The 45,905-nt window shown below is 60.7% G+C and carries 37 protein-coding genes and 1 tRNA gene; 10 read left to right on the top strand and 28 right to left on the bottom strand.

The features are described from left to right. Positions 1 to 356 precede the first annotated feature (356 nt). On the bottom strand, positions 357 to 2,558 hold the full coding sequence (gene katG, locus ACR0KX_RS20640) for a catalase/peroxidase HPI (RefSeq protein WP_170623607.1): 2,202 nt from the start codon (positions 2,556 to 2,558) through the stop codon (positions 357 to 359). 415 nt (positions 2,559 to 2,973) lie between these two features. On the opposite strand from katG, the gene ACR0KX_RS20635 reads away from it, so the two are divergent. After that, positions 2,974 to 4,590 (top strand): choline dehydrogenase, encoded by a 1,617-nt coding sequence (locus ACR0KX_RS20635; protein WP_170623605.1) that lies wholly within the window; start codon positions 2,974 to 2,976, stop codon positions 4,588 to 4,590. Here ACR0KX_RS20635 and ACR0KX_RS20630 read toward each other — a convergent pair. Further along, positions 4,584 to 5,429 (bottom strand): SDR family oxidoreductase, encoded by an 846-nt coding sequence (locus ACR0KX_RS20630; protein ID WP_170453269.1) that lies wholly within the window; start codon positions 5,427 to 5,429, stop codon positions 4,584 to 4,586. The two genes, ACR0KX_RS20635 and ACR0KX_RS20630, sit on opposite strands and share 7 nt — an antisense overlap. An 88-nt stretch (positions 5,430 to 5,517) precedes the next feature. On the opposite strand from ACR0KX_RS20630, the gene ACR0KX_RS20625 reads away from it, so the two are divergent. After that, complete coding sequence (locus ACR0KX_RS20625) at positions 5,518 to 6,150, top strand: class I SAM-dependent DNA methyltransferase (protein WP_480708747.1); 633 nt, start codon at positions 5,518 to 5,520, stop codon at positions 6,148 to 6,150. A gap of 67 nt (positions 6,151 to 6,217) precedes the next feature. Here the strand turns inward: ACR0KX_RS20625 and ACR0KX_RS20620 are convergent, their stop codons facing one another. Genes ACR0KX_RS20620 through ACR0KX_RS20610 form a run of 3 tightly spaced genes read right to left on the bottom strand, consistent with a single transcriptional unit; the run spans position 6,218 to position 10,166 of the window. Next, complete coding sequence (locus tag ACR0KX_RS20620; protein WP_170453271.1) at positions 6,218 to 6,997, bottom strand: carnitinyl-CoA dehydratase; 780 nt, start codon at positions 6,995 to 6,997, stop codon at positions 6,218 to 6,220. Next, on the bottom strand, positions 6,994 to 8,973 hold the full coding sequence (locus tag ACR0KX_RS20615; protein ID WP_480708746.1) for an acetate--CoA ligase family protein: 1,980 nt from the start codon (positions 8,971 to 8,973) through the stop codon (positions 6,994 to 6,996). Before ACR0KX_RS20615 ends, ACR0KX_RS20620 begins: the two co-directional genes overlap by 4 nt. A gap of 32 nt (positions 8,974 to 9,005) precedes the next feature. Then, the gene (locus ACR0KX_RS20610) at positions 9,006 to 10,166 is read right to left on the bottom strand and encodes an acyl-CoA dehydrogenase family protein (RefSeq protein WP_170453682.1); all 1,161 of its coding nucleotides are present in this window, start codon (positions 10,164 to 10,166) and stop codon (positions 9,006 to 9,008) included. Positions 10,167 to 10,243: 77 nt separating this feature from the next. On the opposite strand from ACR0KX_RS20610, the gene ACR0KX_RS20605 reads away from it, so the two are divergent. Further along, positions 10,244 to 11,197 carry a GlxA family transcriptional regulator gene (locus ACR0KX_RS20605; protein ID WP_480708745.1) on the top strand — a complete coding sequence of 318 codons (954 nt, stop codon included), beginning with the start codon at positions 10,244 to 10,246 and terminating at the stop codon, positions 11,195 to 11,197. Positions 11,198 to 11,203: 6 nt separating this feature from the next. Here ACR0KX_RS20605 and ACR0KX_RS20600 read toward each other — a convergent pair whose 3' ends face one another. Continuing rightward, on the bottom strand, positions 11,204 to 12,196 hold the full coding sequence (locus ACR0KX_RS20600; protein ID WP_480708744.1) for a sterol desaturase family protein: 993 nt from the start codon (positions 12,194 to 12,196) through the stop codon (positions 11,204 to 11,206). A gap of 81 nt (positions 12,197 to 12,277) precedes the next feature. Continuing rightward, on the bottom strand, positions 12,278 to 13,033 hold the full coding sequence (locus tag ACR0KX_RS20595; RefSeq protein ID WP_170453275.1) for a class II aldolase and adducin N-terminal domain-containing protein: 756 nt from the start codon (positions 13,031 to 13,033) through the stop codon (positions 12,278 to 12,280). 324 nt (positions 13,034 to 13,357) lie between these two features. Here ACR0KX_RS20595 and ade point away from each other — a divergent pair, with 324 nt between their 5' ends. The 3 genes from ade to ACR0KX_RS20580 all read left to right on the top strand — a co-directional run bounded on the left by ade (position 13,358) and on the right by ACR0KX_RS20580 (position 17,035). Next, on the top strand, positions 13,358 to 15,160 hold the full coding sequence (ade, locus tag ACR0KX_RS20590; RefSeq protein WP_170453276.1) for an adenine deaminase: 1,803 nt from the start codon (positions 13,358 to 13,360) through the stop codon (positions 15,158 to 15,160). Then, on the top strand, positions 15,157 to 16,617 hold the full coding sequence (locus ACR0KX_RS20585) for an AMP nucleosidase (RefSeq protein WP_170453277.1): 1,461 nt from the start codon (positions 15,157 to 15,159) through the stop codon (positions 16,615 to 16,617). The genes ade and ACR0KX_RS20585 overlap by 4 nt, the downstream gene beginning before the upstream one ends. 130 nt (positions 16,618 to 16,747) lie before the next feature. After that, positions 16,748 to 17,035 carry an HU family DNA-binding protein gene (locus ACR0KX_RS20580; protein WP_170453278.1) on the top strand — a complete coding sequence of 96 codons (288 nt, stop codon included), beginning with the start codon at positions 16,748 to 16,750 and terminating at the stop codon, positions 17,033 to 17,035. A 50-nt stretch (positions 17,036 to 17,085) separates the two neighbouring features. On the opposite strand, the gene ACR0KX_RS20575 is transcribed toward ACR0KX_RS20580, so the two are convergent. The 3 genes from ACR0KX_RS20575 to ACR0KX_RS20565 all read right to left on the bottom strand — a co-directional run bounded on the left by ACR0KX_RS20575 (position 17,086) and on the right by ACR0KX_RS20565 (position 19,329). Further along, positions 17,086 to 17,319: a hypothetical protein gene (locus ACR0KX_RS20575; protein WP_170623593.1), complete on the bottom strand. Its 234-nt coding sequence runs from the start codon at positions 17,317 to 17,319 to the stop codon at positions 17,086 to 17,088. 119 nt (positions 17,320 to 17,438) lie between these two features. Then, positions 17,439 to 18,635: a BCCT family transporter gene (locus tag ACR0KX_RS20570; protein ID WP_480708749.1), complete on the bottom strand. Its 1,197-nt coding sequence runs from the start codon at positions 18,633 to 18,635 to the stop codon at positions 17,439 to 17,441. A 172-nt stretch (positions 18,636 to 18,807) separates the two neighbouring features. Further along, positions 18,808 to 19,329: a glutathione peroxidase gene (locus ACR0KX_RS20565; RefSeq protein ID WP_480708743.1), complete on the bottom strand. Its 522-nt coding sequence runs from the start codon at positions 19,327 to 19,329 to the stop codon at positions 18,808 to 18,810. 144 nt (positions 19,330 to 19,473) lie between these two features. Between ACR0KX_RS20565 and msrB the strand changes: the two genes are divergently transcribed. Beyond that, entirely contained in the window at positions 19,474 to 19,920 is a 447-nt protein-coding gene (msrB, locus tag ACR0KX_RS20560; protein WP_170520784.1) for a peptide-methionine (R)-S-oxide reductase MsrB, read from the top strand. Beyond that, positions 19,920 to 20,429 carry a peptide-methionine (S)-S-oxide reductase MsrA gene (gene msrA / locus ACR0KX_RS20555; protein ID WP_480708742.1) on the top strand — a complete coding sequence of 170 codons (510 nt, stop codon included), beginning with the start codon at positions 19,920 to 19,922 and terminating at the stop codon, positions 20,427 to 20,429. Before msrB ends, msrA begins: the two co-directional genes overlap by 1 nt. Before the next feature lie 28 nt (positions 20,430 to 20,457). On the opposite strand, the gene ACR0KX_RS20550 is transcribed toward msrA, so the two are convergent. The 7 genes from ACR0KX_RS20550 to ACR0KX_RS20520 all read right to left on the bottom strand — a co-directional run bounded on the left by ACR0KX_RS20550 (position 20,458) and on the right by ACR0KX_RS20520 (position 32,260). Next, positions 20,458 to 22,461 carry a hydantoinase/oxoprolinase N-terminal domain-containing protein gene (locus ACR0KX_RS20550; protein ID WP_480708748.1) on the bottom strand — a complete coding sequence of 668 codons (2,004 nt, stop codon included), beginning with the start codon at positions 22,459 to 22,461 and terminating at the stop codon, positions 20,458 to 20,460. Positions 22,462 to 22,532: 71 nt separating this feature from the next. Beyond that, entirely contained in the window at positions 22,533 to 23,570 is a 1,038-nt protein-coding gene (gene queG / locus ACR0KX_RS20545) for a tRNA epoxyqueuosine(34) reductase QueG (protein WP_480708741.1), read from the bottom strand. A gap of 74 nt (positions 23,571 to 23,644) precedes the next feature. Further along, complete coding sequence (gene fzlA, locus ACR0KX_RS20540; RefSeq protein WP_170453282.1) at positions 23,645 to 24,310, bottom strand: FtsZ-binding protein FzlA; 666 nt, start codon at positions 24,308 to 24,310, stop codon at positions 23,645 to 23,647. Positions 24,311 to 24,368: 58 nt separating this feature from the next. Further along, positions 24,369 to 25,103 (bottom strand): monofunctional biosynthetic peptidoglycan transglycosylase, encoded by a 735-nt coding sequence (mtgA, locus tag ACR0KX_RS20535; protein ID WP_170623583.1) that lies wholly within the window; start codon positions 25,101 to 25,103, stop codon positions 24,369 to 24,371. 39 nt (positions 25,104 to 25,142) lie between these two features. Further along, positions 25,143 to 26,060 (bottom strand): Hint domain-containing protein, encoded by a 918-nt coding sequence (locus ACR0KX_RS20530; RefSeq protein ID WP_170623581.1) that lies wholly within the window; start codon positions 26,058 to 26,060, stop codon positions 25,143 to 25,145. A gap of 185 nt (positions 26,061 to 26,245) precedes the next feature. Then, positions 26,246 to 30,778 (bottom strand): glutamate synthase large subunit, encoded by a 4,533-nt coding sequence (gene gltB / locus ACR0KX_RS20525; protein ID WP_170623579.1) that lies wholly within the window; start codon positions 30,776 to 30,778, stop codon positions 26,246 to 26,248. 48 nt (positions 30,779 to 30,826) lie between these two features. Next, a complete protein-coding gene (locus ACR0KX_RS20520; RefSeq protein WP_170623577.1) occupies positions 30,827 to 32,260 on the bottom strand; it encodes an NAD(P)-dependent oxidoreductase in 1,434 nt (477 codons plus the stop codon). Positions 32,261 to 32,489: 229 nt separating this feature from the next. Between ACR0KX_RS20520 and ACR0KX_RS20515 the strand changes: the two genes are divergently transcribed. Beyond that, entirely contained in the window at positions 32,490 to 33,293 is an 804-nt protein-coding gene (locus tag ACR0KX_RS20515; protein ID WP_170623576.1) for an undecaprenyl-diphosphate phosphatase, read from the top strand. Here the strand turns inward: ACR0KX_RS20515 and ACR0KX_RS20510 are convergent, their stop codons facing one another. Further along, positions 33,294 to 34,277 (bottom strand): complex I NDUFA9 subunit family protein, encoded by a 984-nt coding sequence (locus tag ACR0KX_RS20510; protein ID WP_170453288.1) that lies wholly within the window; start codon positions 34,275 to 34,277, stop codon positions 33,294 to 33,296. It lies immediately after the preceding gene. Positions 34,278 to 34,478: 201 nt separating this feature from the next. Here ACR0KX_RS20510 and ACR0KX_RS20505 point away from each other — a divergent pair. Then, positions 34,479 to 34,565, top strand: a tRNA-Leu gene (locus ACR0KX_RS20505). Between the two features lie 64 nt (positions 34,566 to 34,629). Here ACR0KX_RS20505 and ACR0KX_RS20500 read toward each other — a convergent pair. The 10 genes from ACR0KX_RS20500 to ACR0KX_RS20455 all read right to left on the bottom strand — a co-directional run. After that, on the bottom strand, positions 34,630 to 35,082 hold the full coding sequence (locus tag ACR0KX_RS20500; protein WP_170453301.1) for an SRPBCC family protein: 453 nt from the start codon (positions 35,080 to 35,082) through the stop codon (positions 34,630 to 34,632). A gap of 108 nt (positions 35,083 to 35,190) precedes the next feature. Beyond that, on the bottom strand, positions 35,191 to 36,003 hold the full coding sequence (locus ACR0KX_RS20495) for an XdhC family protein (protein WP_170623574.1): 813 nt from the start codon (positions 36,001 to 36,003) through the stop codon (positions 35,191 to 35,193). 12 nt (positions 36,004 to 36,015) lie between these two features. Beyond that, entirely contained in the window at positions 36,016 to 37,200 is a 1,185-nt protein-coding gene (locus tag ACR0KX_RS20490) for a VWA domain-containing protein (protein ID WP_170623627.1), read from the bottom strand. Further along, complete coding sequence (locus tag ACR0KX_RS20485; protein WP_480627336.1) at positions 37,200 to 38,066, bottom strand: AAA family ATPase; 867 nt, start codon at positions 38,064 to 38,066, stop codon at positions 37,200 to 37,202. Before ACR0KX_RS20485 ends, ACR0KX_RS20490 begins: the two co-directional genes overlap by 1 nt. 100 nt (positions 38,067 to 38,166) lie before the next feature. Then, on the bottom strand, positions 38,167 to 40,584 hold the full coding sequence (locus ACR0KX_RS20480) for an aerobic carbon-monoxide dehydrogenase large subunit (RefSeq protein ID WP_170623572.1): 2,418 nt from the start codon (positions 40,582 to 40,584) through the stop codon (positions 38,167 to 38,169). Next, positions 40,581 to 41,111 (bottom strand): (2Fe-2S)-binding protein, encoded by a 531-nt coding sequence (locus ACR0KX_RS20475; protein WP_170520814.1) that lies wholly within the window; start codon positions 41,109 to 41,111, stop codon positions 40,581 to 40,583. Before ACR0KX_RS20475 ends, ACR0KX_RS20480 begins: the two co-directional genes overlap by 4 nt. A gap of 12 nt (positions 41,112 to 41,123) precedes the next feature. Further along, the gene (locus ACR0KX_RS20470; protein ID WP_170453307.1) at positions 41,124 to 41,957 is read right to left on the bottom strand and encodes an FAD binding domain-containing protein; all 834 of its coding nucleotides are present in this window, start codon (positions 41,955 to 41,957) and stop codon (positions 41,124 to 41,126) included. Positions 41,958 to 42,097: 140 nt separating this feature from the next. Beyond that, a complete protein-coding gene (locus ACR0KX_RS20465; RefSeq protein WP_170453308.1) occupies positions 42,098 to 43,195 on the bottom strand; it encodes an MHYT domain-containing protein in 1,098 nt (365 codons plus the stop codon). An 82-nt stretch (positions 43,196 to 43,277) separates the two neighbouring features. Beyond that, entirely contained in the window at positions 43,278 to 44,765 is a 1,488-nt protein-coding gene (locus ACR0KX_RS20460; protein WP_480708740.1) for a heme biosynthesis HemY N-terminal domain-containing protein, read from the bottom strand. Positions 44,766 to 44,775: 10 nt separating this feature from the next. Beyond that, positions 44,776 to 45,905: COG4223 family protein (locus ACR0KX_RS20455; protein ID WP_480708739.1), on the bottom strand; the 1,130-nt coding region annotated here is incomplete at its 5' end.

Raw genomic sequence — 45,905 nt, 5'->3', positions numbered from 1 at the left:
CAATCAAAAACCTCCGAATGCCCACCGTCTCTCCGATGCGTCTCCGCCGCTCCCGCCGCGTCCCGAGCGCCTCAGCAGCGCCGGTGAAGGGGTATTTACGGATTGGGCCCGGGACCTGCAACCCCCATTTTGAAAAAACTTCACATTTCTCGGCAGAAACTTACCAATCTTAATGAAAACAACATGTTAGCTTAAAAAATCCCGCCAACAACGGTCTTCTCCATTCCTGGAAACACGGCAGGGAATGGCCATTCAGCGGAATCGTACCCAATGCTTGGTATGCGCCCGAGAGTCGGGCCAACAAAAACGCCGCCCGAGTCTCCTCGGGCGGCGTAATTCCTGCGATGGGCGCGGAATTACTTCAGGTCGAAGCGGTCCGCATTCATCACCTTGTTCCAGGCCGAGACAAAGTCGCAGACGAATTTGCCCTCGGCACCGGCCTGACCATAGACCTCGGCCAGCGCCCGCAGTTGCGAGTTCGAGCCGAAGACCAGATCGACGCGGGTGCCGGTCCACTTGACCTCACCGCTGGCACGGTCGCGGCCTTCATAGACGCCCTTGCCCGACGGCTTCCATTCGGTGCCCATATCCAGAATGTTGGTGAAGAAGTCATTGCTGAGCGTTCCCACGCGATCCGTGAACACACCATGCTTGCTGTCGCCGAAATTGGCACCCAGCACACGCAGGCCACCGACAAGGGCTGTCATCTCGGGCGCGGACAGGTTCAGCAACTGCGCGCGGTCGACCAGCAGTTCCTCGGGCGAGACGGTGTAGTCGCCCCTCTGGTAGTTGCGGAACCCGTCTGCGATGGGCTCCATGACCGAGAAGCTGTCCACATCCGTCTGTTCCTGCGTTGCATCGGTGCGGCCCGGGGTGAACGGAACCTCGACATCCTGACCGCCAGCCTTGGCCGCCTGTTCGACACCAACAGCACCGGCCAGAACGATGATATCCGCCAGCGAGACTTTCTTGCCACCAGATTGCGCACCGTTGAACGCCGCCTGAACGCCTTCCAGCGCGCCCAGCGCCTTGGACAGTTTCATCGGCTCGTTGACGTCCCAGTCTTTCTGCGGCGCAAGGCGGATACGGGCCCCATTGGCACCGCCACGCTTGTCCGACCCACGGAAGGTCGACGCCGAAGCCCACGCGGTCGAAACCAGTTCGGACACCGACAGACCAGTTGCCGCGATCCTGGCTTTCAGGTCGGCCACATCCGCATCGTCAATCAGGTTGTGATCCACAGCGGGAACGTTGTCCTGCCACAGCAGCTCTTCGGTCGGGGCTTCCGGGCCGATATAGGCAGACCGCGGACCCATGTCGCGGTGGGTCAGCTTGAACCAAGCGCGGGCGAAGGCATCGGCGAACTGGTCGGGGTTTTCATGGAAGCGTTTCGAGATCGGACCATAGATCGGGTCCATGCGCATCGCCATGTCGGCGGTGGTCATCATGGTCTTGACCTTCTTCGACGGATCATGCGCCGCCGGGGCCATGTCTTCCTCTTTCACGCCAACCGGTTCCCAGATCCACGCGCCCGAGGGGCTTTTGGTCAGGTTCCAGTCATAGCCGAACAGCAGGTCGAAATAGCCATTGTCCCACTGGATCGGGTTCGCGGTCCATGCGCCTTCGATGCCCGACGTGGTCGTGTCGTCACCCTTGCCTGAACCGAACTTGTTGATCCAGCCAAAGCCCATGTCCTCGATCGGGGCGGCTTCGGGATCTGGGCCAACCAGATCGGGATCGCCTGCGCCATGCGCCTTGCCAAAGGTGTGACCACCCGCGACCAGAGCGACGGTTTCCTCGTCATTCATCGCCATCCGGCCAAAGGTGTCGCGGATATCGCGGCCCGAGGCCAGAATGTTCGGCTCGCCATCCGGGCCTTCGGGGTTCACATAGATCAGACCCATCTGCACTGCGGCCAGCGGGTTTTCCAGATCACGCTCGCCCGAATAACGGCTGTTGGGGTTGTCGGTCGGGGCGAGCCATTCGGTCTCGGCCCCCCAATAGATGTCTTCCTCGGGCGCCCAGATGTCTTCGCGGCCACCGGCGAAACCAAAAGTCTTGCCGCCCATCGACTCGATGGCGCAGTTGCCCGCCAGAATCATCAGGTCGGCCCAGGAGATCTGGTTGCCGTATTTCTGCTTGATCGGCCACAGCAGGCGGCGCGCCTTGTCCAGGTTGCCGTTATCCGGCCAGCTGTTGAGCGGCGCAAAACGCTGGTTGCCGGTCGAGGCCCCGCCACGGCCATCCGCCGTGCGGTACGTCCCGGCGCTGTGCCACGCCATACGGATGAACAGACCACCGTAATGGCCATAATCCGCAGGCCACCAATCCTGCGAATCTGTCATCAGCGCATAGAGGTCTTCCTTCAACGCCTTCATATCCAGCTTCTGGAACTCTTCGGCATAGTTGAAATCCGCACCCAGAGGATTCGACGCGGGCGCGTGCTGATGCAGGATCGACAGGTTCAACTGGTTTGGCCACCAGTCCCGGTTCGACCGGGTCCCCGCGCCATGCATCACAGGGCATCCACCTGTTTTGGGGTTATCACTTCCGTCCATATCGATCTCCAATCCTGGCTCAGGTCTTGCGGCTTAGCGCGGTCAAAATTTACGCGACAAGATCACAGTAAGATGTCGCCGATGTCGTTTTCAATTTCCTGTCTTGGAAAACAGAACCTTGCGACAGCGTGCACCTCAATCTCTGCCATCTCGCGTCGCGCCCGGTATAGCAAAACCGCGCCATGAGAATAAGTTTTGTTTTTGGATTGTTGTGATAGATTTTTCCTATGGTTAGCCGCAGCTCGCCAGGGTTCCAACTTGACCTGGTTGTGAGCCGGGCACAGTTACCTAGTGTCAACAGTTGAAATGCTGATTGAAATTTCCCGTAAGTCGGGCACAGTCGGACCCATTCCCTTGCGTCGTTTGCCCGGACCCTTTGGCCCAGTTGGCGCAATCAATTGATAAAGGCACATAAATGGAATTTGACTACGTCATTGTAGGCGGCGGATCCGCAGGCTCGGTCTTGGCCAATCGCCTCAGCGAGGATCCCGACATAACGGTCTGCCTGCTTGAGGCCGGGGGAAAAGGGGACCATATCGGCATCCGTATGCCCGCCGCAATTGTCGCGTCTTTGCCGGGGCGTCCGAAGATCAGCAACTGGGCGTTTGAAACAGTTCCGCAAAGCGGTCTGAATGGCCGCAAAGGGTACCAGCCACGCGGCAAGGCCCTGGGTGGATCCAGCGCAATTAACGCGATGCTTTATATCCGGGGCCAAAAGCAGGATTATGACGGCTGGGCCGCGCAAGGCTGCACCGGCTGGGATTGGGACAGCGTCCTGCCCTATTTCAAACGGGCCGAGAACAACGAACAGGGCGCGGATGAGATGCACGGGGACAGCGGCCCGCTGCAGGTATCACATCAGAAAGAGCCGCGCCCGGTCACACATGCCTTTTTGGAAGCCGCCGAACAACTGCAACATCGACGCATTCAGGACTTCAACCGCGGCGACAATGAAGGCGTCGGACTGTATCAGGTGACGCAGTTTCACGACCCCGCCAGGAATGGCGAGAGGTGTTCCGCTGCAGCCGCCTATGTCCATCCTGTCATGGACCGCGCGAATCTGACCGTGATCACCCACGCTCATGCCAAAGAACTGACCTTAAAGGACAAACGCGCAACCGGAGTGATCTACAAGAAGAAAGCCAAGGGCGCTGACCACTCGGTCTCGGCCAAACGCGAGGTCATTCTGTGCGCCGGTGCACTGCAGTCGCCACAGCTGTTGCAACTGTCCGGCATCGGTGCGGCGGACGAGCTGCGCCAGCACGGGATACCTGTCCGGCACGACCTGCCAGGTGTCGGCAAGAACCTGCAGGACCATCTGGATTTCATCCTGACCTATCGCAGCAAGGACACCGACAATTTCGGCATCGGCCTGATCGGCGCCGCCCGCCTTCTGGGCCACATATGGCGCTGGCGCAAAACCGGAGTGTCCATGGCTGCCACCCCCTTTGCCGAAGGCGCGGGTTTCCTGAAAACCTCAGCCGATCTGGACCGCCCCGATATCCAATTGCATTTCGCCATCGCCATGGTCGACGATCACGCCAGAAAGCTGCATTACGGCTATGGCTACAGCTGCCATGTCTGCAAACTGCGCCCCGAAAGCCGCGGCACTGTCGGCCTGCACAGCACCGACCCATTTGCCGCCCCTGCCATTGACCCGAACTTTCTGTCTGACGATCGCGATCTTGAGACGCTGATCAAGGGTGCTCGCATGATGCGCCAGATCATGGACGCCCCCGCGCTGGCCAAATTCCGGCACTCCGAGATGTTCGGGACCGAAACAGCCAAAACGGATGCGGATTGGGAACGCCATATTCGCGACCGCGCCGATACGATCTACCACCCGGTCGGCACATGCAAAATGGGCGTGGACGATATGGCCGTGGTCGACCCAGAATTGCGTGTGCGTGGGGTTCAAGGGCTGCGCGTTGTCGATGCTTCGATCATGCCGACGCTGGTATCCGGCAACACCAACGCGCCAACCATTATGATCGCCGAAAAAGCGGCCGACATGATCAAGGCCGCTCAGTAAGCGTTCATCAGCGCCTCTAGCCCGACCCGGTAATTGGGGTACAGCAACCGCACCCCAAGTTCATCCTTGATGCGGTTGTTCCGCACGCGCTTGTTTTCATTGTAAAAACTGCGCGCCATCGGGGTCAGGTCCGCCTCTTCGTACGGAACGGCAGGCGGCAGGGGCAGACCCTGAAGCTCGGCGGCGTAGCCGATCACGTCCTGAGGCGGCACCGGCTCGTCATCGCAGACATTGTAGACCGCGCCGGGATTGGGCGCGGCGATCGACGCCGCCAGAACCTGCGCGATGTCATCCACATGGATCCGCGAAAACACCTGCCCAGGTTTGATGATCCGCCGCAATCCGCCGCGTTTGAGTTTGGAAAACGGTCCGCGTCCGGGGCCGTAGATTCCGGCCAGGCGAAAGATGTGAACGGGCAGGCCGGGAATGGCCGACCATTGCTGCTCGGCCTGCAATCGCCACCGGCCCCGTTTTGCAGTTGGGGCAGGCGGCGTGGCTTCATCCACCCAATCGCCCTGATGATCCCCATAGATTGCAGTGGTCGACAGATAACCGACCCATTCGAACTGTCCGGCCCGCGCTGCGATCTCGTCGCCCAGCGCCTTCAGAACCGGATCGCCCTCCTCGCTTGGCGCGGTCGAGATCAACACATGCGTGACCCCATCCAGATCCGGCACTTCACCGGGCCAGACCATCGGTTCTGCGCCCGACGCCCGAATTGCATCGGCACCGGCCTCGTCCCGTGTCGTGCCGATCACGCGCCACCCGTCCGCCGCCAGCCTGCGCGACAGCGCCTGCGCCGAATACCCATGTCCAAAGGAAAAAAGCGTCTGTGTCATACCCCCTAGATGATCCGAGCCGGTCCGGGATGCAAGCGCCGCATAGACGCACTTGATTCGAATCCCCTCATGCGCCTTTCTTTTGGGTATGAGCCAGAAAACACCCGACCTGCACACCGCCTATTCGCTGACCTCGCCCGAGGACAACAGGCGCCTTTATGCCGAATGGGCGGGCGATTATGACGACAGCTTCGCCGCGCGTGAGGATTATCAGCTTCACATCCACACCGCCCGCGCCTTTGTCAGTGCCTTCGGACAAGGCCCGGTGCTGGATGTGGGCGCAGGAACAGGCCTCTGCGGTGCGATTCTGGCCGGGTTGGGCGTCGGCCCCATCGATGCCACGGATATCAGCGCCGAAATGCTGGACCAGGCCATGCGCAAGGACATTTATCGCGACGCCATCGAAGCCGACCTGAACCATGGTATCCCGGTGCCGCGCCACAGCTATTCCGGCATCGTATCCTCAGGCACCTTCACCCACGGCCACCTTGGGCCCGAGGTACTGCCCGCCCTATTGCGCGTCGCCCGCCCGGGCGCCCAGTTTGCGCTCTCGATCAATGCCAGACATTTCGAAAAACTGGGGTTCGCCGACGCGCTGCACCAGCTCGCACACGACCGCATCCGCAACCTGACCCTGCCCGAGGTCCGCATCTACGGCGACCTCGCCGCCGGCCCCAACAAAGACGACACCGCGTTCATCGCGTTGTTCGAGCGCAGCTGATCCGCCCTTCATCTGGCCAAAAATATCCCGGGGGAGTCGCGGCGTGCCGCGACGGGGGCAGAGCCCCCTATCGCCCTTTCCAAACCGGATCGCGCTTTTCGGCAAAGGCGCGCGCGCCTTCCAGATTGTCCTCGGATCCATACAGCACATCCACGCTGGCCAATTGCCGCCTGGTGATCCGATTCATCACGTCCTGAAACTTGGCATCCTCGGCTTCGCGCACAATCTCCTTGATCGCCGCATAAACAAGGGGTGGGCCGCTGGCCAGCAACCGGGCAAGTTCCCACGCGCGGTCCATCAACTGATCTGCGGGCACGACCTCATTGACCAGCCCCCAACGATGGGCCTCTTCCGGGTCGAACCAACGCCCTGTCAGAAGCAGTTCCATCGCGATGTGATAGGGAATGCGTTTGGGCAGCTTGACACTGGCCGCATCAGCCACCGTGCCCGAGCGGATCTCGGGCAAGGCAAAGCTGGCGTTTTCCGAGGCGATGATCATGTCGGCGCTCAGCGCCAGTTCCAGACCGCCGCCGCAGGCAATGCCATTGACTGCCGCAATCACCGGCTTGTTCATATCGCGCAGTTCCTGCAACCCGCCGAATCCGCCAACGCCGTAGTCGCCATCCACCGCATCACCGTCGGCTGCGGCCTTCAGATCCCAGCCGGGGCAAAAGAACTTCTCGCCGCCCCCGGTCAGGATCGCGACACGCAGTTCCGGATCGTCCCGAAAGTCGCGAAACACCTCGCCCATGATGCGGCTGGTGGCCAGATCGATCGCGTTGGCCTTGGGCCGGTCCAGAATGACTTCGAGAATGGCACCGTCGCGGCGGGTTTTGATCGGACTCATGAACTTGCCTTTCGGATCAGCGCATCGACTGCAACCGCGCCCTCGGCGGTGCAGATCAGCGGGTTAATCTCAACTTCTTCAACTGTCGCGGCATTGGCAATGACATAGTTCTGAACGGCCATGACCGCGTTCAGAATTGCGTCCATATTGGCAGGCGGTTTGCCCCGGTACCCGGCCAGCAGCGGCGCGCAGGCCAGTTTGCCCAGCGCCTGCTCAACCGTCGCGCGCGAGGACGGGACCAGAACCGAAACCGTATCGCGCAGAATCTCGGTCAGCACCCCTCCGGCCCCCATGGTCAGCACATAGCCATGCGCCGGGTCTCGTGTGACCCCGATCAATAGCTCGGCCACCCCGCCTGTCGCCATTTCCTCGATCAACACCGTCTGGGTGCCGATCGACTTCGCGGTCTTGGCCAAATCGCAAGGCGAAACCCCAAGACGCACCGCGTCATGTTCCGACTTATGCGCCAGCCCGACACCCTTCACTGCAAACGGGCCAACCAGTTCACCGGCCACGCACCCCGCGTCCTCAACCGCAACCACCCGGTTGCGCGGGATGGGCAAGCCAAACGCGGCCAAAGCCGACTTGGCCTCAGCCTCGGTCAGCACGTGATCAGCGGGCGCGTCCGACGGCAACAGCACCGGCTCTGACAGTTCCGGCAACGGTCGCGCCGCCGCTTCGACAGAGGACAGCGCCTCATGAAGGCCCGAGAACGGGACAACCCCACCTTCCAACAGACGTTGCGCAACATGTTCGGGCATCAACTCGGGCAGGGTCGCAGTCACTGCAAAAGGTCGCCCGGTCTGCGCCACACAGTTCAGCGCTGCCTGTGTCGCGCACGCCCAATCCGTCGGATCCGTATGCGGATAATCGACAATCGCCATGGTCAGCGCCTTATCCGGCCCGGTCATCCCGGACCACGCACGCGTCATCGCATCCGTGTCCCGCCAGATATAAGTGTGGTAATCCAACGGGTTGGCCAGCGCCACCATCGGGCCAAGTGCGGCGCGCAGATCCGTGCGCTGCTGGTCCGTCAACGGTGGGAAATGCAGGTCACGCCCTTCGGCCATATCTGCCGCCAAACTCGCCTCGCCGCCTGAACAACTGATCGAGGCCAGCCCGTTGCCGTCCAAACGCCCGGTAACATGCAGCAGTTTGAGGCATTCCAGAAAGCTCGGGATATCGTCCAGCCGGGCAATCCCCAGACGATCCAGGAAAGCCTGCGCCCCGGCATCCCCACCCGCCAGCGACGCCGTATGCGAAATCGTGGCCGCCTGCGCGTGGTCCGAGCGGCCCATTTTCAGCGCGACAACAGGAACATCCCGGTCGCGCGCTTTTCGCGCCAAGGCTTCCCATTTCCGCAAATCGCCGAAGCCCTCGATATGAACGCCAATCGCGGTGATCCGGTCATCGTCCAAAAGGGCCGAGGCCACATCCGCCTGATGCGTCTGCGCCTGATTCCCGCAGGTCAGCATGAACGCCAAAGGCAGGGCCCGGCGCTGCATCGTCATGTTGATCGAAATGTTCGAGCTTTGGGTCAGGATCGCCACCCCACGATCCACAGGGCGCATTCCGTGCTGATCCGGCCAGACTGCCGCGCGCTCCAACCCGTTGACGAACCCATAGCAGTTGGGTCCGAGGATCGGCATGTCCCCCGCTGCCGCAACCAGCTGCGCCTGCAAATCAGCGCCCTGATCATCCTCGGCCCGCGCCTCGGTAAAGCCGGACGCAAAGCACACAGCGCCACCTGCCCCCGCCGAGGACAAAGCCGCAACGGCCGAAATCGTCGCGTGCCGGTTGATACCGATAAAGGCCACATCCGGCGAGTTGGGCAGGTCTTCGATGGTGGCAAAGGCGGGCAAACCCGCCACTTGCTGCGCCTTGGGGTGAACCGGCCAGATATCCCCTGAGAACCCGAACTTTCGGGCCTGATTGATCACTTCCGCGCACCAGGCCCCGCCGCCGATCACGGCCATGGATGAGGGGTTTAAGACACGCCCGAGTGGCCTCATGCGCCCAGCGCCCTCAGCAGGTCCCGGCTGATGATATGGCGCTGGATCTCGCTGGTGCCGTCCCAGATGCGCTCGACCCGTGCATCGCGCCAGAACCGTTCCAGCGGATAGTCATCCATCAGACCCATACCGCCGTGTACCTGTATTGCGGCGTCCGTTACCCGCGCCAGCATCTCGGATGCGTAAAGCTTGGCCGACGCAATCTCGCGATTCGCGGGCAGCCCTTTATCCAGCCGATCCGCCGCCGCCAGCGTCAGCAGGTCCGCCGCATCGATTTCGGTGATCATGTCGGCGATCTGGAAGGACACGCCCTGAAACTTGCCGATCTTCTGGCCGAACTGTTCGCGCGTCGCCGCGTAATCCAGCGCATAGTCAAAGGCCCGGCGCGCGCGTCCAACGGACATGGCGGCCACGGTAATGCGCGTGGCGTAGAGCCAGGTGTTCATCACCTCGAACCCGCCATCGACCTCGCCCAGAACCTGTGCGTCGGGCAGACGGCAATCGTCGAAATCCAGAACCATGTTCTTGTAGCCGCGATGGCTGACCGACTTGTATCCATCCCTGATCGTGAACCCCGGCGTGCCGCGATCCACCAGAAACGCGGTGATCCGCTTTTTCGGCCCTTTGGGCGTCTGATCCTCACCCGTCGCGATGAAGACGATGATGAAATCCGCGTGTTCGGCCCCCGAGATGAAGTGTTTGGCGCCATTGACCACCCAGTCCCCGCCATCGCGCACGGCGGCGCATTTCATGCCCCGCACATCCGAGCCTGCACCGGGTTCGGTCATCGCCAGCGCATCCATCCGCTCACCGCGAACGGCGGGCATCAGGTAACGCTCGACCTGCTCGCCTTCGCAGGCCATCAGGATGTTCTGCGGACGTCCGAAGAAATGGTTCAACGCCATCGAACCGCGCCCAAGTTCACGTTCAACAAGCGCAAATTCCAGATGGTTCAGACCGGCGCATCCGACGCTTTCGGGAAAGTTGCAGGCGTAAAAGCCCAACTCGATGGTCTTGCGCTTGATTTCTTCTGCAATCTCATGCGGGACTTCGCCGGTGCGTTCGACCAGCTCTTCATGCGGGTAAATCTCGTTCTCGACAAAGCTGCGCACGGTCGAGGCGATCATCTCCTGTTCGTCGGACAGGCCATATTGCATCTGAATTCTCCACATCAGGTCGTGCGCGTATCGTGACCGGGGTTGAGAAACACCTCGTGCGGGAATAGACGTTTATCATGCAGAAATGGACTAAATCCCCCTCTGCACCGCAGCAAATCGGTGTGCTTCTGTTCGAGGGATTCTCGAACCATTGTCTGGCCAACACGGTCGAGCCGTTGCGGGCCGCCAATACGCTGTCGGGGCGCAATCTGTATCAGTGGCGGTTTCTGTCGCTGACCTCGGGGCCGGTAACCTCATCCTCGGGCCTGCAGGTGGCACCTCATGGCCCGTTGCAAACCGCCAACGGCGACACCCTGATGGTGATGCCATCTTATGGGTTTCGCACCCATGGCAACTGGCAGACGCAGGCTGGGCTGCGGTCTGCGGCCGAACGTTATGACACGCTGGCCGGGCTGGACACCGGAAGCTGGCTGTTGGCTTTGGCGGGGTTGTTGGACGGGCACCGCGCGACGATTCATTGGGAGGAGCTGACAGGCTTCACCGAACGGTTTCCCGACATCGACACCGTGCGCGAAAGATACGTGATCGACCGCAATCGCATCACCTGTTCCGGCGCGATGGCCGCCTTTGATCTGGTTCTGCACCTGATCGGCCGGGATCAGGGGCAGGCGCTGGCGCTTGAAGTGGCGCAATTGTTCATGACCCGCGATTCCGCCCGGTCGCACGAGGGCGGCGCGGGTGCAACCAGCGGCTATGTCAACAAGGCTTTGGCGCTGATGCAGGAACATCTGGAACGCCCGCTGCCGATCTCCGAAATTGCCAGCCGGGTGGGTCGGTCGCAAAAGGCGCTTTCGGTGCGGATGCAGGCCGAGTTGGGGACCGGGCCCGCGCAGGTCTATCGGCGTCTGCGGCTGAACCTTGCCCGCAAGCTGGTGGCCGAGACGGATTTGACCATAGGTGAGATCGCCCTGCGCGCCGGGTATGACGACCCCAGCGCGCTGACACGGGCATTCAAGGCCGAGTTCACCATCACCCCCCGCGCGCTGCGTCTGTCGCAGACACGGGGGTAAGTTCGGTCACCCAAACATCCGCTTTTTCCGGGCCCGCGTGTCGGCGGTTGCTTCGGGGGATCCGTCATGGAACGTCCCGAACCAACGGTCCCACGGCATTTCCTGATTGCCATAGTTACATTCGTAGTAGCGGTGGTGCAGCTGGTGATAAAACGTGCCCAGCGCCAGACGTTTTTTGTCTTTGATCAGAAGCTCTTCATAGCCTGTATGGCTCATCGCGGCTCCGGCGCCCTGAAACACGATGTGGAAATACAGATGAATGGGGTGCGAGGGCACGATCCAATGGATGCAGAGCGTTGTCAGGTAAAAGAAGTGCTCGACCGGGTGCATCGACAGGCCGGACCATGGGCCGATATTGACGTTCCGGTGGTGCAGGCTGTGGACCTTCTTATACAGAAACGGCTGATGCAGCAGCCGGTGCACCCAATAGAAATGAAAGGCCGACCACATGGGGATCAGGATCAGCCACAGCACAAACCAGGCCGGGTTTTCGGCGAAGGTGATGACCGGCACATATCCGTTGGCCATCAGCCACATCGTCACCACCTGAAACCCGGTCAATTGCAATACGCCTGACCCCAGAGACCAGAACATGTTGTCCTTGACCTGATCGCTGAAGCTCCACAGCGCGTTGTTTCTGCCCTGCTCTCGACGTTCAAACTTCAGCTTCTTGCCTTGCGACTTGCGGATATAGAAATACCAGTGCAGCCCGCCAGCCACCGCGAAGATCATTGCGAAGTTCACCAGCCAGATCTGAAATATCCAACCAAAGGCAAATGTTTGCGCGGTCTCAAGCGACGGATAAAAGAACGCCCACAGCGCGACCGCGAGGGCCAGCATCAATACCCGCTCGCTGAGCGTCAGCCAGTTTCTGGCCACCCAGCCCAGCAGGAAGGCCGGGCGCGGCGGCCACTGGAAAATGGATGGGTTCCGAAGCGGCAAATCCGGGTGATAGTTCCACTCTTTGCTCATGTCCTGCATCGGTGCGTTGTCCGACATGTCAGCTTTCCTTTGTCGCGCTGGTTTTCACACCCGGTCCTGCCGCCAGCGGGGATCGGGTTGGGCGGGCTGACGCCTTGATCAGGTTGCGTAGTCCGAGCCTTCGGCGTCCAGAACCGCTTTGATCTCGCGCAGATGCGCCTCGGCCTGACCGGGATAGTCATCCAGTTCCTGCGCGGTCTTTTCGGCGATCTCATCGGACAGTACGCGCAGGGGCTGGCCGGTTTGCAGCGCGCGAATATAGGTTTCGGCAGCGCGTTCGAAATAAAACAGCCGGTTGAACGTGTCCGCAGGGTCGCTGCCGATGATCAGAACACCGTGGTTGCCCATGATCATGACCTTTTTCTTCGGGTCCGACAGCATCGAGGCGCAGCGTTCCCCTTCGCTGTCAAACGCCAGCCCGCCGAATTCCTCGTCAATGACATAGCGGTTGTAGAACGTGGCGGTGTTCTGATCGATCGGCGGAAGATTGCTGTCGGCCAGCGAGGCCAGAACCGTGGCGAAGATCGAATGCACATGCATCACGCAGCGGGCATGGGCGCAATGGCGGTGGATCGAGCCGTGCAGGCCCCAGGCGGTCGGGTCCGGCGCGCCGGGCAGGCTCATCACCTTGGGGTCATTGGCATCCAGCAACAACAGGTCCGAGGCGCGGATTCGGCTGAAATGCATCTGATTGGGGTTCATCAGGAACTGCGTGCCGTCGTCATTCACCGCCAGGCTGAAATGGTTGGCCACGGCCTCGTGCATGTTCAGACGCTCGGTCCAGCGGAAAGTTGCGGCCATATCGACACGCTCGGACCAGTGGTCGATATTGGGGCGAAGATTGGCGACACTCATGGAAACGCTCCTTTGGCGGCTGATCTTGGCAAAGCCTGCCTTGCGCCGGGGTGTTTGACCAACAAATAATTTTCCCCCGTTCCATTAGTAGAACTTATGCCAGAGTTATGTTGGTTCGATTCGCACATCTATGGACGTTTGCGCCAATTGAGGTCGGCGCAAGATCGGGGCGGGGGACCTCCCGCCCATCGTCGCGGCCCCTTGCGGGGCAGCTTCTCTGGTTGGGCCGGGCAGCGCTGGCGCGCTGCGGCCGTGCCATATGATGATTTCATGATACGGGATTACCGGGGTTGCACCTGACCGCGCATTCGGGAAAGTTGAGCCATGGAATACTCACCTTTCCCAAGCTGGCCCGATGTCGCCCCTCGTTTGATTGCCGTAGCAGCCGGTCGCGAGGCGGCAGATACGGTCATTCGCGGTGGCATCTGGGTGAATGTGCACAGCCGCGAGCTGTTGCCGGAACATTCCGTCGCCATTGCCGAGGGGCGGATTGCCTTTGTCGGACCTGACGCCGGGCACTGCATTGGCCCCGACACCCAGATCATCGAGGCGCAGGGGCGCTATATCCTGCCCGGTCTGTGTGACGGTCATATGCATATCGAATCCGGCATGCTGACCCCGGCCGAATTTGCGCGGGCCGTGATCCCGCATGGCACCACCTCGATGTTCACTGATCCGCACGAGATTGCCAATGTGCTGGGTCTGGACGGTGTGCGCATGATGCATGACGAGGCGCTGCTGCAGCCGGTGAATATCTTCACCCAGATGCCCTCTTGCGCGCCCTCGGCCCCCGGATTGGAAACGACCGGCTATGAGATCACGCCCGAGGATGTGTCGGAAGCAATGAACTGGCCGGGGATCATCGGGCTGGGTGAGATGATGAATTTCCCCGGTGTCATCCACGGTGATCCAAAGATGCTGGCCGAAATAGCTGCCACCCAGCGCGCCGGGAAAACCGTGGGCGGGCATTATGCATCGCCTGATTTAGGGCCTGATTTTGCAGCTTACGTCGCGGGTGGGCCAGCGGATGACCACGAAGGCACCTGCGAGGCTGACGCGATTGCGCGCGTGCGACAGGGGATGCGGTCGATGATGCGCCTGGGCTCGGCCTGGTATGACGTGGAAAGCCAGATCACTGCCATCACTGAAAAGGGGCTGGACCCGCGCAATTTCATTCTGTGCACGGATGACTGCCACTCGGGCACGCTGGTCAATGAAGGCCACATGAACCGGGTTGTGCGCCACGCGATTGCCTGCGGCTGCGATCCGCTGGTGGCGCTGCAAATGGCCACGATCAACACCGCCAGCCATTTCGGGCTGGAGCGTGAGATCGGCTCGGCCACGCCCGGGCGGCGGGCCGACATTATCCTCAGTTCCGACCTTAGCACGCTGCCGATTGAGACGGTGATCGCCCGGGGGAACGTTGTGGCCGAGAACGGCGTCATCACCGTGGACTGCCCACATCTGAACTGGCCCGACAAGGCACGCAACACGGTGCATTTGGGGCATAACCTGACCTCAGGCGATTTCGAAATCAAACCGCCTGCGGGCGCGAACAGGGTTCAGGCCAACGTCATCGGCGTTGTCGAGAATCAGGCCCCGACCAAAGCGCTGAAGGCAGAGCTGCCGATCATCGGTGGGCTGGTCGAGGGTGAAGGCGATGTCTGCCAGATTGCATTGGTGGAACGGCACCGCGCCACGGGCGGCGTGACAAACGCCTTTGTCTCGGGCTTTGGCTATCAGGGGAAAATGGCCATGGCCTCGACCGTGGCGCATGACAGCCACCATATGATCGTCGTGGGCACCGACCGCGATCAGATGGCCCTTGCCGCAAACCGTCTGGCCGAAGTTGGCGGCGGGATCACCCTGTTCCGCGACGGGCAAGAGATTGCGCTGGTCGAACTGCCCATTGCCGGTTTGATGTCCGACAGCCCCGCCACGCAGGTCGCGGCGAAGGCGGAACAGATGGTCGAGGCGATGAAGGCCTGCGGATGCCAACTGAACAACGCGTATATGCAGCACTCGCTTCTGGCGCTGGTCGTGATCCCGGAACTCAGGATATCCGACCTGGGGCTGGTGGATGTGCGGACATTTGAAAAGATAGACCTTCTGGAACCACTGGCATGACAACAATAAAAACACCTGACGCACCAAAACCGGAACAATTCACCGACCCGGACGCCGCCGTCGCGCGGCTGGAGCTGCTGTATAAGCAAGCCACCGAGTTTCTGTGCGACAGCTTTGCCTCGGCCCTGCAAAGCGGCGCGCCGTCTGAACGATTCAGAGCATATTACCCGGAAATTCGTATCAAGACGTCCTCTTACGCACAGGTCGACAGCCGGCTGAGCTTTGGTCACGTGTCCGAGCCCGGCATCCACGCAACAACCGTGACGCGGCCTGATCTGTTCCGGTCCTACCTGACGCAACAGATCGCTTTGCTGATCAAGAACCACGACCAGCCGGTGACCATCGGCGCATCGGACACCCCGATCCCGGTGCATTTCGCAGTGGCCAACAACCCCGATCTGGTGGTTCCGCATCAGGGCGCGGCCGGGTTCACCCTGCGCGACGTGTTCGACGTGCCGGATCTTACCACCACCAATGACGACATCGTCAACGGCGTGCATGACCATGATGAGGTCGGCCCGCTGGCCCTGTTCACTGCGCAGCGCGTGGATTATTCGCTGGCGCGCCTGTCGCATTACACAGCCACCGACCCCAGCCATTTCCAGAACCACGTTCTGTTCACCAACTACCAGTTCTACGTTTCGGAGTTCGAGAATTACGCGCGCGAACAACTGGCTGATCCGAACAGCGGCTATACCAGCTTTGTCTCGACCGGGAATGTCGAGATCACGACCGCGGACGCGACGCTGGAGCAGCCTTTGAAACTGCCGCAGATGCCGACCTATCACCTGAAACGGGCTGATGGCTCGGGGATCACGTTGGTCAACATTGGGGTTGGCCCGTCGAATGCCAAAACCGCGACCGATCATATCGCTGTTCTGCGCCCCCATGCCTGGCTGATGGTCGGGCACTGCGCCGGTCTGCGTAACACGCAGGCGCTGGGGGATTTTGTTCTGGCCCATGCCTATCTGCGCGAAGACAAGGTGCTGGACGATGACCTGCCCGTCTGGGTTCCGATCCCGCCATTGGCCGAGATTCAGGTGGCGTTGGAACACGGCGTGGCCGAGGTTACCAAGCTTGAAGGGTATGAGCTGAAGCGGATCATGCGCACCGGTACGGTCGCCTCGGTCGACAACCGCAATTGGGAACTGCGCGATCAATCCGGTCCTGTGCAACGCCTAAGCCAATCGCGCGCGATTGCGTTGGATATGGAAAGCGCGACAATCGCCGCAAACGGCTATCGCTTCCGGGTGCCCTACGGCACTTTGCTATGTGTGTCGGATAAGCCGCTGCATGGGGAATTGAAGCTTCCCGGCATGGCCTCATCCTTCTATACAACGCAGGTCAGTCGCCATCTGGCGATCGGAATACGGGCGATGGAGCACCTGCGCGGTATGCCGCTAGAGCGTTTGCACAGCCGGAAATTGCGGTCTTTCGACGAAACAGCCTTCCTGTGACGCAAAAAAGCAACGAAATCCCCATATTTTTAGGGGTTTCGGCGCTACTATTCGTTGTGTTCGCCCACAATATCCCGTTACAGTTACGCGGTGAGGCCCTATTTATCGGGCACGTTAAGGAGACCAAGAAATGGCAAAGCCTATGACAAAGACTCAGCTGGTTGCTGCTCTCGCTGAGGAAATGGGAACCGACAAGAAATCCGCAAACTCCGCGCTTGAGGCCATCACCGGCCTGATCACCCGCGAAGTTTCGGCTGGCGGTGCCGTCACCCTGCCCGGCGTTGGCAAAATCTACTGCCGCGAACGCCCCGAGCGCATGGTGCGCAACCCCGCCACCGGCGAGCAGTTCAAGAAAGAAGCCGACAAGGTGGTCAAAATGACCATCGCGAAAGCACTGAAAGACAGCGTGAACGGCTGATTTCAGTCTTTACGGACAATGACGAAGGGCCGCCGGTTGGGGGCCCTTTTTCAATGGAGGCTCAGCAAAACCTCCAGGTCGCGACGGCTGAGACGTTCCATCAGGGCACGCTCTTCTGCTGTTAGTCGTGCGTTTTTGCGGATGTATTTCTCCAGATAGGCCGCAATGTCACTGGTGGGTCGGTAGTAGAGATCGGGATCAGATGCGCTGAGCGCCTCAATCAGACGCAACAGAGTTTTCTTCTGCTTCTCTGCATCCAGATCTTTTCTGTTTTCTTCCAACATTGCATAGCCTTCCCGATTTCCCGGAGATAAGGATAGCGCGCAACCACCCGCTTCCAAGCCCGGGGAAAAGAAAACGGGCGCCCTTCGAGGCGCCCGCTATTGGCTTCGTGTGGTTTGGATCAGTGAACCGTCTCGACCTTGTGGAAGTCCAGATCGCGGCCCTCGGGCATTGAGTCGATGCTCAGTACCTCTTTGCGCTTGGTGATCAGGATATAGACCACGCAGGCCAGATAGAGGCCGACCACAACCGCGCCGATCCACTGGATCTGCAGCCACTGGCTTTGGAACAGCAGGGTCAGGATGAACAGCATGGCAACGTTGCCGGCCACGTAAGGCAGCTTGCCGAACCGTTCGACCGTCATGTTCAGGTTGTCCGTGTACAGGCGGATCAGCGAGTCCAGCGAGTTGATCACGAAGGTCACGCCCACGATCACCATGGCGATATTGGTGATGCCCGCCGTGTCGATGCCGTTCAGGTGGTAGTAGTAGAGAACGGTGAACCAGATCCCCAGCGGGATCGACGGGAAGATCAGCAGCGCCGCCAGCAACTGCCATGTGGTCAGACCACCGACAAAGCGCGAGGTGAACTGGCCGATCATGATTGACCATGCAAACCACCAGAACAGGTAGAAGGCGTGATAGTCGGTCAGCGGCAGAACGAACTTGTGGATGTTGGCAAAATACGCGCCGATATTGCTGCCGGTTTCAAAGAACCCGGTCAGGCCCATGCCGCCTGCAATCCACATGCCGATGATCAGCGTCAGGAACAGGAAGGTCGAGCCCACCGACAGGATCCGCACGTATTTCAGGTCGGTCGACGAATAAGCCGCCGCCAGAATAACCACGAATACAATGACATAGAAGGTCGTCACGACGGATTGACCATCGCCGATTTCGGGGATGTAACCGGGCAGGTAGATCAGGAACAGGCTGGCGGTGAAGGCACAGGTGCCGATGATCACCACGTTGTTGATCAGTTTGACCAGCGGGATCTCGAAGAACTTCACACGCGGTTCGATCACGCAGAAATAGAAGGCCGTCAGGAAGTAGAACGCCCAGATCAGGAAGCCCCAGAACCCGAACTCGATCGCCAGCGGGTTGGCGAAGGCGTAGGCCGGCTCTTCGGCATAGCCGCCGAACTCGGTCAGGGGGAACATGATCAGGCCAACGTCCAGCCCGGACGTGAACAGGATCGCGATAAAGGTGAACAGGTGGACGGGGGTGACGCCGACACAGCGCAGGTTCCACCATTTCACCACGAAGAAAGCGACCAGGCCCAGGGCCAGCAGGACGCCGAAAGATAGAATGTACTCCAGTAGCACTGACACACCTCCCTTATTTGGTCAGATCGCACCCTTGTATGTTTAATTGGCTGGTCAATCAACAAAAATGGACGAAATGATCGTTTCGGCCAAGTATTAGCCGATCTGATCCCGCTTTGGGATCAGAAAACGCAGTATCAGTCTGGAAGGTTCAGGGCTGAGAGGTTCAGCGCAACATGCCTTCGACCCTGGTCAGCAATTTTCGCGAATCCGGCCTGATATTCGACCCGTAGGTGGCGGCAACTTCGCCCTCAGGATCGATCAGGATCTTGTTGAAGTTCCAATTGGGCACAAAGCCCGTCTGCTGGGCCACAGCCTTGTAAAACGGATGCGCATCCCCACCCGTAACCGGTGTGATATCGGTCATTGGCAGGGTCAGACCATAGTTCATCTCGCAGAACTGTTTGACCTCATCTGCGGAACCCAGCTCCTGATTGAAAGAATCCGAAGGGACGGCCAGCACCACCAGACCGCGCGGCGAATACGCCTCGTGCACGTCCTGCAAGGCGGCATATTGGCCGGTGAATCCGCATTGCGAGGCGGTGTTGACCACCAACACGGGTTGCCCGCGCCAATCCTCGATGGACAAAGTGCCGCCATCAATCGACGCAAACTCGCCGGTTAGCGGGGCCGCCTGAACGGACCGCCCCACCAGAATCAATGCGGTCAAAAGCAGTAATCTGAGCATGGGCTGTCCTCCTTTTGTTAATAATACGCCTGAAACCGACCTGCAGATCACTTGCACGAAGCCGAGAGGCGGTTGAAATATGCCTTTGCATTCGCGGCCCCGCACCCCAATTATTGGCTCAAAGAAACAAGACCCGGAGACGCCATGACCCGCTATACCAAAGACCCCGAGGCCATTGCCGCTCTTTCCCCCGAAGAATTCCATGTAACCCAGCGCAACGGCACCGAGCGCCCGGGAACCGGCAAGTATCTGGGAAACAAGGAACCCGGCATCTATGTGGACATCGTATCGGGCGAGCCTTTGTTCGCCTCGACCCATAAATACGAATCCGGTTGTGGCTGGCCCAGCTTCACCAAGCCGATCATCCACGAGCATGTGGAAGAGTTTCGCGACACCACCCACGGCATGATCCGGACCGAGGTCCGCTCGAAACATGGCGACAGCCATTTGGGGCATGTGTTCCCCGATGGCCCTCGTGAACATGGTGGGCTACGATACTGCATCAATTCCGCCTCGCTGCGGTTCGTCCATCGCGATGAGATGGAAGCCGAAGGCTATAGCGAATACCTGATTCATGTGGAGGATATCTGATGACCGAACAACGCGCCTTTCTGGCCGGAGGTTGCTTTTGGGGCATGCAGGACCTGATCCGCAAACTGCCCGGCGTATCCCGCACCCGCGTCGGTTATACCGGCGGCGATGTGCCCAACGCCACCTATCGCAACCACGGCACCCATGCCGAAGGGATCGAGATCTGGTTCGACCCGACGCAAATCACCTATCGTGAGCTTCTGGAGTTTTTCTTTCAGATCCACGACCCGAGCACACCAAACCGACAGGGCAATGACCGCGGGATGAGCTATCGCTCGGCCATCTATTTTGTGGATGATGCCCAGAAACAGGTGGCTCTGGATACGATTGCCGATGTGGACGCCAGCGGCCTGTGGCCCGGCAAGGTCGTGACCGAGGTCGAACCTGTCGGCGAGTTCTGGGAAGCCGAGCCGGAACATCAGGACTATCTGGTCCGCATCCCGCATGGCTACACCTGCCATTTCCCGCGCAAGGACTGGGTCCTGCCCAAGCGCGACGCGGCTGAATAACAATCTCCCCTCAGACTTCTGAGGGGGTCTAACCCGTGGCCACCCGAGGGCGACCGCTGGCTTCAACGGTCAGCATCGCCTCGACAAACACATCCCGTTCTTCCACCCGCGCCGTTCGGATGTCGCGGTCGACGACGACCCGGATGTCCTCGGCCCCGGCATCGCGTACGGCACCCTCAGCCTCGGCGCGCAGGACCCGTTCCAACAGGGCCAGCGCTTCATCCGAGGCGCCGAAATCCTGCGGGCCGTCCTCAAGATGAACGCGGTACCGGCCTTCGGTCGGAGAGGTCACTGTTCCCGACCGCCGCAAAGTCAGCCGCCCGACAACCGCACCGATGGCGTTGGCGACGCCCGCATGGTCCGGCAGCACCATCTGGCAACGCAGCCGATCCCCCACCGCAGGGTAGTAGCTGGGGGCCGAGGCGCCCAGCCCCACCACATCCACGTTCAGCGCTGCATCCAGCGCCAACAAACCCCGGTGCTGCGCCAGCCCGCGTTGGGTCAGAACATGCCGGGCCAGGTCCTTGGGTGCGAGGCCGAAATCATCGGCCTCTTCGGCAAAAGCAGCCTCTAACAAGGTCAAACTGGTCTGTTCGGTCAGTTGGTCGATGATCATTTGCGCCAGCTGCTCGGGCGATGTGGCCAGCATGTCGCCCGACCCGACCCGCTTGCGCGCCACCAGTTCCAGCGCCTTGCGCGCAGCACTTGCATCCCACGCATCGACCCGCCCCAGCACATGGCTGGCATCGGATGGTGTCACCCCCGAGACCTGAACAATTCCGCGATCCACCAACCGGGTCAGCGCACCATTTTCCATCCGCGTCCGCAACAAGCCACCAAGCGGCAGAACCTGATCGCCCAACCTGTCCAGCAGCGCCTCTTCCCGCGCGCCAACCCCATCGGCATGGACACCCGGCACACGGCGGGCGAACCGCGTGTTATGCTCACCGACCGTTGTTGCGCGCAGTTGTTCGTCCAGAACGGCGTGGATCACCTCGGGCGCTTCCGATGCGATCAGTGACACAGGCAGAACCCGCCGCGGCCCCAGAAAGACGCCGCCGCCCAGACCTTCGGTCACCACATGCACCTGACTGTCGCCGCCCAGCCCATGGGTCCGCATGGCGACCGCCTCGACCATGGTGCGAAACCCGCCAACCTGCGCGCCCGCCGGATCAATCGCCGGTTTGCCGTCCCGGATCAGCGCCACGTCAGTGGTCGTCCCGCCAATGTCCGAGACCAAGGCGTTCTCGGCCCCCGTCAGCCACTTCGCCCCTACAATCGACGCGGAGGGGCCGCTGAGGATGGTCTCGATGGGTCGTTCGCGGGCCTGTTCGGCGCTCATCAACGCGCCATCGCCGCGCACCACCATCATCGGCGCGGTAATGCCCAAGGCCAGCAACTGATCCTGCGCGCGCCCGATCAGACGGTCGATCATCCCGATCAGCCGGGCATTCAGCACCGCCGTTACAGCGCGTTTAGGCCCGTTCAGCTTGGCCGACAGGTGATGAGAGCACGTGACCGGCGCCCCGGTCCTTTCCGCGATGATCCGCGCCGCCTCCAGCTCATGCGCCGGGTTGCGGGTCGCGAATTGGGCGGCAACGGCAAAGCCGGAAATCCCTTTGTGAGAGTCTAAGAACGCCTCCAGCGTCTCTGTATCCAGCGGCCTCACTTCACCGCCCGCATGGCTGTGCCCACCAGCAACGACCAGCGCCGGATCGCCCTTCAGCGCATCCTTCAGCCCGTGCTTTTCAAGATCACTTTCTTTGAATCCGATATAGATCAGCGCCACGCGGCCGCCCTGCCCCTCGACCAGAGCGTTTGTTGCCAATGTGGTCGACAACGACGCCATCGAGATCTGATCGGGCGTGACCTGCGCCTCGTCCAACACGGCCGAAATTGCTTTGCCCACCCCGATCGCCAGATCGGTTCGCGTTGTCAGGGATTTGGCCGAGGCGATCACCTCACGCTCATCCCGGATCAACACCGCATCGGTATAGGTTCCGCCCGTATCCACCCCCAAAGCCAACGCCATCGGGTCCTCCATCTGTTCGCTTCGCATGGGTTTAGAGGTTTGGACCGCGACGTCCAGCCTGTTTGCGGCATTCAGGGCAGTCGATTCACCGCCCAGCGCGCCGCATCTGCCACCGCTGCATCAGGATCGTTGGTCAAACCCTGCGCCACGGCGCGCAACGCCGCCTGCCCGGAATTGCCAATCGCATAAAGCACATTGCGCACAAACCGATCCCGCCCGATCCGCTTGATCGGCGAGCCCGAAAACTTCGCCCGGAAGGCGGCATCGTCCAAGACCGCCAGTTTCGCCAGCGCGGGGGCCTTCAGATCATCGCGAGCCGCATACCGGAGGTCACTGGCAGCAACTGCAAACTTGTTCCAGGGACAGGCCGCCAGACAATCATCGCAGCCATAAATCCGGTTTCCCAGCTTGCCCCGCAATTCTTCGTCCACCGGGCCCTTATGCTCGATGGTCAGGTAGGAAATACATCGCCGTGCATCCAACTGATACGGGGCCGGAAATGCATCGGTCGGACAACTGTCCAGACAGGCACGACACGATCCGCAATGATCCGTCTCGGCCATGTCCGATGCAATGTCCAAAGTCGTGAAAACAGACCCTATGAAGGCCCAATTGCCCCAATCCCGGCTGACCAGATTGGTGTGCTTGCCCTGCCATCCCAACCCTGCCGCATGCCCCAAGGCCTTTTCGGGCACCGGAGCAGTATCGACAAACACCTTCACCTCACCCCCGGCTTCGGCAATCAGCCACCGCGCCAACCGCTTAAGGCGCTTCTTGACCAGATCGTGGTAATCCTTGTTCTGAGCATAAACCGAAATCGCCCCGCGCTCGGGATGTGCCAACACCTCGGTCGGGTCATGCTCGGGCGTATAGCTCTCGGCCAACATGATCACCGAACGCGCCTCGGGCCACAGCGCCGCCGGATCGCCACGCCAATGCGTCCGCTCGGCCATCCAACCCATCTGCCCGTGATAACCGGCGTCCAGAAATGCCGCCAACCGGTCTGGCACTTGCGGCACATCCCAAGGCCGGCAGACCCGACAGGACACAAACCCCTCGGCCGAAGCTTGCTCTACCAACTTGTCCTTTAAACCCGATCCGCTCTTCATCTGGCCAAAAATATCCTCGGGGGTGAATTGGCCTGCAAGGCCAAGAGGGGGCAGACAGCCCCCTTACCAGCCTATCAGAAATCCAGATCGGCGTAATGGGGCGGGGGCCGGAACCCTGGCACCTGATCCGCCAGGATCGAGCGAAACGCCGGGCGCGACTTGATCTTGGCGTACCAGTCCTTCACCGCCGCGCTGCGATTCCAATCCACATCCGAGATATAATCCAGCGCCGACAGATGCGCCGCCGCCGCGAAATCGGCCAGGGTCATCTGATCCCCGGCCAGCCAGCGCCGGTGATCCAGCAGCCACGCCATGTAATCCAGATGATACTTGATCGCCCGCGCACCTTCCTTGACGTTCTTGCTGTCCGGATAGCCCTGCCCGGTCATCTTCTTGTTGACCCGCTCATACAGAAGCTTCGAGGTCACCTCGTTATGAAACTTGTCATCGAACCAGCCAACCAGCCGACGCACTTCAAACCGGGCTTCGGGCGTTTTTGGCATCAGCGGCGGTTCGGGTCGGGTTTCTTCGATATATTCACAGATCGCAGCGCTTTCCGACATGATCTGCCCATCCAGCCGCAACACAGGCACTTTGCCTGCCGGGTTGCGACGCAGGAAATCCGGGTCTTGCTCCCAGTATCTTTCTTCGACCAGTTCGACCTCGATCTTCTTTTCTGCCAAAGACAGCCGAACCTTGCGGCAGTAGGGGGACAGGGGAACGTGAAACAGACGCGCCATGGACTTCCAATCGAACCAGTGAATACTCTTCTGCTTTAGCCCCGAGAGGCGTCAGGTTTCAATCCTCGAAACAATCCGCGCGACCATCTGCGCGGATGGTGGCCGCCCCCTCGAGAATCGCCGCGGCCCGTCTGCGGGTGAAAACCGACGGGTCCGTGACCGAGCGATTGCGCGGCGAGGGCAGGATGGCCGCAATCCGCCCCGCCTGCGTCGGGGTCATATTCGCCGCGCTGACACCGAAATTGCGCTGCGCCGCAGCCTCGACCCCGAAGATACCGGTCCCGGTTTCGGCGACGTTCAGATAGACCTCAAGAATACGCTGCTTGCTCCAGAATATTTCGACCACCGGCGTGATCGAGGTTTCCATCGCCTTGCGCACCCAACTGCGGCCCTGCCACAGGAACACATTCTTCACCACCTGCTGCGTGATGGTCGAGGCCCCTCGACTGCCGCCATCCTCCAACGCATCCCGGATCGCTTCGACGTCAAACCCCCAATGCAGGCAGAAATTCGCGTCCTCGGCCGCGACAACCGACCGGGCCATGACCGGATTGATCTCTTCGATCGGCACCCAGTCGCGCTCGACCTTGCCCAACCGCCGCCATTCCGACCAGATCGTGTGGGTGATCGGAGGGTTCACGACCGAATAGAGCAAGATCAGTCCAATCAAGAAACACACAATGCCCAGCGCCGCGCGCGTTACCCAACGGCGCAGTTTCTGACCCAATGGCGTTGTCTTTTTGCGTGCCTTGCTTTTCTTACCGCTCGATTTGCGGGCTGCTTTCTTTGCCATATCTCAGCTATACGACGCACGAGGCCGCTTTGAAACGGCCTAAATCGCGATTGCTCGTGCTTCGCGCGCAGGTACGACCGGGCGGGCGGTGTCGGGCATCCTGGCCCCGCGCGCCTTCAATTCCGGGAACAGATGCAGGATTTCGGCCTGTGTTTCCCGTTCAGGCGTCGTCAGGGCGTGACCGGGGTAATAGCTTTCGCTTTTAGCGCCATTGGCAAAGATGATCTCGTGCCGTTCGAACAACAGGTGGATATAGTCGACCTGTCCGCCTTCGATCCGCCTCACCGTGTCGCCGTTCACCAGACAATGGGCGGCAATCAACGCCTCGGGGTGGCCAAACAACAGCGGCGCGCGCCAGTCCTCGATCAGCATCCGGTGTTGTGGTGAGACCAGCAGCGGTTGGTCCAGCCCCAGCACGCCCGCCTGGAACTGAACGGGTGCCAATTTGCCTTCGGCCTCAACAGTGGTGCGCCCGACCCAGATCAGCGGTTGCGGGCCGTGATCCACAGTGGTGACAAGGTCGCCTGCAATCAGCGTTTCCACTGCCCGCGGGCCTTGCGGCGTGGCGATCATGGTGCCCGGTGTAAAGCATGGCGGGCCCAGATCGGTGGTCACGTCCAGCGGGCCTTGCGTGGTCACAAAGGTTGTGGACGCCAGCGTGCCGGGCTGCAGAACCGACCCGTCCGTGGGCGTGAACACGCGCGTGCCATCCGCCAGGTAAAAGGTCGTGCCAGTGTAGGTCGCGGTGCCACCGCCCGTCAGGTTGATGGTCACCGTGTCCCCCGGCCAGGACGAGGTCACCAACTGACCGTTCACGGTATCGCCAGTGCCGGCTTCGATGTCGAAATCGTCATCATCATCGACCAGATTGTACTTTTCGACCGATATGGCCGTCCCGACCGGAGGCGGGTTGGCCGGATCGAACGCATAGAACTGGTCAAGGTAAGTGGTCGGCATTCGGCACCTCCTGTTCGACACCGCAGCGCGGCCACAGCATGATGGCTATTCATCACTAAAGCGTGAACAAAAGGCTAGGCGGGATGGTTGCGATCCGGCAAGACGCGCAGACGAACCACGCCAATAAGAAGGGCCCCGCGTGATTCAAAAGTCACGCGGGGCCCTGTTTTTGGCTGTATTGGCGGCTATTCCGCCGGAACAGCGGCAACTTCGCTTGTCAGCGGATGGCTGAGCTTGTTCAGCATCTCTTTCGGGCAGACCTGCAGGAAGTTGGCTTTTTCCACATCCCAGTGTTGTAGAATGTCGGCGGCCTTGCGGCTGTAGGTCTCGGCCGCGTGACGCTCGATCAGTGATTTCAGCTGATCCACCCAATGATCCACGGTCACCGGACAGGTCACCAGAGTCTCTTTGTTCATCAGCAATTCGGCCTTGCCTTCGGGATCATACAGATAGGCCATGCCGCCGGTCATGCCGGCCCCGAAATTGGCCCCGATATCGCCAAGGATAACGGCCACGCCACCGGTCATGTATTCACACCCGTTCGAACCACAGCCCTCGATCACCACTTTGGCGCCCGAGTTGCGCACGGCAAACCGCTCACCTGCGCGGCCCGCTGCGAACAGGTGGCCATCGGTGGCCCCATACAGAACGGTGTTGCCGATGATGGTGTTGTCATCTGCCTTCAACGGGCTGACCTGCGGCGGACGCACGACAATGGTACCGCCCGACAGGCCCTTGCCGACATAGTCATTTGCGTCGCCCGACACTTCCAGCTTCAGACCCGGGGCAGCGAAGGCCCCCAGCGATTGCCCCGCCGAGCCCTGCAGTTTCACATGCAGATGGTCGTCCTGGAACGTGTTCCGCATGCCGAAATTCTGCACGATATGGCTGGACACCCGCGTGCCCACCGTCCGGTGCGTGTTCTGGATCGCGTAGGACAGTTGCATCTTTTCACCGTCTTTCAGGAACCGTGCCGCATCGCGCACGATTTCAGCGTCCAGAGTATCCGGCACCGCGTTCCGATCCTTGTCACGGTCATAGACGATGTCATGTGCGCCATCGACGGTGATCAGCAGCGGGTTGAGGTCCAGATCGTCCAGATGGGCCGAGCCCCGGCTGACCTGAGCCAGCAGATCGGCACGCCCGATGATCTCATCCACGGACCGGGCACCGAGGCTGGCCAGCACCTCGCGCACTTCCTGCGCGTAGAAGGTGATCAGGTTGACGACCTTGTCCGCGTTGCCGGTGAACTTGGCGCGCAAGCTCTCGTCCTGCGTACACACACCAACCGGGCAGGTGTTCGACTGGCACTGACGCACCATGATACAGCCCATCGCGATCAGGGCGGCGGTGCCGATGCCGTATTCCTCGGCCCCCATCATCGCGGCCATTACGATGTCGCGCCCCGTGCGCAAGCCACCATCGGTGCGCAGAGTCACCCGGTCGCGCAAGTTGTTCATCGCCAGAACCTGATGCGCCTCGGTCAGGCCCATCTCCCACGGCAGGCCGGCGTATTTGATGCTGGTCGCGGGGGACGCCCCGGTGCCGCCATTGTGGCCCGAAATCAGAATCACATCCGCCTTGGCCTTGGCCACACCGGCAGCAATCGTGCCAACGCCCGAAGACGCCACCAGTTTCACCGTCACCTTGCAGCGCGGGTTGATCTGTTTCAGGTCATAGATCAGCTGCGCCAGATCCTCGATCGAGTAGATGTCGTGATGCGGCGGCGGCGAGATCAGCGTCACGCCCTTGGTTGAATGGCGCAGACGCGCGATCAGATCGGTGACCTTCATGCCGGGCAATTGCCCACCCTCACCGGGTTTCGCACCCTGCGCGACCTTGATCTCAAGCTCTTCGCACTGGTTCAGGTATTCGGCAGTCACACCGAAGCGACCAGAAGCCACCTGTTTGATCTTGGCGGACGGGTTGTCGCCATTGGGTTCCGGCACGAAATGCGCCGGGTCTTCACCGCCCTCGCCCGAGTCGGATTTCGCACCGATCCGGTTCATCGCCACGTTCAGCGTCTTATGCGCCTCGGGCGACAGCGCGCCCAGCGACATGCCCGGCGTGACAAAGCGCTTACGGATCGAGGTGATCGATTCGACCTCTTCAATCGGCACCGGCTTGCCCAGCGGTTTGAAATCCATCAGGTCGCGCAGGTGGATCGGCGGGTTCGACTGCATCTTGGCCGAATACTGTTTCCACAGCTCATATGAGGCGCGGTTACAGGCCATTTGCATCATATGCATCGAGGTCGCTTCCCACGCGTGGGTCTCACCCGATTTGCGTGCTTTGTAGAAACCACCGATGGGCAGCACGTCCAGACCGCTGTCCCAGCCCTTGGCGTGGATTTCCTCGACTTTGGCCTGAATACCGGTGACGCCGATACCCGAGATCCGGCTGGTCATGCCCGGGAAATACTCAGCCACCATGGCGCGGCTGAGGCCCACGGCCTCAAAGTTCAGACCGCCCCGATAGGACGAGATCACCGAAATCCCCATCTTGGCCATGATCTTCAACAGGCCCTGATCGATGGCTTCGCGATAGCGCGCCACATTCTCGGTCAGGGAGCCATCCAGCAACCCGCGATCAATGCGGTCGGCCAGCGAATCCTCGGCCAGATAGGCGTTCACCACGGTCGCGCCGCAACCGATCAGAACCGCAAAGTAATGCGGATCGACGCATTCGGCCGACCGCACGTTCAGCGAACAGAACGTCCGCAGCCCCTGCCGCGTCAGATGCGAATGCACCGCGCTGGTCGCCAGGATCATCGGCATCGCCACACGACCCTGACCCGAGTTCAGATCGGACAGGACCAGATGACCCGCGCCCGAGCGCACTGCTTCTTCCGCTTCGGCTCTGATCCGGGCCAAAGCGGCGCTGAGCGCCCCCCGGCCGGGTTCAAAGCTACAGTCGATCTCGGCCAGCGGAGAGTTGAAGTTTTCAACCAGCTTGTCCCACTGCGCGTTACCGACAAAGGGGCTTTCCAGCACGATGATCTCGGTCTGGCTGCTGTCTTCATCCAGCACGTTCTTGAGGTTCCCGAACCGCGTTTTCAGCGACATCACGCGGTATTCGCGCAAGCTGTCGATGGGCGGGTTGGTCACCTGGCTGAAATTCTGACGGAAGAAATGGCTAAGCGGGCGATATTTCTTGGACAGAACTGCCGAGGGCGTGTCGTCACCCATCGAGGCCAGCGCCTCTTTGCCGTCTTCGGCCATGGGCGCAAGGATCTGCTCCAGTTCCTCGACTGAGTATCCGGCTGCGATCTGACGCTTGCGCAGTTCATCGCCCGAGAAGATCGGAGCCTCGGACACACCTGCCAGCGTATTGTCCACATCGTTGATTTTGCTCACCCAGTCGCCAAACGGCAGCGCGCGGGACAGTTTGTCCTTGATCTGCTTGTCGCGGAACAGTTTGCCCTTCTTCATGTCCACTGCCAGCATCTGACCCGGACCAAGCGCGCCTTTTTCGGTCACGGTGGCCTCATCGATTGGCACCATACCGGTTTCAGACCCCGCGATGACCAGCCCGTCACCCGTCACAACGTAACGCATCGGGCGCAACCCGTTGCGGTCCAGACCGGCACAGACCCAGCGGCCGTCGGTCATCGCCAAAGCGGCGGGGCCGTCCCACGGCTCCATAACCGAGTTGCAATAGGAATACATATCGCGCCACGCCTGCGGCAGTTCCACCGCCTGCTTGGACCAGCTTTCCGGCACCAACATGGTTTTCGCCATCGGGGCCGAGCGGCCCGCGCGCACCAGAACCTCAAAAACCGAGTCTAATGCAGCCGAATCCGACGATCCCCCCGCGATGATCGGCTTGATGTCTTCGGCATAGTCGCCAAAGCTGTCCGAGGTCATCCGGATTTCATGGCTTTTCATCCAGTTGACGTTGCCCTTCAGCGTGTTGATCTCGCCGTTATGGGCCAGCATGCGGAAAGGTTGCGCCAGCCACCATTGCGGGAAGGTGTTGGTCGAATAGCGCTGGTGATAAATCGCGAATGCGGATTCGAAGCGTTCATCCATCAGGTCCGGGTAGAACACGGCCACCTGCTCGGCCAGCATCATGCCTTTGTAGATGATCGAGCGGCAGGACAGCGACGCCAGATACAGCCCGGAAATCCCGGCGGCCAGGGCAGCCTTTTCGATCCGGCGACGGATCACGTACAGCTCGCGCTCGAACGTCTCTTCGTCCACGCCTTTTGAATTCGAGATCAGGATCTGCTCGATCTCGGGCCGGGTAGCGTTGGCCTTGTCGCCCAGACAGGTCACATCGACCGGTACGTGACGCCAGCCATAGATGTAATAGCCCATGCGCAGAACTTCGGTTTCCACGATGGTCCGGCAGCTTTCCTGCGCCCCGAAATCGGTACGCGGCAAGAACACCTGACCGACGGCGATCAACTGATCCAGATTGGGCTCGTGCCCGGTGCGGCGGATCTGGTCATAGAAGAATGGAACCGGAATTTGCACGTGGATCCCCGCGCCATCGCCGGTCTTGCCATCGGCATCCACCGCGCCCCGGTGCCAGATCGCCTTGAGCGCATCGATCCCTGCATCCACAACCTTGCGGCTTTTCTTACCATCGACCGAGACAACAAGACCCACACCGCAGGACGAATGCTCCTCATCCTCGGAATAAAGACCGTTTTCCGCCATCCACTGGCGTTTGGCTTCTTCGGCCCGCACCCAATCGGCATCATATTTGGTCATTGGCTGTCTCCTTCTTCCGAGGGGGCTTAATTCGCTTTGGTATCTGGCTTATTCGGCTGCGACAGCAGCTTTGGCGTTGAACCGGTCGATGATCGCGTCGGCACAATCGCGCCCGTCACGGATGGCCCAGACCACCAGAGAGGCCCCGCGCACGATGTCACCTATGGCATAAACGCCGTCCATCTCGGTCTCACCGGTCTGGAAGGCGGCCTTGACGGTACCCCAACGGGTCACGGGCAGATCGGGCTGGCCGAACAGGGTGGGCAGGTCTTCGGGCTCGAAGCCCAGCGCCTTGATGACCAGATCGGCCTCTTCCACATAATCCGCGCCTTCGATCACCTCGGGGGCCTGACGGCCCGTGGCGTCGGGCTGACCCAGACGCATTTTCTGCACCATCACGCCCGAGACGGTATCGTCGCCGGTAAAGCCCTTGGGCGCGCTGAGCCATTCGAAGATCACGCCTTCTTCCTCGGCATTCTGGGTTTCGCGCTGCGAGCCGGGCATGTTCGCGCGGTCGCGGCGGTACAGGCATTTGACCGAAGTGGCCCCTTGCCGGATCGAGGTGCGCACACAGTCCATCGCGGTATCGCCACCGCCGATCACGACGACTTTCTTGCCATCGGCGTTCAGGCGGCCATTGTCGAAATCTTCGACCGCGTCACCAAAGCTTTTGCGGTTCGAGGCGGTCAGGAAGTCGATGGCCTTTTCGATGCCGTTCAGCCCGCTGCCCGGCATCGACAGGTCGCGCGATTTGTAAACGCCGGTCGCGATGATCACGGCGTCATGCTTGGCGCGAATCTCGTCGAATTTGGCAGCGTCCACGTCGCAGTTCAGCACGAACTCAACCCCGCCATCGGCCAGCAGGTCGTTGCGGCGCTGCACGATGTCCTTTTCCAGCTTGAAGCCCGGAATGCCGTACATCAGCAACCCACCGGCGCGGTCATAGCGGTCATAAACCGTCACCTGAACACCGGCGCGACGCAGCATATCCGCCGCCGCCAGCCCGCCGGGGCCACCACCGATGATGCCAACGCTTTCGCTGCGCTCGGCCCCCGGAACCACGGGCTTGACCCAGCCTTTGTCCCATGCCGTGTCGGTGATGTATTTTTCGATCGTCCCGATGGTGACGGTGCCGTGGCCGGACTGTTCGATCACGCAATTGCCTTCGCACAGGCGATCCTGCGGGCAAATGCGGCCACAAATCTCGGGGAAGGTGTTGGTGGCCTGACTGGTCTGATACGCCTCTTCCAGACGACCCGTCGCGGTCAGGTTCAGCCAATCGGGGATATTGTTGTGCAGCGGGCAGTGCGACTGGCAATAGGGCACACCACACTGGCTGCACCGGCTGGCCTGCTCTGCCGCCTTGTCCGCCGCGAACTCGGCATAGATTTCGTCAAAGTCTTCCTTGCGGTCATCAGCGGCACGCTTTTCCGGCATGACGCGGTCGATCTGCACAAATTTCAGCATCGGTTGCTTGGCCACGGGTCAGACTCCATGAATTGGCTTGGTCGGGCCTGTTTAAGAGATGCAGTTTGGGATGAAAAGTAAAAAGTACTGACCTAAATTGGAAAAGTTTGCGGTATCTTGCTAATCTCGGGAAATTACTGCGTGATTTTAGTTCCGATTCGGACCTATCAACGCACTTTCCTTTTGAGAGCCACCGGAATACCCATAAAAAGTAAAACGATTTGGTAGCAGTGCAGCAGGTTAAATGAGTCTTTTTCACTTGATTCTCGTAGCGATAATTCAGGGGATAACTGAATTCCTGCCGGTGTCTTCATCGGGCCATCTGATCCTGCTGCCCAGCCTGACAGGGATGGAGGATCAGGGCCAAACCATAGACGTCGCGGTTCATGTGGGCACGCTGGGCGCGGTTGTACTGTATTTCTGGACGGACGTGAAATCTGCCCTCTCCGGCGTGCCCCGCGCCCTAAGAGGCCAAACCGATACCCCACAGGCCAGGCTGGCCCTGGGGCTGACCATCGCGACGATCCCGACCGTTCTTGCCGGTCTTATCCTGTTTCTGACCGGGCTGAGCGATGCGCTGCGCTCGATCGCTGTGATCGGATGGACCATGCTGCTGTTTGGCGTGTTGCTGTATTGGATGGATCAAAATGGTCCGCAAACCAAGGTGGCAAAGGATTGGGGCCTGCGGGACGCGGCGATCATGGGCCTGTGGCAGGCCATCGCCCTGATCCCCGGTACATCGCGGTCCGGCATTACCATCACCGGCGCCCGGCATCTGGGATACACGCGCGAGGACGGGGCCCGCATTGCCATGCTAATGTCGATCCCGACGATCATCGCCTCGGGCGTCTTGCTGTCAGCGGATGTGATCCATCAGGCCGATGCCAGCCTTGCCAAAGACGGGGCGATTGCCGCTGCCTTCGCCTTTGTCTCGGCGCTTCTGGCGCTTAGCCTGATGATGCGCCTGCTGCGCAGCGTCAGCTTCACCCCATACGTGATTTACCGCGTGATTCTGGGCATCACCCTGCTGGTGATTGCCTACAGCTGATCAGGTCCGCAGATTATCGGCGGAATTCTGGATGTCGTCATACTGGCCCGAGGGGCGGAATTTCCACAGGTACTCGGGCAGAACCGACGCAAGCGTCGTGGCTTCGATCCCAAGATCATCCAGCGTTTTTGCACCCTCAGACACAACATTGTCCCGGCGCAGGTTTTTCAGCTGATCGCGGGTCAGGATGTTGTTTGGGAACAGCTGGAAGCTGACGAATTTGGCGATATCCAGAACCCCGGCCATGATCTTGGCCACAAAGAACGGTACACCCAGAATGATCCGCCGACGGTGAATGACCTCCAGCATCTGCTGCATCAGGGCGCGGAAGGTTTTGACCTCGGGCCCGCCCAATTCGTAGACCCCGGCCTGCGCCTGACCCAGAACCCCTTTGACCGCCGCCTGCGCGACATCGTCCACATAGACCGGCTGGAATTTCGTATCGGCACCGACCAGAGGCAAAAACGGACCCAGACGCGCCATACCCGCAAAGCGGTTGAAGAACTGATCTTCCGTGCCAAAGACAAGCGACGGGCGCAGGATCACGGCGTCGGGCATATGCTGCAGCACACCCGCCTCTCCCCGCGCCTTGGTCTGCGAGTATGTGCTGGCCGCTTCCGCATCCGCACCAATGGCCGAGATATGAACCATACGAGCGATATCCTGCTGCGCCGCCAAACGCGCGATCCGCTCGGCCCCTTCGGCCTGCACGGCGGCAAAATCATTGTTGCCAAGCTCGTTCAGGACGCCCACGCAGTTCACGACCGCATCCGCACCCTGCATAGCCTGCGCAACCGACGCATCATCGCGGATATTGCACAAGACCGGTTCGACCTGACCAACCACGCCGTAGGGTTTGACAAACATGGCTTCGTTCGGTCGGCGCACCGCCACACGCACGCGCCACCCTTCACCCGCCATCCGTCGCGCGATGTAGCGCCCGACAAAACCCGATCCGCCGTAAATCGTGACCAGTTTGGACATGGGTGACCTCCTGCTGACTTTATGAGGAAAAGACGTAGCGCCCAGATCGCTTCGAAACAAGGCGCTAATTCGCCACGTGGCAACATCGGCGCAATGCCTGATTGCGGGCGTAATCGGCCTGGTTCAAAAAACTTTCAAAAATCTCCCCGAATCCGGTTGACGCCCCCCGCCACTGGGCTTAAACGCCCCCTCACGACACCTGCCCAGGTGGCGGAATTGGTAGACGCGCTAGCTTCAGGTGCTAGTGTCCGTATGGACGTGGAGGTTCGAGTCCTCTCCTGGGCACCAAACCCCCAAAGATGCTATTCCAAAACCACCCGTGCGCGGGCGATGTTTGCTGTCATTTACAATCTCACGACACCGATTGCTCGGACACGATTTCACCGAAGCGGGTGAAGAACTTGCCAGACAGTTTCTTGGCCGTTCCCGCGATCAAACGGCTGCCCAATTGTGCGATCTTGCCGCCGATATCGACCTTGGCGGTGTAGGCCAGAACCGTCTCATCGCCATCTTCGGTCAGTGTCACCTCTGCCCCGCCCTTGGCGAACCCGGCGGCCCCGCCCTTGCCTTCGCCATTCAAGGAAAAGCCATCCGGTGCGTTAGAGGTGTCCAGCGTCACCTGACCGGCGAACTTGGCCTTGACCGGGCCGATTTTCAGCACAACCTTGGCTTCCAGATCCTCGGGCGAGTTCTGAACCAGTTCCTCGCAGCCCGGAATACATTCTTTCAGAATCTCTGCATCATTCAGGGCGCGGTACACCACGTCACGGGGGGCGGTGATACGGATTTCGTCGCTCAGTTCCATTCAGGCATTTCCTTTGTTCAACAACATCTTGGGAAGACGATCAGCGCCATTTCGGCCGCGTCTTCCGGGTTGGGATCGGGGCGGGCGGGCCAGAGTGCGGCGCACCATCTACGCAAGCTTTTCGTCATGAGAGACCTCCTTAGTCGTATCACTGTTCCGCCAAAGCACAATCTCGGCCAAGATCGACAAGGCGATTTCGTGCGGATCGATGGCGTGAATATCCAACCCCGCAGGCGATTTCAGCCGCGCAACACACAACGGGTCCATGCCCTGTGCGATCAGTTTCGCCACCAGCGTATCGGCCTTGCGGCGGCTGGCCACCATCGAGACGCGCGCGGCCGGTGTCTCCAACGCAGCCTTTAGCACCGCGCCATCGTTTTTGCCCTGGGACGCGACCACCACGAAATCCCGCGCCTCGATCCCAAGTTCGGACACCTGATCCAACGAGAACCGGGCGCACTCAGCCGATGCCTCTGCGCCGTCGTCAAGATAGACGCGCAGCCCGGCCAAAGTGCCGTGCGCCGCCAATGCCGATGCGATGGGCGAGGCACCAAAGATCACCAGCCGGGGCGCCTGTTGATAGGGTTCGACCAGCAGATCAACCGTGCCGCCAGACGGGCATCCGCTTTTGAAGGTTTGCACGCCATCCGGGTCCGTCATCGTCACCACCTTTTCCGAAGGTTTCACGCGGATCATCTGCGGCGTCCCGCTTGACAGCGCCTGCTGTGCCGAGGTTCGAACCGCCCGCTGTACGCACGCTCCACCCAGATGGCCCAGAATCTCTCCACCCCGCGTCACAGCCGCCTTTCCACCCGCCTTGGCCGAGGTCGCATCCGCCGTCCGCAGAACAGTCGCGACGCAGAATGGCTGACCGGTTTGCCGAAGCTGCTCAATGGTGTCGAAAATGTCTAAACTTCCCATGTTAGACCCTTTTCACAGCTTGCGGAATTCAGGTTCAAGGGCCGCGAGCGCGTCCAGCGTGTTGGCGGGCAAATGGGCGTCCAGATAAGGTTCCGCAGCTTGCATGGCCGCCGCGATGGGCTGGTAGTCCTTCCACCCTTTCAGCGGATTGAGCCAGACAATCCGCCGCGCTTTGCGCCGTATCCTTGCCAAAGCGTCTGCCAACCGATCCGGGGTCTGAGCGCAGTACCCGTCCGACAGGATCAGAACGACCGTCCGACCATTCAGTGCACGCGCGCCGTAGCCATCCAGAAACCGCTCTAGACTGCCCGAAATATCCGTACCGCCACCGAACCCCTCGGCCATCAGCGACAACCGACCAGCCGCGCGAAGCGTATCATGGTCCTGCAACGCGTCGGTGACCCGCAGCAGGCGGGTGTGAAACAGATAGGCATCCGCATCAATACCGCTGCCGATCAGACCTTTGAGAAAGGCCAGAAAGACCCGCGAATACACGGTCATCGATCCGCTGACATCACACAAGGCAACGATCCGCATCGGACGAGGGGGCCGCGCGCGGCGAAACAGATCGATAGGCTCACCACCCCGAGCCAGACTGGCCCGTTGAATGCGCCGCATATCCAGCATTGGCCCCCGCAAAGCCCGCTTGCGCCTGCGCGAACGTCTGTCGCGTATGGCGCGCGCCAATTTCAAGGCCACATCTTCCGCCTGTTTCAACGAGTGTTCGTCCATCAGCTCACGCAAATCCCGGCGCGACAGGTTGGCCGTGCGGGTTGCAATCAGCTTCCCGTCCTTCCCCTCGGCCTCCCTGTCGCTCGAGTCCGGAGTGGTGTCCCCTGAGCCTGTCTCAGCGCCGTCCGCGCCATGTTCGTGGCTTTGCCAGATCATCGGCTTTGCCGACTGAACGCGAACATGCGTGTTCTGCGCGACGCCGGACCGTTGCTTGCCCGCATTGAACCAATAGGCGTCAAACAGGCCGTCGAACCGCCGCCAATCTTCGGCATCCCCAGCCAGAACCGCGCACAATGCCTGACGGGCCTGATCGGTATCCGTAGCTTCGACCTTGGACAAAGCCACCAACGCGTCGCCGGTCTCTTTCGGACCAACCCGCAGGCCATTCAGGCGCAGATGGGCAATGAACCCCGACATGCGATCCGCCAACCCATCGGCCCGAGAGGGAAAGCGCGTCACCTGCATCACGCCACCTTCCCGATCAGCCGATCCATCAGTTCCGCAGGGGCCGCATCGTAATCCGCAGCGGTTTTCAACAGACACACCAAGGTCGCCTGCACCTCGTCCCGGGACTTGGCCAGATCGTTGACCCCCAGCCCCGACAGGGCGGCGGCCCAATCCAACATCTCTGCCACACCCGGCTTCTTTTCCAGATCTTCCTGCCGCAGCGCCTGCACGACCCCGATGATCTGCCGCGCCAGCGCCCCTTCAACCTCGGGCATCCGCGCCTGCAGGATCGCCAGTTCCGTTTCTTTCGTTGGGTAGTCCAGGAAACTGTAAAGACACCGCCGCCGCAAAGCATCCGACAGATCCCGCGTCCCGTTTGCGGTCAGGATAACAATGGGCCGAACCCGCGCCTTGATCGTCCCAAGCTCGGGGATCGTGATCTGATAGTCCGACAGGATTTCCAACAGATAGGCTTCGAATTCTTCATCCGCCCGATCAATTTCATCGATCAACAAAACCGGAGGTTGTTCTTCGGAGATAGCCTCTAACAAAGGTCTTTTCAGTAAATACGCATCGGAAAACAGTTGCGCCTCGCTGGTGCCACCCTGCGCTTCGCTCGCTCGGATCGCCAACAATTGACGCTGATAATTCCACTCATAAATCGCGTGGTTTGCGTCCAGCCCCTCATAACACTGCAACCGGATCAACCGCGTATCCCGCCAAGCCGCCACCGCCTTGGCGACCTCGGTCTTGCCAACCCCGGCCGGACCTTCCAGCAACAAGGGCCGCCCCAACGCCTGCGCCAGATGCAATGCCATCGCCAACCGATCATCGGCAACATAGCCCTGCGCGGCCAATCCGTTCTGCACGTCACTCAAAGTCAAAACCAGGATCCAATCTTCATCTGGCCAAAAATATCTCGGGGGTCCAAGGGGGCAGAGCCCCCTTGCCTGATCGGACCGGCCACAGCCGGTCCGAACCCAATTACCCGTGCATCCCCAGCCCATTGGCAATCTTCCAGATCCGCCAATGGTCATGCGGCATATGGCTCTGCACCAAACCAAAGGGCCGGAACGCATCATGCACCGCGTTCGAAAACGCAGGCACGCCACCCACATTCGGGCTTTCCCCGACGCCTTTCGCCCCAATCGGATGATGCGGAGACGGCGTTACCGTATAGTCGGTAATATAGTTCGGTGTCTCCCACGCGGTCGGCAGGAAGAAATCCATCAGCGTGCCGGTCTTCACGTTGCCCATCTCATCATAAGCAATTTCCTGACCCATCGCGATGGCCAACGCTTCGGTCACGCCGCCATGAACCTGCCCGTCGATAATCATCGGGTTGATCCGCGTACCGCAATCATCCAGAGCGTAGAACTGCCGGACCTCCCACTCGCCGGTATCCACGTCGATTTCCATGACGCAGATATAGGCCCCGAACGGGTAGGTCATGTTCGGCGGGTCATAGTAGCTGACGGCTTCCAAACCCGGCTCCAGCCCCGGAATGGCCTGATTATAGGCGGCAAAGGCGATTTCCTTCATGGTCTTGAACCGCTCGGGCGCGCCTTTGACCGAGAACCGATCCACATCCCATTCGACGTCGTTGTCGTGAACCTCCAACAGATAGGCCGCGATCATCTGCGCCTTGGCGCGGATTTTGCGGGCAGCCATGGCCGTTGCGGCCCCCGCGACCGGCGTGGACCGAGACCCATAGGTCCCAAGCCCATAAGGCGCGGTGTCGGTGTCGCCTTCCTCCAGCGTGATGTTATCGGCGGGCAGACCGATCTCACTGGCGATGATCTGAGCAAAGGTCGTGGCGTGACCCTGCCCCTGCGAGATTGTCCCCAGTCGCGCGATTGCCGAGCCAGTTGGATGGATGCGGATTTCGCAGCTGTCAAACATCCCCAGCCCGAGGATATCGCAGTTCTTGACCGGCCCCGCGCCCACGATTTCAGTGAAATGCGTAAGGCCAATGCCCAGCAGTTTGCGGGTCTTTCCCGCCTTGAATTCCTCGACCCGCTGCGCCTGTTCGGCTCGAAGACCGTCATACTCCACCGCCTTCAACGCCTTGTCCCAGGCGGTGTGATAATCGCCCGAGTCATATTCCCAGCCCAGCGCTGACTGATAAGGGAACTGATCAGCCTTGATAAAGTTGATCCGCCGCAGCTCGGCCGCGTCCATGTTCAGCTTGATCGCCAGAACCTCGATCATGCGTTCGATGAAATAGGCGGCCTCGGTCACGCGGAAGGAACAGCGATAGGCCACCCCACCCGGAGCCTTGTTGGTATAGACACCATCAACGGCCAGATAGGCGGTTGGAATGTCATAAGACCCGGTGCAGATGTTCATGAACCCCGCCGGGAACTTGGTCGGGTCCGCACAGGCGTCAAAGCCGCCATGGTCCGCCGTGGTATGACACCAGAGCCCGGTGATCTTGCCTTCCTTGGTAGCCGCGATCTTGCCCTGCATCCAGTAGTCGCGGGCAAAGGCGGTGGACATCAGGTTCTCCATCCGGTCTTCCACCCATTTCACCGGCTTGCCGGTGACAATCGAGGCGACAACCGAGCAGACATAGCCCGCATAGGCCCCCACCTTGTTGCCAAACCCGCCGCCAATATCGGGGCTGATCACCCGGATGTTGTGCTCGGCCAGACCCGAGATCAGCGACACAACCGTGCGGATCGCGTGCGGGGCCTGAAACGTGCCATAAAGCGTCAGCTTGCCCGTCACCTTGTCCATCGACGCCACACAGCCGCAGGTTTCCAGCGGGCAGGGGTGGGTGCGGTGGTAATAGACCATTTCTTCGGCCACTACGTCAGCCTCATCCAGAACAGCCTCGGTCGCGTCCTTGTCACCCTGTTCCCAGGTGAAGATATGGTTGTGATGTTTGCGTGGGCCGTGCGCGCCTTCGGTTTGACCTTCAAGGTCCTCACGCAGGACGACGTCGGATTTCAACGACTCGAACGGGTCAGTGATAACAGGCAGCTCTTCATATTCGACCTCGACCAGTTCCACCGCGTCCGCCGCGATATAGCGGTCTTCGGCGACGACATAGGCAACCTCCTGGCCCTGGAACAGAACCTTGCCATCGGCCAGCACCATCTGCTTGTCGCCCGCCAAAGTCGGCATCCAGTGCAGACCTAGCGGAGCCAGATCCTCGGCGGTCAGCACGGCAACCACGCCGGGCACGGCCAGGGCCGCTTCTTTGTTCACGCTGACAACGCGGGCATGGGCGTAGGGCGAGCGCACGAAATCGCCGAACAGCATCCCGTCCAGCTTGATGTCATCGACGTAATTCCCCTTGCCTTGGGTGAACCGCACATCCTCGACGCGCTTGCGGGCGCAGCCCATGCCTTTGAGGTTGGCGGCGCGTTCTTCGGGGGTCAGGGTCTGGTCGTTCATTCCGCAGCCTCCACTTTGGTTTGCCCTACCGCTTCGCTACTTGAGGGCTTTTGCGCATTGAGCAAATCAGCCGAGGCCGAGATCGCCTTGACGATATTCTGGTATCCAGTGCAGCGGCACAGGTTCCCCGCCATACCAAAGCGAATTTCATCCTCGGTCGGGTTCGGGTTTTCCTGCAGCAAGCGATGCGCGCGGGTGATCATCCCCGGCGTGCAGAAGCCGCATTGTAGCCCGTGATGTTCGCGGAACATCTCTTGCAACACCCCAAGGCTACCATCGTCATTGGTCAGCCCTTCGACAGTGGTGACATCGGCCCCGTTCACCTGTGCCACAAAGGTGGTGCAGGATTTGACGGATTTCCCATCGATATCGACGGTGCAGGCTCCGCAATGGCTGGTTTCGCAACCGATATGAGGGCCGGTGATTTTCAGATCTTCCCGCAAGAAGTGAATGAGCAAAGTGCGCGGCTCGGCCAGACCTTCGACCTCTTTGCCGTTCACGGTGAGTTTGACGTGCATTTTCGACATGTGTTCCCCTCCTCACCCCGCGCGGCGTTGCGCACGGTCGATGGCGCGGCGCAGCATCACGGCGGCCACGTGTTTCTTGAATTCGACAGGGCCGCGGTTGTCGGCCACCGGGTCAATCGCGTCGAGCATCGCCGCCACGCAGCCCTCAACATCGCCGCCTGCCAGAGCGGCGCTCGCGGCCTCGGACCAGACCGGCGTGTCAGCCAGATTGGTCATCGCAACCGAAGCCGTTCCGTTGCCCACCATCACCGCAGCAGCAGCCGTCGCGTAATCGCCGATTTTGCGCTTTTGCTTTTCATAAGCCTGACCAACGCCTGCACCCGGCACCGGGATCGAGATGCGGGTCAGGATTTCTTCGTCTTCACGCGCGGTGAAATACGCGGCCTCGTAGAACTCCCGCGCAGCGACGCTGCGGGCACCATCGGGGCCGGACAGATCGAATGTCGCGTTCAAACACTGCATCAGCCCCGGCATGTCATTGCCCGGATCGCCATTGGCCACGTTGCCGCCAACAGTCCCCATGTAACGCACCTGAGGGTCAGCGATCTGCAGCGCCGCTTCGCGGATCAGCGGAATGGCTGCGGCCAGCCCGTCATGGGTGATCAACTCATGCTGCGTGACCATCGCGCCAAGGGTCACGGTCTCGGCGCCGACCTCAATACCCTTGAGCTCGTCAATGGCCTGAAGGTCGACCAGATGACCCATTTCGGCCATGCGCAGTTTCATCATCGGGATCAGGCTGTGCCCGCCCGCGATCACACGCGCCTCATCTCCGTGTTCCTGCAATATGCCGATGGCCGAGGCGATGTCGCCTGGCCGGTGATACTCAAAACCGGCTGGTATCATGTTTTTCCTCCCTGGGTCCAAGCGGTATGCCGTGGGGGACCTGAGGAAAGAAAAGAGGAGAGGGCGCTAGTGCCGCCAGTCACGTGAAACGGGGCGCGCGGCTTGTTTCACGAGTTGCGAATAGGCTGCACGAGTTGCGATCAAAGGCCCAGCGCGTCGCGGATCGCCGTCAGGCGGGATCGGCTGACCGGCACCTTGCTCAGCGCATCGACCCCGTCGAAGTAGCAGGTGCCATTGTCTTTGTGCCGCTCAAAGCTTGAGACATGTTTGGGGTTCACCAGATAGCTGCGATGCGCGCGCAAGAAGCCATCGGGTTTCAGGCGCGATTCAGCCTCGGTGATCGACCAGGGGCAAAACAGTTTCTCGGCCCCCATGTAGAGCACGGTGTAATGCCCCTCGGCCCGGATCGCGGCCACGCTGGCAGGTTCGGTAAAGAAGGTCTGCCCTTCACGCTCGAACGGAACACCGGCGCGCAAGGCGGTAGGTTGAGGATCTTGCGTGGGTTCTGACGCTGACGGTGCGATTTCTGGCTGCGGTCCAATGAAGGTGATCCCGGTCAGCAGAAAGGCCCCGCAGATCAGAAACACCGAAACCGTGACCCCCATCGCCAGCACCTGATTGTTCAGTGCAGGCCCGGCCCTGCCTGCATTGTCGCTGGCGATGAAATCGGTCAACCCCGCCGCCACGAAATGCATCGTGAAGACGGCCAGACCGAAACACACCGTCCCCAGCAGGATGTTGCGCTGGGTCCGGTTGTCATAGGCCACCCAGATTGCCAGCACCGACAGAACCACCGAGGCCACGGTGGAAATCGCCACGTCCCAGACCGTGTAGACCGGGCGGCACAGTTCCATCCCTGCCATGCCGACATAATGCATCACCACGATGCCAAGGCCGACAATGACCCCGGCTGAAACCATGGTCTGCATCGTTCGAGGCCGGAAATGCAGCAACAGCAACGCAAGTCCCACCATCAGGATCGCCACAAGGGCCGAAATCAGCGTAATGAGCGCGTCATAGTAAAAGAGGATCGGCAGTTGCAGGCCCAGCATGGCGACAAAATGCATCGACCAGATGCCGCCGCCCAAAATGACCGCCGCCAGCGCCACCACGAACTTGCGCCTTTGGTCATCCAGCTTTGAGGCCCCGTGCGTCAGGTAAAGCCCGGTGAACCCGGCCATCAGCGCCACGGCCAGTGACGCCGCCACAAGCCACGGGTTATGCGAGTAGTCCAGCATTTCGGTCAGTACGCCCTCCCCGACGTAAGGGCGACGTTAGCAAACCGAACTGTCCGGGACAATTGCCCAGCAATCGCGGGGATCAGGCCTGTTTTTCGACCTTTTCCTCAACCGGCTCGGCATCCAGTTCGATGACGTCTGCACCCTCGGGCTCGGTCGCTTCCGTCTCATCTGGCTCGTCAGTCTTGTCTTCCAACGCGCCGACGATGAGTGGCAGCATGTGAACGCCTGTGGCGCTGGCAATTTCGGGTGTTTGCGGGGTCTGCCAGCTGAGCGTGTCGAAGCTGCCGCAATTCTGGCAGACCGGTGCCCATTCCGGCTGAATGTCATGGCAGTTGGTGCAGACCCATTGCGGCCCGCGCGGCGCGTTCAGCGCCTTGGCCAGCCAGCCCTGCACCACCGCATCCGTTGCACCCTCGCCCCGCTCAATCGCGGCCATCAGGGTGTACCCACGCGCATCCGCCTGTTTTTCGACCACATCGCCCAGCGCGCGACGCGCTTCGGGGAAGTCTTCGGCCACGATGTTCAGCTCGGCCAGGATCAGGCGGGTTTCCATGTTTTCCGGGTGAATCCGTGTCAGGGCGGTAAAGCGTTTGATCCGCTGGTCTGGTGTTTCATCCGGCGCAATTTCGGCAAAGGCATGGGCTAGATCGGGATGCGGCTGCACCTCCCACGCTTTTTTCAGGATCTTGGTCGCGGCTTTGGGTTTGCCCTTTTCGATATAGGCGCGTGCGGCCATTGCCGCCGCGGGGACCAGATCAGGTGACAGGCGGTTGGCCTCAATCGCGCGCTCTTGCTGATCAACCGTCGCATCCTCGTCCAGAATATCCTTGGCCTCGGACAGGGCCAGAACCGCATCGCGCCGTTTGAACACATCGCGCGGCAGATACCCGGCCTTCAGCTTCGAGGTCAGCGTCGACCGTGCGCCGGCCCAATCCTGTGCCTTGGTTTGCAGGCCCAGCAGAACGTCCTGTGTTTCCTCGTGACGCGGTTTGATCGCCAGCGCCTTTTCCGCCAGCTTGCGCGCGGTTTCATCGTCGCCTTCAGCCAGTTTCTGTTTCATGATCCCCCGCACACCGACAAAACGCGTGGCATTGTTGGTCACCAGCTTCTTGTAGGTCTCGGATGCCTTTTTGGTGTCGCCGGTCATCTCGGCCGCCTGCGCCACCAGCAGGTTGGTCAGTTCAGGCTTGTTCAGCAGTTTCTCGGCCTTGCTTGCCTTGGTCATCGCCGTGCGCCCTTCGCCCGAGGCCAGCGCCATCAGACCATCCGCCAAAGCCTCATAACCACGCTTTTCCCGGCTGCGGTCGAAATAACGCGACAGGGCGGTTTCGTCGCCATTGAGGAATTTCAGCGTCGCGATCAGCAGGCTGAGCAGTTTGAAGAACAGCCAAACCGCAAAGACCAGCACGCCCAGCGCGATCACGGATTGCAGCGGCCCCAAAGTGTATTCGGTACCCGCAACGGTGATCTGCACCCCGCCGCTGGTCTGCATCAAAGCCTGCGCCCCCAAGGCCAGCAGGCCAATAATCGCAACGAAAACAAGGATTTTAAACAATGACCACAGCATGGCAGGTCCCTCAGTTCGAGTTCAGGCTGGACGCGAGCGTATTCGCGGCATCTACCGCAGAGACACGGGTCTGAGCCGCCTGCTCCCACTCGGCCATCGCGGTCTGCGCCGCTTCGGGCAAAGATTTCAATTCCGACAGCGCGCCGCTCAGATCGCCAGAGGCCAGAGCGGCCTGCGCACGCGACAGAACGGCATCGGGGTCATCCCCGTCCTGAGGGGTCACCGACCGCGCCCCTGTCTGACGCTGCAAAAAGGCGACAAGGCCAGTGCCTTTGTCCGCATCCCGCGCATCGGCCAGTGCCGTGCGCGCCGCGGGCGCGAATGAGGCGCGGAGCGCTGGCAGCGTCTCGACCCCCTTGTCGGCGGGGCCGGACAAAGCATCCGGCACGGTCACACCGCCTGCTTGCAGTTCAGTCACCAGATCAGAATACGGCGCACCCGTATCCAACTGACCATGCAGGCGCGACAGGATCGCGGCATTGGTCGCCGCAAGTGCTTCGGCCGAGGCTTTGGCCTCAAGCGCCTGGGCATCGGCCACCATCTTCTCAACCTCGGCCCGCTGTGCGGCCAGCGAGTCCTGTAGCTTCTTCAACTCAGCCTCAAAAGCGGCATTCGCCTCGGGCGATGTGTTTTCGGCAATCGGGTTTTTTTCAAGCTCGGTCAATCGATCGGCCAAAGGCGCGATCTGACCGCTCAGCGCCGCGACACTGGACTTCATCGCGGTCAGGTCGGCATCAACCGGATCCAGCTTTTGCGACAGGGCCTGCACCTGATCTGACAGGCCAGAGACATCCGGCGCATCCGACAGCGATTTTGTCAGGGCTGCGATCTGATCCGATTGATCAGCCAGTTTCGATTCCAGCGCGGCAATCGATTGCGCAGTGTCCGACCCGCCCGACGAGAACAGCCCGCCCTGCCCGGCCACAAAACCAAGTCCGGCAGCAATCACGCCGCCCAGCAGGGCCGGAACAAAACCGCCGCGTTTTTCGGGGGCCGGTTCGGCAGGCTTTTCTTGTGCCTGCGCCGGTTCAGCCGTATCCGCAGAAATCTCGGCTTCGGCTTCGGCTTCGGCTTCGGCTTCGGCTTCGGCTTCGGCTTCGGCTTCGGCTTCGGCTTCGGCTTCGGCTTCGGCTTCGGCTT

Source organism: Ruegeria sp. BG5, from assembly GCF_056538425.1.
Note: the sequence above shows the minus strand (reverse complement) of the source record. Positions and strands in the feature narration are given on the sequence as shown.

Bases quoted from the DNA above. Each gene is read 5' to 3' on its own strand.
- msrA (WP_480708742.1), top strand. From the start codon at position 19,920: ATGACCGAACAACGCGCCTTTCTGGCCGGAGGTTGCTTTTGGGGCATG.
- ACR0KX_RS20480 (WP_170623572.1), bottom strand. From the start codon at position 40,584: ATGAACGACCAGACCCTGACCCCCGAAGAACGCGCCGCCAACCTCAAA.
- ACR0KX_RS20615 (WP_480708746.1), bottom strand. From the start codon at position 8,973: ATGGCCGTGATCGGCGGCGGGGCCTGGTGCGCGGAAGTGATCAATCAG.
- ACR0KX_RS20470 (WP_170453307.1), bottom strand. From the start codon at position 41,957: ATGATACCAGCCGGTTTTGAGTATCACCGGCCAGGCGACATCGCCTCG.
- ACR0KX_RS20580 (WP_170453278.1), top strand. From the start codon at position 16,748: ATGGCAAAGCCTATGACAAAGACTCAGCTGGTTGCTGCTCTCGCTGAG.
- ACR0KX_RS20530 (WP_170623581.1), bottom strand. From the start codon at position 26,060: ATGCCGACCACTTACCTTGACCAGTTCTATGCGTTCGATCCGGCCAAC.
- ACR0KX_RS20465 (WP_170453308.1), bottom strand. From the start codon at position 43,195: ATGCTGGACTACTCGCATAACCCGTGGCTTGTGGCGGCGTCACTGGCC.
- katG (WP_170623607.1), bottom strand. From the start codon at position 2,558: ATGGACGGAAGTGATAACCCCAAAACAGGTGGATGCCCTGTGATGCAT.
- ACR0KX_RS20475 (WP_170520814.1), bottom strand. From the start codon at position 41,111: ATGTCGAAAATGCACGTCAAACTCACCGTGAACGGCAAAGAGGTCGAA.
- ACR0KX_RS20635 (WP_170623605.1), top strand. From the start codon at position 2,974: ATGGAATTTGACTACGTCATTGTAGGCGGCGGATCCGCAGGCTCGGTC.
- queG (WP_480708741.1), bottom strand. From the start codon at position 23,570: ATGAAGAGCGGATCGGGTTTAAAGGACAAGTTGGTAGAGCAAGCTTCG.
- ACR0KX_RS20515 (WP_170623576.1), top strand. From the start codon at position 32,490: ATGAGTCTTTTTCACTTGATTCTCGTAGCGATAATTCAGGGGATAACT.
- ACR0KX_RS20510 (WP_170453288.1), bottom strand. From the start codon at position 34,277: ATGTCCAAACTGGTCACGATTTACGGCGGATCGGGTTTTGTCGGGCGC.
- msrB (WP_170520784.1), top strand. From the start codon at position 19,474: ATGACCCGCTATACCAAAGACCCCGAGGCCATTGCCGCTCTTTCCCCC.
- ACR0KX_RS20625 (WP_480708747.1), top strand. From the start codon at position 5,518: ATGAGCCAGAAAACACCCGACCTGCACACCGCCTATTCGCTGACCTCG.
- ACR0KX_RS20585 (WP_170453277.1), top strand. From the start codon at position 15,157: ATGACAACAATAAAAACACCTGACGCACCAAAACCGGAACAATTCACC.
- ACR0KX_RS20550 (WP_480708748.1), bottom strand. From the start codon at position 22,461: ATGGCGTTGGCTTTGGGGGTGGATACGGGCGGAACCTATACCGATGCG.
- ACR0KX_RS20460 (WP_480708740.1), bottom strand. From the start codon at position 44,765: ATGCTGTGGTCATTGTTTAAAATCCTTGTTTTCGTTGCGATTATTGGC.
- ACR0KX_RS20620 (WP_170453271.1), bottom strand. From the start codon at position 6,997: ATGAGTCCGATCAAAACCCGCCGCGACGGTGCCATTCTCGAAGTCATT.
- ACR0KX_RS20565 (WP_480708743.1), bottom strand. From the start codon at position 19,329: ATGCTCAGATTACTGCTTTTGACCGCATTGATTCTGGTGGGGCGGTCC.
- ACR0KX_RS20500 (WP_170453301.1), bottom strand. From the start codon at position 35,082: ATGGAACTGAGCGACGAAATCCGTATCACCGCCCCCCGTGACGTGGTG.
- ACR0KX_RS20595 (WP_170453275.1), bottom strand. From the start codon at position 13,033: ATGAGTGTCGCCAATCTTCGCCCCAATATCGACCACTGGTCCGAGCGT.
- ACR0KX_RS20630 (WP_170453269.1), bottom strand. From the start codon at position 5,429: ATGACACAGACGCTTTTTTCCTTTGGACATGGGTATTCGGCGCAGGCG.
- ACR0KX_RS20490 (WP_170623627.1), bottom strand. From the start codon at position 37,200: ATGCAGGTGACGCGCTTTCCCTCTCGGGCCGATGGGTTGGCGGATCGC.
- ACR0KX_RS20605 (WP_480708745.1), top strand. From the start codon at position 10,244: ATGCAGAAATGGACTAAATCCCCCTCTGCACCGCAGCAAATCGGTGTG.
- ACR0KX_RS20610 (WP_170453682.1), bottom strand. From the start codon at position 10,166: ATGCAATATGGCCTGTCCGACGAACAGGAGATGATCGCCTCGACCGTG.
- ACR0KX_RS20600 (WP_480708744.1), bottom strand. From the start codon at position 12,196: ATGTCGGACAACGCACCGATGCAGGACATGAGCAAAGAGTGGAACTAT.
- ACR0KX_RS20495 (WP_170623574.1), bottom strand. From the start codon at position 36,003: ATGGGAAGTTTAGACATTTTCGACACCATTGAGCAGCTTCGGCAAACC.
- gltB (WP_170623579.1), bottom strand. From the start codon at position 30,778: ATGACCAAATATGATGCCGATTGGGTGCGGGCCGAAGAAGCCAAACGC.
- mtgA (WP_170623583.1), bottom strand. From the start codon at position 25,103: ATGGCAAAGAAAGCAGCCCGCAAATCGAGCGGTAAGAAAAGCAAGGCA.
- fzlA (WP_170453282.1), bottom strand. From the start codon at position 24,310: ATGGCGCGTCTGTTTCACGTTCCCCTGTCCCCCTACTGCCGCAAGGTT.
- ACR0KX_RS20575 (WP_170623593.1), bottom strand. From the start codon at position 17,319: ATGTTGGAAGAAAACAGAAAAGATCTGGATGCAGAGAAGCAGAAGAAA.
- ade (WP_170453276.1), top strand. From the start codon at position 13,358: ATGGAATACTCACCTTTCCCAAGCTGGCCCGATGTCGCCCCTCGTTTG.